Source organism: Stenotrophomonas sp., assembly GCF_036662295.1.
Classification (GTDB): Bacteria; Pseudomonadota; Gammaproteobacteria; order Xanthomonadales; family Xanthomonadaceae; genus Stenotrophomonas.
In genome coordinates, this window is record NZ_JAVWXA010000026.1 from 1 (window position 1) to 45,896 (window position 45,896).

At 68.2% G+C, this 45,896-nt stretch carries 38 protein-coding genes and 2 pseudogenes; 17 read left to right on the forward strand and 23 right to left on the reverse strand.

From position 1 onward, the window contains the following. The 9 genes and pseudogenes from exbB to dnaA all read right to left on the reverse strand — a co-directional run. Positions 1 to 444 (reverse strand): annotated as a pseudogene (exbB, locus tag RSA25_RS07335) (TonB-system energizer ExbB); the annotation flags it as partial. A gap of 86 nt (positions 445 to 530) precedes the next feature. Next, the gene (locus RSA25_RS07340; RefSeq protein WP_259208240.1) at positions 531 to 1,088 is read right to left on the reverse strand and encodes an energy transducer TonB; all 558 of its coding nucleotides are present in this window, start codon (positions 1,086 to 1,088) and stop codon (positions 531 to 533) included. A gap of 257 nt (positions 1,089 to 1,345) precedes the next feature. Continuing rightward, positions 1,346 to 2,542 (reverse strand): tetratricopeptide repeat protein, encoded by a 1,197-nt coding sequence (locus RSA25_RS07345; RefSeq protein ID WP_332808245.1) that lies wholly within the window; start codon positions 2,540 to 2,542, stop codon positions 1,346 to 1,348. Between the two features lie 132 nt (positions 2,543 to 2,674). Next, entirely contained in the window at positions 2,675 to 3,481 is an 807-nt protein-coding gene (locus RSA25_RS07350; RefSeq protein WP_332808246.1) for a M48 family metallopeptidase, read from the reverse strand. A 72-nt stretch (positions 3,482 to 3,553) separates the two neighbouring features. Next, positions 3,554 to 4,414 (reverse strand): CPBP family intramembrane glutamic endopeptidase, encoded by an 861-nt coding sequence (locus RSA25_RS07355; protein WP_332808247.1) that lies wholly within the window; start codon positions 4,412 to 4,414, stop codon positions 3,554 to 3,556. A gap of 73 nt (positions 4,415 to 4,487) precedes the next feature. Then, positions 4,488 to 6,947: a DNA topoisomerase (ATP-hydrolyzing) subunit B gene (gene gyrB, locus RSA25_RS07360; protein WP_332808248.1), complete on the reverse strand. Its 2,460-nt coding sequence runs from the start codon at positions 6,945 to 6,947 to the stop codon at positions 4,488 to 4,490. A 111-nt stretch (positions 6,948 to 7,058) separates the two neighbouring features. Continuing rightward, the gene (recF, locus tag RSA25_RS07365) at positions 7,059 to 8,156 is read right to left on the reverse strand and encodes a DNA replication/repair protein RecF (RefSeq protein ID WP_332808249.1); all 1,098 of its coding nucleotides are present in this window, start codon (positions 8,154 to 8,156) and stop codon (positions 7,059 to 7,061) included. Between the two features lie 892 nt (positions 8,157 to 9,048). Further along, positions 9,049 to 10,149 (reverse strand): DNA polymerase III subunit beta, encoded by a 1,101-nt coding sequence (gene dnaN, locus RSA25_RS07370; RefSeq protein ID WP_019184048.1) that lies wholly within the window; start codon positions 10,147 to 10,149, stop codon positions 9,049 to 9,051. A gap of 276 nt (positions 10,150 to 10,425) precedes the next feature. Then, positions 10,426 to 11,760 (reverse strand): chromosomal replication initiator protein DnaA, encoded by a 1,335-nt coding sequence (gene dnaA / locus RSA25_RS07375; protein WP_332808250.1) that lies wholly within the window; start codon positions 11,758 to 11,760, stop codon positions 10,426 to 10,428. Between the two features lie 252 nt (positions 11,761 to 12,012). Here dnaA and rpmH point away from each other — a divergent pair, with 252 nt between their 5' ends. From rpmH to mnmE, 5 genes are all read left to right on the forward strand, one after another. Continuing rightward, the gene (rpmH, locus tag RSA25_RS07380) at positions 12,013 to 12,153 is read left to right on the forward strand and encodes a 50S ribosomal protein L34 (protein ID WP_006404565.1); all 141 of its coding nucleotides are present in this window, start codon (positions 12,013 to 12,015) and stop codon (positions 12,151 to 12,153) included. Between the two features lie 5 nt (positions 12,154 to 12,158). Next, positions 12,159 to 12,650, forward strand: a complete 492-nt coding sequence (gene rnpA / locus RSA25_RS07385; protein WP_332808251.1) for a ribonuclease P protein component — start codon at positions 12,159 to 12,161, stop codon at positions 12,648 to 12,650. Beyond that, entirely contained in the window at positions 12,650 to 14,350 is a 1,701-nt protein-coding gene (gene yidC, locus RSA25_RS07390) for a membrane protein insertase YidC (RefSeq protein WP_332808252.1), read from the forward strand. The genes rnpA and yidC overlap by 1 nt, the downstream gene beginning before the upstream one ends. A 106-nt stretch (positions 14,351 to 14,456) precedes the next feature. Then, positions 14,457 to 17,138: a polysaccharide deacetylase family protein gene (locus RSA25_RS07395; RefSeq protein ID WP_332808253.1), complete on the forward strand. Its 2,682-nt coding sequence runs from the start codon at positions 14,457 to 14,459 to the stop codon at positions 17,136 to 17,138. 3 nt (positions 17,139 to 17,141) lie between these two features. Beyond that, positions 17,142 to 18,491 (forward strand): tRNA uridine-5-carboxymethylaminomethyl(34) synthesis GTPase MnmE, encoded by a 1,350-nt coding sequence (gene mnmE, locus RSA25_RS07400; RefSeq protein WP_332808254.1) that lies wholly within the window; start codon positions 17,142 to 17,144, stop codon positions 18,489 to 18,491. Between the two features lie 9 nt (positions 18,492 to 18,500). On the opposite strand, the gene RSA25_RS07405 is transcribed toward mnmE, so the two are convergent. Then, entirely contained in the window at positions 18,501 to 18,665 is a 165-nt protein-coding gene (locus RSA25_RS07405) for a hypothetical protein (protein ID WP_332808255.1), read from the reverse strand. On the opposite strand from RSA25_RS07405, the gene RSA25_RS07410 reads away from it, so the two are divergent. Further along, on the forward strand, positions 18,664 to 19,698 hold the full coding sequence (locus RSA25_RS07410; protein WP_332808256.1) for a glycerophosphodiester phosphodiesterase: 1,035 nt from the start codon (positions 18,664 to 18,666) through the stop codon (positions 19,696 to 19,698). The two genes, RSA25_RS07405 and RSA25_RS07410, sit on opposite strands and share 2 nt — an antisense overlap. A 94-nt stretch (positions 19,699 to 19,792) precedes the next feature. Beyond that, complete coding sequence (locus RSA25_RS07415; protein ID WP_332808257.1) at positions 19,793 to 20,788, forward strand: hypothetical protein; 996 nt, start codon at positions 19,793 to 19,795, stop codon at positions 20,786 to 20,788. Between the two features lie 32 nt (positions 20,789 to 20,820). Here RSA25_RS07415 and RSA25_RS07420 read toward each other — a convergent pair whose 3' ends face one another. Continuing rightward, entirely contained in the window at positions 20,821 to 21,630 is an 810-nt protein-coding gene (locus RSA25_RS07420; RefSeq protein ID WP_332808258.1) for a rhomboid family intramembrane serine protease, read from the reverse strand. Between the two features lie 102 nt (positions 21,631 to 21,732). Further along, positions 21,733 to 22,689 carry a TerC family protein gene (locus tag RSA25_RS07425; RefSeq protein WP_332808259.1) on the reverse strand — a complete coding sequence of 319 codons (957 nt, stop codon included), beginning with the start codon at positions 22,687 to 22,689 and terminating at the stop codon, positions 21,733 to 21,735. Positions 22,690 to 23,185: 496 nt separating this feature from the next. Between RSA25_RS07425 and RSA25_RS07430 the strand changes: the two genes are divergently transcribed. Next, a complete protein-coding gene (locus RSA25_RS07430) occupies positions 23,186 to 24,358 on the forward strand; it encodes a class I SAM-dependent rRNA methyltransferase (RefSeq protein ID WP_332808260.1) in 1,173 nt (390 codons plus the stop codon). A 192-nt stretch (positions 24,359 to 24,550) separates the two neighbouring features. Next, on the forward strand, positions 24,551 to 25,810 hold the full coding sequence (locus tag RSA25_RS07435; RefSeq protein ID WP_332808261.1) for a dipeptidase: 1,260 nt from the start codon (positions 24,551 to 24,553) through the stop codon (positions 25,808 to 25,810). A 352-nt stretch (positions 25,811 to 26,162) separates the two neighbouring features. Here RSA25_RS07435 and RSA25_RS07440 read toward each other — a convergent pair. The 3 genes and pseudogenes from RSA25_RS07440 to RSA25_RS07450 all read right to left on the reverse strand — a co-directional run. Then, positions 26,163 to 27,566: pseudogene (locus RSA25_RS07440) on the reverse strand (amino acid permease); the annotation flags it as partial. Positions 27,567 to 27,707: 141 nt separating this feature from the next. After that, on the reverse strand, positions 27,708 to 28,127 hold the full coding sequence (locus RSA25_RS07445; protein WP_332808262.1) for a hypothetical protein: 420 nt from the start codon (positions 28,125 to 28,127) through the stop codon (positions 27,708 to 27,710). Positions 28,128 to 28,189: 62 nt separating this feature from the next. Continuing rightward, complete coding sequence (locus RSA25_RS07450; protein WP_332808263.1) at positions 28,190 to 29,185, reverse strand: aldo/keto reductase; 996 nt, start codon at positions 29,183 to 29,185, stop codon at positions 28,190 to 28,192. 108 nt (positions 29,186 to 29,293) lie between these two features. Between RSA25_RS07450 and RSA25_RS07455 the strand changes: the two genes are divergently transcribed. Then, on the forward strand, positions 29,294 to 30,196 hold the full coding sequence (locus RSA25_RS07455; RefSeq protein ID WP_332808264.1) for a LysR family transcriptional regulator: 903 nt from the start codon (positions 29,294 to 29,296) through the stop codon (positions 30,194 to 30,196). A 9-nt stretch (positions 30,197 to 30,205) separates the two neighbouring features. Here the strand turns inward: RSA25_RS07455 and RSA25_RS07460 are convergent, their stop codons facing one another. From RSA25_RS07460 to RSA25_RS07470, 3 genes are all read right to left on the reverse strand, one after another. Next, the gene (locus RSA25_RS07460; RefSeq protein ID WP_332808265.1) at positions 30,206 to 30,565 is read right to left on the reverse strand and encodes a hypothetical protein; all 360 of its coding nucleotides are present in this window, start codon (positions 30,563 to 30,565) and stop codon (positions 30,206 to 30,208) included. Between the two features lie 188 nt (positions 30,566 to 30,753). After that, complete coding sequence (gene leuE, locus RSA25_RS07465) at positions 30,754 to 31,380, reverse strand: leucine efflux protein LeuE (protein WP_332808266.1); 627 nt, start codon at positions 31,378 to 31,380, stop codon at positions 30,754 to 30,756. A gap of 60 nt (positions 31,381 to 31,440) precedes the next feature. Continuing rightward, complete coding sequence (locus tag RSA25_RS07470; RefSeq protein WP_332808267.1) at positions 31,441 to 32,364, reverse strand: LysR family transcriptional regulator; 924 nt, start codon at positions 32,362 to 32,364, stop codon at positions 31,441 to 31,443. Positions 32,365 to 32,455: 91 nt separating this feature from the next. Between RSA25_RS07470 and RSA25_RS07475 the strand changes: the two genes are divergently transcribed. Together RSA25_RS07475 and nfsB are read left to right on the forward strand one after the other, a co-directional pair. Then, entirely contained in the window at positions 32,456 to 33,463 is a 1,008-nt protein-coding gene (locus RSA25_RS07475; protein WP_332808268.1) for a zinc-binding alcohol dehydrogenase family protein, read from the forward strand. 11 nt (positions 33,464 to 33,474) lie between these two features. After that, positions 33,475 to 34,143 carry an oxygen-insensitive NAD(P)H nitroreductase gene (gene nfsB, locus RSA25_RS07480; RefSeq protein ID WP_332808269.1) on the forward strand — a complete coding sequence of 223 codons (669 nt, stop codon included), beginning with the start codon at positions 33,475 to 33,477 and terminating at the stop codon, positions 34,141 to 34,143. 6 nt (positions 34,144 to 34,149) lie between these two features. Here the strand turns inward: nfsB and RSA25_RS07485 are convergent, their stop codons facing one another. Then, entirely contained in the window at positions 34,150 to 34,761 is a 612-nt protein-coding gene (locus RSA25_RS07485; RefSeq protein ID WP_332808270.1) for a glutathione S-transferase N-terminal domain-containing protein, read from the reverse strand. Between the two features lie 49 nt (positions 34,762 to 34,810). On the opposite strand from RSA25_RS07485, the gene rmuC reads away from it, so the two are divergent. The 4 genes from rmuC to RSA25_RS07505 all read left to right on the forward strand — a co-directional run bounded on the left by rmuC (position 34,811) and on the right by RSA25_RS07505 (position 37,878). Beyond that, positions 34,811 to 36,394 (forward strand): DNA recombination protein RmuC, encoded by a 1,584-nt coding sequence (rmuC, locus tag RSA25_RS07490; protein WP_332808271.1) that lies wholly within the window; start codon positions 34,811 to 34,813, stop codon positions 36,392 to 36,394. Between the two features lie 74 nt (positions 36,395 to 36,468). Further along, complete coding sequence (locus RSA25_RS07495; protein WP_332808272.1) at positions 36,469 to 36,846, forward strand: hypothetical protein; 378 nt, start codon at positions 36,469 to 36,471, stop codon at positions 36,844 to 36,846. Between the two features lie 55 nt (positions 36,847 to 36,901). Then, positions 36,902 to 37,462, forward strand: coding sequence for a glutathione peroxidase (locus RSA25_RS07500; RefSeq protein WP_332808273.1), 561 nt, complete (start codon positions 36,902 to 36,904; stop codon positions 37,460 to 37,462). A 125-nt stretch (positions 37,463 to 37,587) separates the two neighbouring features. Then, the gene (locus RSA25_RS07505; RefSeq protein ID WP_332808274.1) at positions 37,588 to 37,878 is read left to right on the forward strand and encodes a hypothetical protein; all 291 of its coding nucleotides are present in this window, start codon (positions 37,588 to 37,590) and stop codon (positions 37,876 to 37,878) included. A 7-nt stretch (positions 37,879 to 37,885) separates the two neighbouring features. Here RSA25_RS07505 and RSA25_RS07510 read toward each other — a convergent pair whose 3' ends face one another. From RSA25_RS07510 to RSA25_RS07525, 4 genes are read right to left on the reverse strand one after another with little or no spacing between them, the layout of a single operon-like run. Further along, the gene (locus RSA25_RS07510; RefSeq protein ID WP_332808275.1) at positions 37,886 to 38,446 is read right to left on the reverse strand and encodes an N-acetyltransferase; all 561 of its coding nucleotides are present in this window, start codon (positions 38,444 to 38,446) and stop codon (positions 37,886 to 37,888) included. Then, positions 38,443 to 38,982: a tail fiber protein gene (locus RSA25_RS07515; RefSeq protein ID WP_332808276.1), complete on the reverse strand. Its 540-nt coding sequence runs from the start codon at positions 38,980 to 38,982 to the stop codon at positions 38,443 to 38,445. Before RSA25_RS07515 ends, RSA25_RS07510 begins: the two co-directional genes overlap by 4 nt. Before the next feature lie 30 nt (positions 38,983 to 39,012). Further along, positions 39,013 to 39,543, reverse strand: coding sequence for a tail fiber protein (locus RSA25_RS07520; RefSeq protein WP_332808277.1), 531 nt, complete (start codon positions 39,541 to 39,543; stop codon positions 39,013 to 39,015). A 50-nt stretch (positions 39,544 to 39,593) separates the two neighbouring features. Then, positions 39,594 to 40,127, reverse strand: a complete 534-nt coding sequence (locus RSA25_RS07525; protein WP_332808278.1) for a tail fiber protein — start codon at positions 40,125 to 40,127, stop codon at positions 39,594 to 39,596. Between the two features lie 272 nt (positions 40,128 to 40,399). On the opposite strand from RSA25_RS07525, the gene RSA25_RS07530 reads away from it, so the two are divergent. Beyond that, positions 40,400 to 45,697 carry a putative Ig domain-containing protein gene (locus tag RSA25_RS07530; protein WP_332808279.1) on the forward strand — a complete coding sequence of 1,766 codons (5,298 nt, stop codon included), beginning with the start codon at positions 40,400 to 40,402 and terminating at the stop codon, positions 45,695 to 45,697. The last annotated feature ends 199 nt before the right edge of the window (positions 45,698 to 45,896 follow it).

Sequence of the window (45,896 nt, forward strand, 5' to 3'; positions counted from 1 at the left end):
TTCGCGGGTCACGGCCTGACGCAGGGCGCGATCGACGAACTCCGAACGGCTCAGGTTTTCACCCAGGCCACCGGTGGCGCCGCCTTCGGCACGCTGGTGGTGGGCAGCTGCCTGGGCAGCGTCCAGCGCGATCTTGGAGAACGGCTCGGAAGCCGGCTGTTCTTCCATGGCGCGGATGGCGTCCTGCGCGTTCGGGGTATCCCAGAACAGGCTCACGACCTTGTCGGCAGCGCTCTTCAGGCGGGTAGCGCGGAAGATGTTGATGACGGTCCAGTACCAGGACATGGCCGACATGATGATCAGGGTCAGCAGCACGACCCAGGAGACGGCGAAGTCACCCGGCTGGGTGGTCATTTCGTGGATCAAATGCTCGAAGCCCATCTGCGAGAGGGCATTCGACGGGTTGCCCCCAGCAGCAGCGGCGATGAAGAGTTCCTGCAGCATGACGCTTACCTTTGTTGTGTGTGGTGATGAATGGTGTAGCTACATATAACCGACGAAGGCGGTGGCCGGCGGGCCACCTGCGACCATCAGTTCAGCGCAAAGTTGACCGGGACGCGAACGCGACCTGCGACCTTCTTCCCGCCCGACTCCGCAGATCGGAAGCTCCACTTGCGAGCTGCTTCCATCGCGGCGCGGTCGAGGTCACGGTTACGGCTGGACCGTTCGACCGACACATTGGTGACGTTGCCATTGGCGTCGACATCAATGATCAGGATGACTTCACCCTGGATACCTGCGCGGAATGCAGCCGGCGGGTAGCGCGGGGGGTTCATGTTCTTGGAGGAGATATCGACACTGGCCTCGATCTGGCTCGGCGGCGCGGGCGGCGACGGCGGGCTGGGCGGGGTGACGATGTCGTTCGGACGCGGTTCGGGCACGTCGATGACCGGCGCCTGCGGCGGCGGCGGAACGGGCGACGGCTTCGGCGGCGAAAGGTTCTTGACCGGCGGCGGCGGCGTTTCAGTCGGCGGCGGCGGCGGCGGCGGCGGTGGGGGCGGCGGCGGAGCGTCGACCAGGGTCACCATGATGTTGCGTTCCTTCTCCGCAGCGGCCTTGGGAGCCACAGCCGGAATCAGAAGCATCATGAAGGCGGCGAGATGCAGTGCGATTACAAAAGCGATACCCACGATACGCGGCCAGCTGAAGCCGGTGTCATCGCGTTGTTCGTACCTGTGAACGACTAGTTGTTCCGTCATGCGCCAAGAGCTCATTAGTGGGGCCGGGATACCCGGGGACAGGTAGCCCATGATCAGCGGTGCATGACACCGCAGGAACCTCCAAGCTTATACCAATCCTGAGCGCCTGCGCATCACTGTGGCAGGCGTTCAGGCGTTATTCCTACTTACTTCAGGTTGATGATTTTGTCAGCATCCTTGGGATTCTTCACGCCCTTGGCTTTCGCCTGGCGTGCCGCTTCCTTGGCCTGCGGGACACGCCCTTCCTGATACAGCACCTTGGCCAGATTCAGGTAGGTTTCACCGTCCTTGGAAAGCGGGGCGGCGTTCTGCCACGCTTCGATCGCCTTGTCCGTCTGCTGGGGGTCGGAGTAGTAGTACGCCTGGGCCTGGGCCAGGTACACCTGGTAGTCCGGCTTCAGGATGCCCTTCTGCAACCCTTCATTGATAACGGCAATAACTTCCTTTTCTTTGCCTTCGGTGTTGGCATAGATCGAATACAGCTGCTTGTATTCACGTTCGTCGGTCAGCTTGCCGGCGGTGTACAGCTTGCCCATGACCTCACCGGCCTTGTCCATCTGGTCAGCCTGCATGTACATGCTGGCCAGGTTGAGCTGGGCCTTCTTGTCGTTGGGGTTCTTGGCGGCCAGCGCCTCGGCCTGCTTCACTGCTTCACCGGTCTGGCCGGCTTCGGCCATGGCGGCCATCAGCAGCTGGTTCCAGTTGTCCTTCGGCTCGGCGGCGCCGGCGATGGCCTGCTGCAGCACCGGGATGGCCTCGGGGTAGCGCTCGGCCTGGTACAGCGCCTGGCCCTTGATGATCAGTTCTTCCGGCTTGGCCGACTTGCTCTCGGCGAAGTACTTGTCGAGCGTGGCCAGGCCGGCGTCGGTCTCGTTGTCCTGCAGCTGCAGCTGGGCCAGCATCAGCATGGACTGGAAGTAGCCGTTGTTTTCCAGGCTGTTGAGCTGGAGCACCTGCTGCAGGTACTTCTTGGCCGCGGCCGAGTCGTCCAGGTTGTAGGCGGCCTGCGAGGCCAGCTGCGCGGCCAGGGACTTGTCGTAGTCGTTGGCGGCGCTGTTGGCCAGGATCTCGTCGGCCAGGGTCCGGGTCTCCGGGAACTTCTGGTCGTTGTAGGTGTCAATCAGCTTCTGCAGCTTGCTGCCAAGCTTGGCCGACGCCTTGGCGTTCGGTTCCTGGCGGGTGGCGTTCGGGAACAGCACCTCGGCCTTGGCCTGCTTGCCGCCACGGTTGCCGCGTTCGGACGACCGCGAGGACTGGGCGAAGGCATCGGTGACCACGGCGCCACCGAGGGCGGTCGCGATGAGGACGGAAAGCACGGCTTGCTTGTGATTGCTGAAAATCATCTTTCACCTCGATCGAACCGCCGCAGCGGCATCAAAACGGACTGTCAGAAAAATCTGAGCCGCCAAACGTATCAGAAACTGATGGCGTGAGAAATCGTTTCCGATGCTGCAATACAGCATCCTTTGGTCGTATCAGCCGCACTTCGGCCGTCGTCCGGCCGCCTGCGCCTGCTGGTACACCCCGGCCAGGGCCGGGGCATCGCGCTGCAGTTCGCGGATGCGGTTGGCCGGGTCGGGGTGGGTGGACAGCCATTGCGGCGAACGGGCGCCACTGGCGGCCATCATGTTCTGCCACAGGTTGACGGCTTGGCCCGGGTCGAACCCCGCCTCGGCCATCAGCCGCTGGCCGACCACGTCGGCCTCGTTTTCCTGGGTCCGCGAACCCGGCAGCAGGAAGGCCGCCTGCGCCGCACCGCCGCCGAACTGGTTGACGGTATTGGCTGCGCCTTCACCACCGGCGGCGCCCGCCAGGATGCCCAGCACGGCCAGGCCGGTCTGCGCGCCCATCTGGCGTGTCAGCCGTTCCTCGTGGTGGCGCGAGATGACATGGCCGATCTCGTGGCCGATCACGGCCGCCAGCTGGTCCTGGTTCCTGGCCACGGTGAAGATGCCGGTGTTGACCCCGACCTTGCCGCCGGGCAGGGCGAATGCGTTGGGCTCGGGGTCGACGAAGACGGCGGTTTCCCACCGTACGCCACGGTACTGTGGCGGCAGCTGCGCGACCAGTGCATTGACCACGCACTGCACATAGCCGTTCTGGCGACCGTCGCTGCTGACCTTTTCCTTCTGCTTGGTCTCGTTGAAGGCCTGAGCGCCAAGCTGGTCCAGTTCGGCCTGGGACACGCCGCCCACCATCTGCCGACGCCCGGTGGGCGAGGTAGTGGTGGCGCAGGCGCTGACCAACAGCGCGAGTGCGACGCCGAACAGTACTGGTTTCATGGCAGGTCCCCCGTGTTCATGTGCGCAGTGTGTAACGCCCGGACGTAAATTTTCGTCAAGTCCGGTCAGCGATCAGTGAATGCCCAGGAACATCAGCGCGCCGAGCGCGATGGCGTTGTTCAGCGCGTGGGCGGCGATCGGGGCCCACAGGGTGCCCGTGCGCTGGTACAGCCAGGCAAAGGCGGCGCCCATGCCGCCGTAGACCAGCCACAGCTGCGTGATTTCCCACGGCCCGTTGCCGCTGCCGGCACCGGGGACTTCGTGGATCAGGGCAAATGCCACGCTGCTCAGCACCAGGCCCAACCAGGGCCGGCCGGCCTTCCACAGACGCCCGAACAGCACGCGCCGGAACAGCAGTTCCTCGTAGGCGGGCGCGAGCAGGATCGCGAAGATGGCCAGGAAGGCGGGGAACTGCACCAGCGCCTCTTCCATCAACCGCAGGTTGGTGGGGACCGGTTCGATGCCGGCCTGCTTGCTGAGGAAAGCGATGAGGTTGCTGCCGATCACCACGCCGGTGGCCACCAGCAACGTCCAGCCCCAGGTGGCGGGGCGCTGCACGGCCTGCAACGAGGCGCGGCGTTCGCCGGCATCGGCGCGGCGACGCAGGACATAGACCAGCAAGGCGGCGCCACCGGTGGCGAACAGCGCCATCAGGATCTGCGCCAGCGGTCCGGGTTGGCCGAGTTGCTGGGCCAGTGCGTTGGTGTCCAGCGGGGTGCCCTGGCCGGCGGCTTCCGCGCCGACGACGGCGCCGCGATACAGGCCCCATGCCAGGCCACTGAGCATGCTCAGCGCCAGCAGCGTAGCCACGGCGATGACCAGGTCGAGGAAGAATCCAGCCACCGGCCGACCGGGCTTGCCGCCGGCGGAGGGGAGGGTGGGGGGCGAGGTGACAACGGGCGGCGTGTCGGACGCCGGTGACGTAGCGGACATCGGATTCCTGGCATCGAAAGACGAGGACCGGCACGGTTGCAGGGCGCAACCGGCCGGCCGTGTCCCGATTGTGTCAGATATCCAGGTTGGCGACCTTCAGCGCGTTGTCTTCGATGAAGTCGCGACGCGGTTCGACCACATCACCCATCAGGGTGCTGAAGATCTGATCAGCGGCCACCGCATCTTCGATGCGCACCTGCAGCAGGCGACGGGTGTCCGGGTTGACCGTGGTGTCCCACAGCTGTTCCGGGTTCATTTCGCCCAGGCCCTTGAAGCGCTGGATCTGCCGCCCCTTCTTGGCCTCGTCCAGCAGCCAGTTGCGCGCCTCGGCGAAGCTGTCGATCTCGGCCGACTTGGCGCCGCGGCTGATCTTGGCACCGGCGCGGACCAGGCCATGCAGCAGCAGCGAGGACTGGTGCAGCGCCCGCAGTTCGCCGGTTTCGAAGGCGGCCAGCGGCAGGACCTGGATCAGCTGTTCGCCCATGTGGCGACGGGTGACCAGCACGGCGGCGGGGCGTTCGTCGGTGGGCTCCTGCAGTTCCAGGCTGAAGCGCGGTGCACCCAGGCTGCCGCGATTGAGGCGGGTGGCCAGTGCGGCCAGGCCTTCGTCGGCGCCGGCCTTGCGCAGGTGCTCCAGGTCCATCGGGGTGAAGTCGATCAGCGCTTCGAGCACCTGCCGATCGTAGCGGTGCGCGTTGCGGCTGATGGCTTCCTGCGCCGAGGCGAAGGTGAGCAGCAGCTTTTCCAGCGCCACGCCTTCGATGCCCCGCTCGCCATCGGCCGGAATCAGCGAGGCGTTTTCGACCGCGCTGCTGGCCAGGTACGCATCCAGCGCCGGGTCGTCCTTGAGGTACAGCTCCTGCTTGCCCTGCTTGATCTTGTAAAGCGGCGGCAGGCCGATATACACATGGCCACGCTCGATCAGCTCCGGCATCTGCCGGTAGAAGAAGGTCAACAACAGCGTCCGGATGTGCGCGCCGTCGACGTCGGCGTCGGTCATGATGATGATGCGGTGGTAGCGCAGCTTGTCCGGGTTGTACTCGTCGCGGCCGATGCCGGTGCCCAGCGCGGTGATCAGCGTGCCGACCTGGTCGGAGGCGAGCATGCGGTCGAAGCGGGCGCGTTCCACGTTGAGGATCTTGCCGCGCAGCGGCAGCACCGCCTGGTTCTTGCGGTTGCGGCCCTGCTTGGCCGAGCCACCTGCCGAGTCACCCTCGACGATGAACAGCTCGGACAACGCCGGATCCTTTTCCTGGCAGTCGGCCAGCTTGCCGGGCAGGCCGGCGATGTCCAGCGCGCCCTTGCGGCGGGTCAGGTCGCGGGCCTTGCGGGCCGCTTCGCGGGCGCGCGCGGCGTCCACGATCTTGCCGGCGATCGCCTTGGCTTCGTTCGGGTTTTCCTGCAGGAACTCTTCCAGGCGCTGGCCGAACGCGCTTTCCACGGCCGGGCGCACGTCCGAGCTGACCAGCTTTTCCTTGGTCTGGCTGGAGAAGCTGGGATCGGGCACCTTCACCGACAGCACCGCGATCATGCCTTCGCGCATGTCATCGCCGGTCAGGTTGATCTTGGCCTGCTTGGCGATGCCGTTCTGCTCGATGTAGTTGTTGAGCACACGGGTGAGCGCGCCGCGGAAGCCGGCAAGGTGGGTACCGCCGTCCTTCTGCGGGATGTTGTTGGTGAAGCAGTACATCGTTTCCTGGTAGGAATCGGTCCACTGCAGCGCCACTTCCACGGTGATGCCGTTGGACTCGCCGGTGACCGAGATCACGTTGGGGTGCAACGGGGTCTTCAGCTGGGCCAGGTGCTCCACGAAGCTGCGGATGCCGCCTTCGTAATGGAAGTCGTCGCGACGGCCGTCGCCGCGCTCGTCCACCAGCACGATCTTGACGCCCGAATTGAGGAAGGACAGCTCGCGCAGGCGACGGGCCAGGATCTCGTAGTGGAACTCCACGTTGTCGTGGAACGCCTTCACCGACGGCCAGAAGCGCAGGGTGGTGCCACGCTTGGTGCTGGCTTCCACCTGGCGCAGCGGGTTGAGCGCGGCACCGTCGGCGTATTCCTGCTGGTAGTGGAAGCCACTCTGGAAGATATCCAGCACCAGCTTCTGCGACAGCGCGTTGACCACGCTGACGCCCACGCCGTGCAGGCCGCCGGACACCTTGTAGCTGTTGTCGTCGAACTTGCCGCCGGCATGCAGGACGGTCATCACCACTTCGGCAGCGGAGACCTCGCGGTCGAGCTTCTTGCTCATCTGCTCGTGCTTGCCGGTCGGGATACCGCGCCCGTTGTCCGACACCGACACCGAGCCATCGGCGTGGATGGTGACGGCCACATGGTCGGCATGGCCGGCCAGGGCCTCATCGATGGAGTTGTCGACGACCTCGAACACCATGTGATGCAGACCGGTGCCGTCATGGACGTCACCGATGTACATACCAGGACGCTTGCGAACCGCCTCCAGGCCTTCCAGGGCGGTGATGCTGTTGGCGTCGTAGTTGCCGCTATTTGCCGGGGTGTTCTGTTCTTCAGTCATTGCGCTTGCCATAGGCTCCGCAGGTCGGGCCACCGCGATGAGGCGGGGCGCCGAGGGATAAGGGGTTGCAACAGCAATTATACCAGCCGGGCGCGGTGGCCCCTGGAGCCACTATGGCACAGGCAGCACCTGTCCATGTTCCACGTGGAACCGGCTGATGTCGGCCACGCCGTCGAGTGCCGCCGGGGTTTCGGTGGCGGTGATGAAGATCTGCGCCGGACCGGCCTTGAGACGGTCCAGCACGCGCGCCTGGTGGTTGCGATCCAGCTCCGAGGCCAGGTCATCCAGCGCGATGACCGGCCACTCGCCGCGCTGCTCGGCATAGTCCTCGGCCTGCGCCAGCAGGCAGGTCAGGGCGGTGAGCTTGGCCTGGCCACGCGAGAGGGCGTCGCGGCCGGGAATGCTGGCGAAGCCAACGCTCCAATCGGCCCGATGCGGACCCACCGAGGTGTAGCCGGCCAAGCGGTCGCGCTCGCGGGCCAGCAGCAGTGCATCGGACAGTGAAACGTCCTGCTTGCGCCAGCCGGGGGCGAGGGTGAGCGACTGGATCCCCAGATTGGGGGCCAGTGCCTCGGCCAGCGCGACGGTCCGGGCCTGCAGCCGCTCCAGGTAGTGCTGCCGCCGCGTGGTCAACGGCTCGCCGGCCTCGGCCAGCTCCCGATCCCATGCATCGAGCGCCTGCGGGTGCCCGCCTTGCTTGAGCAGGGCGTTGCGCTGTTTGAGCGCGCGGGAATAGCGCCGCCACAGCGCAAGGAAGTCAGGTTCCACGTGGAACAAGCCCCAATCCAGGAAGCGGCGGCGGGGTTCACCGCCGCCACTGACCAGCGCGTGGCTGCCGGGCTCGAAGGTGACCACCGCAAGCGCGGCGCACAGGTTGCCCAGCTGCGCGACGTCTTCCCCGTCCAGCCGCCCCTTCCAATCCTGGCCGCTGTGCCGAAGCCCCGCCTTGCGCCGCACCGCATGATCCGAGCCTTGCCGTTGCTCGTCCCACTCGACGAACACCTCCAGCGCTTCGCGGCCCTGCCGCACCAAGCCGTCGCGCACCCGACCGCGGAAGCTGCGGCCATAGGCCATCACGTGCAATGCCTCGAGCACGCTGGTCTTGCCGGCGCCATTCTCACCGGTGATCAGGTTGATGCCCGGCTGGGGCGCGAGTTCCACGCTGTCGAAGCGGCGGACCTGGTGCAGGGACAAGCGGCGGATGTGCATGCGATCAGTCACCGCCGCGCGAGGCAGCAGTCGGGGTGGGGGAATCGATCAGCTTACTGCATCGGGCCTGTTCCACGTGGCCAGGGTGCTGAAGGCGGCAATACGCCGGGCGTGTGGGCGAAACCACGCGCTGGAACACCCGCGAATTTCTTGAAATCTGCGCGCTGGGCAGGGCGGGAGCCGTGCAGATTTCAAGGAATTCGAGGGTTTTTCGGGCACGCCGTAAGGCGCTCCGGGCAAACCTTGCGGCTCACGGCGCGCCGGCTGCCGGACTGATGCGAGTCCCCGCCAGCACCGGGTCTGACGTCGGCTTGCCGTTGTCCACAGGGGCCATGTATGACGTATGCACAACACCTGTAGGGCCTGTGGATAAAAACGGCCCTTTTCCGAGGCGTGAAAGATATCCACAGGCTCACCCCCAGCCCCAAGGCCTGTTTTACAGGGGGTTTCAGGGGTTTAAATTCCTTTGTATTCAACAACATAAGGTACTTTTCAACCAAATCTGGCCCTACCACCACCACCTAGCTTTAGATTTATATACAGTTTTTAAAGCATAGAGCTGTGAATCAGACGCCGACTCAGGCGCCCGAGATCGGGCCTTGGAGCAAACCATCGCTGGATGCAGATGCAGCCTGTTGGCACAACGGGCGCACGCATTTCCCGCAGGACACATTCCCAGCACGTGAGCCGCAGTTCGCCTGGCAGAGCTGAAGTGCAGGGCAGGGCCGAAGTGCGGATCACGGCGAAGTCTCCGTTGCTGGAAACGAGCACGCGGACAGCAGCGCTGAATCAATGCTCCACGTGGAACCAAACACCCGCGCAAAAGAAAACCCGACACAGGGTCGGGTTCTCTTTACATCACTGCGGTTCCACGTGGAACCAACCGGATCAGTCAGAGGCGCAGCGGCATCACCACGTGACGCGACTTCTCGCTGCTGGCCTCACGAACCAGGGCCGACGAGTTGGAATCGCGCAGCTGGATGACCACATGCTCATCGCGCAACGCCGACAGCGCGTCCAGCAGGTAGTTCACGTTGAAGCCGATGGCCAGATCGCTGACCGTGGTGTCGGCCTCGATCTCTTCCTGGGCTTCTTCCTGCTCCGGGTTGTGCGCGCTGATCTTGAGGTTGCCCGGCGAGACTTCCACGCGGATGCCGCGGTACTTCTCATTGGACAGGATGGCGGCACGCTGCAGGGACGCACGCAGGGCTTCGCGATCCACCTTCACTTCGCGATCGGCGCCGATCGGGATCACCGCTTCGTAATCGGGGAAGCGGCCGTCGATGAGCTTGGAGGTGAAGGTCACATCGTCGCGCTTGACCCGCACGTGGCTGCGGCCGACTTCCAGCTCGATCTCGCGATCGCCGCTCTCCAGCAGGCGCTGCAGCTCGGTCACGCCCTTGCGCGGCACGATGATCTGACGCTTGGCGCCGCTGGCTTTTTCCAGCTCGGTCTCGCACAGCGCCAGGCGGTGGCCGTCGGTGGCGACGGTGCGCAGGGCATCGCCGCGCAGGTCGAACAGCAGGCCGTTGAGGTAGTAGCGCACGTCCTGCTGGGCCATCGCGAACGCGGTGCGCTCGATCAGTTCCTTCAGGGTGGCCTCGCCGATGGCCACGCGCTCGGTGGCTTCCACCTCGTCCACCGACGGGAAGTCGTTGGCGGGCAGGGTGGCCAGGGTGAAGCGGCTGCGGCCGGCCTGCACGGTGATCTTGTCACCGGTCTGGGAGACCGTGATCCGGCTGCCATCGGGCAGGGCGCGGATGATCTCGAACAGCTTGCGGGCGGGGATGGTGGTCTCGCCGTCCTGGGCATCTTCCACCGCGATCCGCGACACCATTTCCACTTCCAGGTCCGTACCGGTCAGCGAAAGCTGCCCGTTCTGCACCTGGACCAGGAAATTAGCCAGAACCGGCAGGGTCTGGCGGCGTTCGACCACGTTGACGACTTGTGCCAACGGCTTGAGAAAGGCTTCGCGCTGCAGTGTGAAACGCATGTGGTTCCGTGCCCCTATGCTTTAAAAAAATGTGGAATAAATCAAAAGCTTGGTGGTGCTGGTAGCGGCAGAATCGCTGGAAAACAAAGCTAAGTCTTTGTAAACAAACAGGTTTCAGACCGCGAAACCCTCTGTATTACTGGCCCCCAAGGGGTAGGGAAAGCTGTGGATAAATCTGCCGCCAAATCAACCGGCGTTCTTATCCACACACTGTCCCCTGCTTGCTACCGGATTCTGCACCGTTTTATGCGATGACGCCTCTGCGGCGTGCGTGCATCATTCGCTCAACTTCCGGATCAGCTTGTCCCAGTCTTCCCGCAACTTGCCGTCCGCTTCCATCAACGTCCGGATCTGCCGACAGGCGTGCAGCACCGTCGTGTGGTCCCGGCCGGCAAAGGCATCGCCGATTTCAGGCAGGCTGTGCTCGGTCAGTTCCTTGGTCAGGGCCATGGCGACCTGGCGCGGACGGGCCAACGAACGGGTCCGGCGCTTGGACAGCAGATCCTTGATCTGCAGCCCGTAGTAGTCGGCCACGGTCTTCTGGATGTTGGGAATGCTGATCGCCTGCTGCTGGGCGCGCAGCAGGTCGCGCAGGGTTTCCTGCGCAAAATCGGTGGTGATCGCACGGCCCGTGAAGTTGGCGCGTGCGGCCAGGGTATTCAGCGCGCCCTCGAGGTCGCGCACATTGGAGCGCATCTTCTTGGCAATCAGGAACGCCACATCGTCGGGAATCTCGGTGCCACGCTCGCGGGCCTTGGCCAGCACGATCGCCGCGCGGGTCTCGAAGTCCGGCGGCTCGATGGCCACCGACAGGCCCCAGGCCAGGCGCGACTTCAGCCGTGCTTCCAGCCCTTCCACCTCGCGCGGATAGCGGTCGCAGGTCAGGATGATCTGCTGCTTGCCATCGAACAGGGCATTGAAGGTATGGAAAAACTCTTCCTGGGTGCGGTCCTTGCCGGCGAAGAACTGGATGTCATCGATCAGCAGCGCGTCCACCTGCTGGAACTGGCGCTTGAACTGGTCCATGGTTTTTTCCTGCAGCGCCCGGATCATCGCGCTGAAGAACTGTTCCGACCGCAGGTACAGCACCTTGGCCGCCGGATTGGCCTGGCGCATGGCATTGCCGGCAGCGAACATCAGGTGGGTCTTGCCCAGGCCGGTGCCGCCGTACAGCAGCAACGGGTTGTGCGCCCGGTCGCCCGGTTTCTGCGCCGCCTGGAACGCCGCGGCCAGGCCCAGCTGGTTGCTGCGGCCTTCCACGAAGTTGGCGAAGGTGTAGTGCGAATCCAGGTTGCCGGCGAACGGCACCAGCGGCTCGGCCGGCACGACCGGCGCGGAAACGCCCGGATTCGGCGCGATCTGCGCCTCCACGGCCCGCGGACGCGAGCCGATTTCAAGAAAAACGTCGCCGAAACCGGCGAAGTGCGCCAGCAGTTCCTTGATGCGCGGCAGGTACAGCTCGCGCACCTGGTCGACGATGAAGGCGTTCGGCGCATAAAGCACCAGGCTGTCCACGCGCAGATCGGCCTGCAGCGGCTTCAACCAGGTGTGAACATCCTCGGGCGGGAACTCCGCTTCAAGGCGTTCGAGACAACGGGACCAGGCATCCATCGGCAATAATCGTCTGGGGCCGGTGCATAGGCGTGAAAAACCGCCGCAGCGCAGGCCGGAAGGGGGAAGAATGGATGGCGCAGACTACCACCGACGAGGGGGGCCGGGAATGGTTGTCCCGAAGTTATTCACAAAATGATCCACAGCTATTGCACAGCCCGATGAAATCCCGTAGAGCACAGCGCTTGACTTTGCGCTAATGCGCTCTATACAATTTCCGGCTCTTTCCGTCCCCTTCATATAGAGGCCCGCATGGCCACCAAGCGCACTTTCCAACCCAGCAACCTCAAGCGTAAGCGCGACCATGGCTTCCGTGCCCGTATGAAGACCGCTGACGGCCGCAAGATCCTGTCGCGTCGCCGCGCCAAGGGCCGTAAAGTCCTGAGCGCTTGATTGCGATGCCGCTTCCTGCGGCAGACGCAATCCTGACTGTGAGCAGTTCCGACCCGCGCAAGCGATTTCCTCGCTCTGCGCGGGTTCGTACGCGTGCCGAATATACAACGGTCTTCAACGGCGCCCGCCGTGTGTCCGATCCGCTGATGACCCTGCACTGGCTGAAGAGCGATACGCCAGCCAGGCTCGGTCTTGCGGTGTCGCGCAAAGTCGATCCCCGCGCGGTGGGTCGCAACCGGGTCAAGCGTGTGCTGCGCGATGCCACACGTCACCTACGGCCGTGGATGAGCGCCGGCGATTTTGTCATTGTCGCCCGCAGCGCCGCCCGTACCGCCAGCAATTCCGAGATCCGCCAGGCCTTCGAGCGCCTGCTGCGCCGCCTGGGCGCATTGCCCATGCCGGGCGCGGACGGCACAATGCCGCCGCCCCTGGGCGTTGAATCCCTTTCCCAGTCCGAGCCGGCATCCCCTGCTGGCCACGTCGAGCCTGCACGCTGATGAACCAGACCCGCGTTTTCCTGATTTTTGCCTGGCTGATGGTGGCCGTGTTGCTGTGGATGGAGTGGGGCCGCGAGAAAGCCGCGCCGGCCACCCCCACCGTGGCGGCCCAGACCCGGGCGACCGTGCCGGGTGCGGCCGGTGCGATCCCGGGCGCCACGGTGCCGCAGGCGCCGGGCAGCGCGCCGGCCACCGCCGCGGCCACGCCGGCCCAGGCCGGTGCCGCCCGCGTCACCGTCACCACCGACGTCCTGCGCCTGGTGCTCGATGGCGGCACGGTGCTGGACGCCGAGCTGCTGCAGTTCCCGCAGACCAAGGAAGACGGCAGCGCGCCGGTGCGCCTGCTGACCGAGGAGGCCACCCACCCGTATCGCGCGGTGAGCGGCTGGACCAGCCAGGACAAGAGCATGCCGGTGCCGGAAGCCAACGGCTTCACGCTGGTCGGTGACAGCCGTGAGTTCGTGCTGGGCAAGGGCCAGAAGGAACTGCAGATCCCGTTCGTGTGGAACGGCCCCAACGGGGTCAGCATCCGCCGCACCTACACGCTGGGTCGCAACGAGTATGCGATCAAGGTCAAGGACGAGGTCATCAACGGCAGCACCGCGCCGTGGAGCGGCTACGTGTTCCGCACCCTGGACCGCACCCCGACCATCCTGTCGCGCAGCATGACCAACCCGGACTCGTTCAGCTTCAACGGCGCGACCTGGTTCAGCCCGCAGGACGGCTATGAGCGCCGCGCGTTCAAGGATTACCTGGACGACGGCAACCTCAACCGCACCATCACCGGCGGCTGGCTGGCGATGCTGCAGCACCATTTCTTCACCGCGTGGATTCCGCAGGCCGACCAGGCTGCCAACTACGCGCTGTCCCAGCATGACGGCCGCGACCAGATCCAGGCGACAGGCCCGGCCTTCACCGTCGCCCCCGGCCAGCAGGCCAGCACCGAAGCCCGCCTCTGGGTGGGCCCGAAGCTGGTCAACCTGATCGCCAAGGAAGACGTGAAGGGCCTGGACCGCGTGGTCGATTACAGCCGCTTCTCGCTGATGGCGGTGATCGGCCAGGGCCTGTTCTGGGTGTTGAACCAGGTCCACAAGGTGGTCAACAACTGGGGCTGGGCGATCGTGGGCCTGGTGGTGCTGCTGAAGCTGGTGCTGTATCCGCTCTCGGCGGTGCAGTACAAGAGTGGCGCCAAGATGCGTCGCTTCCAGCCGCGCATCGCGCAGTTGAAGGAACGCTATGGCGATGACCGCCAGAAGTTCCAGACCGCGATGATGGAGCTGTACAAGAAGGAAAAGATCAACCCGATGGGCGGCTGCCTGCCGATCCTGATCCAGATGCCGATCTTCTTCGCGCTGTACTGGGTGCTGGTGGAGTCGGTGGAACTGCGCCAGGCGCCGTGGCTGGGCTGGATCCAGGACCTGACCGCGCGTGACCCGTACTTCATCCTGCCGGTGATCAACGTGGCGGTGATGTGGGCCACGCAGAAGCTGACCCCGGCCCCGGGCATGGACCCGATGCAGGCCAAGATGATGCAGATGATGCCGCTGGTGTTCGGCGTCATGATGGCCTTCATGCCGTCCGGCCTGGTGCTGTACTGGGTGGTCAACGGTGGCCTGGGCCTGCTGCAGCAGTGGTGGATGACCAAGCGCCACGGCAGCGACCCGGTGCCGGCGACCACTGCCCCCATCAAGAAGAAGTAAGCGCCGACCACCGGTCAGGCGCTTCTGAAAAACCCGCCATCCGGCGGGTTTTTCTTTGGCGGCGATACAATCCCCGCCACCGTTGCCCCGTTGCCCCGAGCCTTCCATGCCCCCTGCGTCGTCGCTGATCCGTTTCCCCGTGCCTGCGCTGCTGCTCGCCCTGGCGTTGGCCGGGTGTGGGGACAAGCCGGCGGCCACCGCCGACGGCGTCACCCAGCCCAGCGCGCAGGCCGCGGCCGCCGCCGACCCGGCCGCCGCGCCGCTGCTGGCCGCCCTGCAGAAGCAGCTCGACGGCCATCGCCGCATCATCGTGCTGCTCGCCGACGAGGCGCAGCAGTCGCCGGCCGACCGCGCCACCTCCAGCCGCATCGGCCAGCAGCTGTTCCACGATGGCCTGGAACAGCGCAGCGCGATCGCCGCGCAGTTCGACACGCTGCTGCGCGGCGCCAGCCCGCAGCGCTTCGCCAGCCTGGGCACGGTGCTGGACTACATCGAATCGGCACCGGAGCTGTTCGACGCCGACCGCCTGGCCTTCCGCGAAGTGCTGCGGGACCTGCAGGAGCGGGTGGGCAAGGATTCCTCGTTGCCCGCGGTGAAGCTGCACCAGCGCATCGGCGAGGACCTGGAGGCGCTGGATGAGATCGAGCGCAACTACAACCAGGAGATCACCCGCATCTTCAGCCGCTTCGACCGCACCCGCGCCATCGCGCTGAAGCGCGAGAAGTGGGAGGACTACATCGCCCACCTGCACACGCACTACCGGCGCGAGGCGATCCTGCGCGATTACGGGGTGATCGAGCCGTACCCGATGTCGATGCAGGACAGCGACCGGGAGATCTTCGGCCGCGACCTGCCGCCCAAGACAGTGGTGCTCACCTTCGACGACGGCCCGCACAAGGCCTACACCGACGAAGTGGTGGCCATCCTCAAGCGCTACGACGTGCCGGGCGTGTTCTTCGAAGTGGGGCGCAACCTGGGCCAGGTGCAGGCCGACGGCAAGGTGACGCTGGGGCCGATGGCGGCGATCAGCCGCAACCTGATGGAGCAGGGCTACGCGGTGGGCAACCACAGCCTCACCCACGCCCAGCTCTCGCGCACCACCGGCGATGCATTGCGCGAACAGGTGCTGTCCACCGACACGCTGCTCAAGGGCGTGGACGACAAGCGCGCACCGCTGTTCCGCTTCCCCTATGGCGCGCGCAACGCCGAGGGGTTGCAGCTGCTCAACGAAGCCGGGCTGAAGTCGATCATGTGGAACATCGACTCGATGGACTGGGCCGACCCGGTGCCCGAGTCGATCGTGCAGCGCGTGGTGGACCAGGTGCAGAAGGAACAGCGCGGCATCATCCTGTTCCACGACATCCACGACCGCGCGGTGAAGGCGCTGCCGCAGATCCTGGATCGGCTGATCGCCGACGGGTACCAGTTTGCCGGCTGGAACGGCCGCGACTTCAGCGTGGCGCGGCCGCGCAAGGGCACCGCCGCCGATGCCACGGTGACCAGCGGCTACGAGAAATCGTGGGCGATCGTGATCGGCATCGACGACTATTCCAAATGGCCCAGGCTGGAATACGCCAGCCACGACGCCCAGGCGATCGCCGACACGCTCACCGGGCAGTTCGGCTTCCCGGCCTCGCAGGTGATCACGCTTAAGAACCAGCAGGCCACCCGCAACAACATCCTGGCCGCCTTCCACGACCGCCTCGCCGATGAGCGCACCGGCAAGAACGACCGGGTGTTCGTGTTCTTCGCCGGCCATGGCGCTACCCGGAAGCTGGCTTCCGGCCGCGACCTGGGCTACATCATCCCGGTGGATTCGGACCCCAACGAGTTCGCCACCGATGCGATCGCGATGACCGACATCCAGAACATCGCCGAGAGCCTGCAGGCCAAGCATGTGATGTTTGTGATGGATGCCTGTTACAGCGGCCTGGGGCTGACCCGCGGCGGCGGTGGGTCGTCGGCCTTCCTGCGCGAGAACGCGCGGCGCAGCGCGCGCCAGATGCTCACCGCCGGCGGTGCCGACCAGCAGGTGGCCGACAGCGGGCCCAATGGCCATTCGGTGTTCACCTGGGTGCTGCTGCAGGCGCTGGCCGGCAAGGGCGACCTCAATGGCGACGGGTTGATCACCGGCACCGAGCTGGCCGCCTACGTGGCCCCGGCGGTGTCGGCGGTATCGCGGCAGACGCCGGCCTTCGGCAGCCTGCCCGGCTCGCAGGGCGGTGAGTTCGTGTTCCAGGTGCCCGACAGCCAGGAATACCTCAATGCCGATACGCGCCAGTTGTCGCCCGACGCGATCGCGCTCAACACCCGGGTGGACGCGGCCCAGGATGCCAAGAGCGACGGCGCGGCCGAGGCGCCGGTGACCGTGGCCGACCTGCAGGGCGGCAAGAGCACCCTGGTGGTGCCCGCCGCCCAGCCCACCACCGACCGCCAGCGCGCCCAGCAGGCCAATGACCGCGGGCTGCAGCTGTACCGCGAGAAGCGCTATGACGAGGCGGTGGCGCAGTTCACCGAAGCCCTCAAGCTGCGCCCGGACTTCGCCCAGGCCGCCAACAACCTGGGCTTTGTCTACTATCGCCAGCAGCGCTACGCCGAAGCAGCCCGCTGGCTGGAGAACACCTTGAAGATCGATCCCTCGCGCGCGGTGGCCCACCTCAACCTGGGCGATGCCTACGCCTATGCCGGTGACAAGGCCAAGGCCAGGCAGGCCTACACCACCTACCTGGCCCTGCAGCCGCAGGGCAGCGGTGCGGCCCAGGCGCGCGCCCAGCTGGAGAAGCTCTAAGCCATGGATGCCCTGGCCCAGATCGATACCATCGTGGCCATCGCCACCGCGGCCGGCGCGGGCGGGGTGGGCATGCTGCGCCTGAGCGGCCCGCGCGCGCGCGCCATCGCCGAAGCGGTCGGGGTGCGCACGATGCGCCCGCGGCATGCGCACTACGCGCGCTTCCGCGATGCGGAGGGCGAGGTGATCGATGACGGCATCGCGCTGTGGTTCCCCGCGCCCAACAGCTTCACCGGCGAGGAAGTGGTGGAGCTGCAGGGCCATGGCAGCCCGGTGGTGCTGCAGCAACTGGTCGCGCGCTGCATCGCCCTTGGGGCACGGCAGGCGCGGCCGGGCGAGTTCAGCGAGCGTGCCTTCCTCAACGGCAAGCTGGACCTGGCCCAGGCCGAGGCCATCGCCGACCTGATCGCGGCCAGCGACACCCGCGCCGCCCGCGCGGCACGCCGCTCGCTGGACGGGGTGTTCTCGCGGCGCGTGGACGCGGTGGCCGAAGACCTGGTGCTGCTGCGCATCCACGTGGAAGCGGCGATCGACTTTGCCGATGAGCCGATCGACACCCTGGGCGGCGCGCAGGTCCGTGCGGGCCTGGGCCAGGCGCTGCGCGCGCTGGTGCAGCTGCGCGAGGATGCCGAGCGCGGCCGCAAGCTGCGCGATGGCCTGCATGCGGTGCTGGTGGGCCCGCCCAATGCCGGCAAGAGCTCATTGCTCAACGCGCTGGCCGGCAGCGAGCGGGCGATCGTCACCGACATCGCCGGGACCACCCGCGACACCCTGCACGAGACGATCCGCATCGACGGGCTGGAGCTGACCCTGGTGGACACCGCTGGGCTGCGCGAGGGCGGCGATGCGATCGAACGCGAAGGCATGCGCCGCGCCCACGTGGCGATGCAGCGCACCGACCTGGCCCTGATCGTGCTGGACGCACGTGACCCGCAGGCCGGGCACGCGGCGGTGCGCGAGGCCATCGCCGGGGTGCCCCAGCAGCTGTGGATCCACAACAAGAGCGACCTGCTGGCGCAGCCGCCGGCCGACAACGACGCGAACGTGGTGCATGTCTCGGCCGCCACCGGCCACGGCCTGGCGCGCCTGCATGCGCGCCTGCGCGAACTGGCCAGCGGCAGCGCAGGCGACCGCGTGGAGGGCGAGTTCTCCGCTCGCGCCCGCCATGTGGAGGCGATCGTGCTGGCCATCGGCCACGCCGAACGCGCCGAAGCCGAGCTGGTCCACGAACACCTGGAGCTGGCCGCCGAGGAACTGCGCCTGGCGCATGATGCGCTGGGCGAGATCACCGGGCGGATGAGCGCCGATGACCTGCTGGGGCGGATTTTCTCCAGCTTCTGTATCGGGAAATAGCGGCGACGGTCACGCTTTCTTCGCCCTGTCACACCAGCGCAGCACAATGCGCGCGTCCTTCCACGCCCGCGCCGCGTCGGCGCGGGCCGCATCAATCAGGGGTTTTGCAGTGTCGAAGTCGTTGTGGGGTTGTGTGTTGTTGTTGTCGCTGGCCGTGGCACCATCGGTGGCCATGAGCGCCGAATCCTCCACCCCCTCGCGCAAGGCGGCCGTCTACGGCCATCGCGGTGCCAGTGCGCTGCTGCCCGAACACACCCTGGCCGCCTACGCCCAGGCCATCGCCGATGGCGCCGACTACATCGAACCGGACCTGGTGATGACCAAGGACGGCGTGCTGGTGTCGCGGCACGAGAACGAGATCGGCGGCACCACCGACGTGGCCGCGCACCCGGAGTTCGCCAGCCGCAAGACGGTCAAGACCATCGACGGCCAGCGCATGGAGGGCTGGTTCACCGAAGACTTCACCCTGGCCGAGCTGAAGACGCTGTACGCCCGTGAGCGCCTGCCGCAGCTGCGCAGCACCGCCTATGACGGCCAGTTCCGGATTGCCACGCTGGAGGAGATCATCGCCTTCCTGGTGCAGCAGGCCGGCCGCGCCAACCGCGGCATCGGGCTGGTGCCGGAGATCAAGCACGGCACCTACTTCAAGGGCATCGGCCTGCCGATGGAAGACAAGGTGCTGGCCGCGCTGCAGGGCAACGCCTACACCCGCGTGGCACCGGTGACGATCCAGTCCTTCGAGGTGGGCAACCTGCGCTACCTGCGCAGCAAACTGGGCCGCGATTCCAACATCCGCCTGCTGCAGTTGCTTGGCGACCCGGCGCAGCAGCCGGGCGACGTGCTGGCGGCCAAGGGCACCCAGCGCTATGCCGACATGATCACCCCGGCGGGGCTGGACACCGTGGCCAGCTACGCCGATGGCATCGGCCCGAGCCTGCGCATGGTCATTCCGCTGGATGCCGCCGGCAAGCTGGGCACGCCGACCACGCTGGTGCGCGATGCGCATGCCGCCGGCCTGATGGTGATCCCGTATACGTTCCGCCCGGAAAACACGTTCCAGGCCGCCGAGTTCCGCAAGGGCGAGGCCAACGCGCGCAATGCCGACGGCTCGGTGGCCGAGATGCGCGCCTACCTGGCCACCGGCATCGATGCGTTCTTCACCGACGACCCGGCGCTGGGCCGGCGCGCGGTGGACGAAGCGCGGTAACCGGCGCGGCGCGCATCGACCCACGGTCGATGCCTGCCGGGCTTGTTGTCGGTGCGCTGCCGGCGTTACCGTTGCCGGCAGACCCGGACATCGCATGCTGACCAGACAGCGCTTCGAATCTTCCGCAGACGGCGATCTGTATATCCACACCCGCAACCTGGTGGCCGAGCTGGCCACGCTGTTTTGCGGGTTGGCCGCCTGCGCGGTGCCGTTGATGTTCCTGGTGGATGGCTTCTTCGGCGGACGCTGGCTCCCGGCCCGGCTGGCTCCCTTGGAAATCCTGCTGGTGCTCCTGGGTCTGATCCTGCTTGGGGTGTTGGGCGTGGCAGTGCTGCTGTTGCTGGACGTGCGGGAGACCCTGTTCCTGTCGCATCGACTGGCGCGCGGCGAACGCAGGAAGCGCAACCTCTTCGGCGGTCGCGAACGTGTCCACGCGATGTTTGCGCTGCGATCAGCCACGGCATTGGAAATGCGCGTATACCGCACCGATGCGCGGCGCGTGGTGCAGGCATGGCTGCTGATGGCCGATGGCACCGAGCAGCGGCTGACGCCGGAACTGATGGTGCTGAGGCCGGGGCAGCCCCGAACGGATCGCTGGCTGCAGGTGCTTGCAGGCTACCTGGCGCTGCCCACGCCGGACCGGGTGATCGAACTGCCCGTGATCGGGGCGTTACCGGCACCGCCTGCCGTGGCAGCACACCGGCACGTGCCGACCCAGACACCCGAACCCGCCACCCGCCGCCCGGCGCCGTCGAACCGCCCGAGCCACGCCGACCCTGCGCCGCCGCCGATGGCCGCTGATGGCAACCGGCTGGGCTGGTTTGCCCGCGCGCTGACCGGCCTGCTTGGCGCGTTCCTGTCGCTGGTGGCGCTGGCGCATGCCGTCGAGCTTCTCGGCGCGTTGTCCATGGGCCGGTTGCGGGTCGCCTCCAGCGTGCACGGCAGCGGGCATACCTATCTCTGGAGCGAGGCACCGGTCGGCTATCTGATGCACGCGGGCGCGGGCATCCTGGGGGTGATGGTGGTCGGTCTGCTGGGGATCGCTTGCCTGTACGTCGCAGTGGCGGGACGGACCAGGCGGCCGCGATGAACGGCGCATTCGCCTGGCCCCACGGCCGATGCCTAGCGCGGCGGGTCCGGATACCGGCTGGCGTCGCCCGGATCGCGCGGGCGGAACGGCAGCACCACGAAGTCCTGGCCCTCGCGCGGTTGCCACAGCACGGGGACGCGCTGGGGTGACGGCGGCTCCAGGTCGGCATCGCGCTGCAGGTGCAGCTCGTCCTCGTCCTCTTCTTCTTCCCAGCTGTAGCGCTTGCGCGGGGCCATCGGGTCGGACAGGCGGAACAGCAGCGCGCTGACGATGCCGGCCAATGCGCCGCCCATGTGCGACTGCCAGGACACGCCCGGCTCGTGCGGGAGGATGGTGATGAGCATGCTGCCGTAGAACAGGAAGGCGATCAGGCCGGCGGCGATGGCCGGCCGGTCGCGGCGCAGCAGGCCCAGCACGAACACCAGGAACATCAGGCCGTGGGTAATGCCGCTGGCGCCCAGGTGATGGCTGCCCAGGTCGCCCAGCAACCAGGCACCCAGCCCGGAGCCGATCCACAGCAGGGGCAGCGCGCGCAGGGTGGCCTTGGGATACACGCTGCCGGCCAGGGTGCCCAGGATCAGCAGGGCCACCGCGTTGGCGCCCAGGTGCTGGACCGAACCGTGCAGCAGCGGCGCGCCGAGGATGCCCAGCAGCCCGGCCTTGTCCAGCGGGGCCACCGACCACGGCCGCCAATCGAAATGGCCCTGGGCGGTGAACACCGCCACCAGCACCAGCACGAAGGCCAGGCTCAGGTTGAACGCCCGCATCACGCGACCACGGTCGCTGCGGGGCGGGTCCGGCGCATCGCCGGCGGGCAGGGGCTGGGGCAGGTTGGCGTTCATACCCTTAGGGATTGCGTCGCCCCGGCTGAACACAAGGGCAACGCGACGGGAGAGAGTGGTGGCGGCGGCGGGGGCCAACCCCCCGGGGCGCGCCACGCCGGGTCACGCGTCGCCGGTCTTGGGCGGGTTCTTCAGGCTCAGCACCACGGTGGCGGCGATGATCACCGCGACCACGCCCAGCGAGATCGGGGTGGGGATCTTGAAGATGTCGATCAGCATCATCTTGATGCCGATGAAGGCCAGCACCAGGGCCAGGCCGTAGGGCAGCAGGTGGAAGCGGTCGGCCATGCCGGCCAGCAGGAAGAACATCGCGCGCAGGCCCAGCACCGCGAACACGTTGGAGGTGAGCACGATGAACGGGTCGGTGGTGATGGCGAAGATGGCCGGGATGCTGTCCACGGCGAAGATCACGTCGGTGACCGCGATCAGGATCAGCACCACGAACAACGGGGTGAACCAGCGCTTGCCATCGCGCATGACGCTCATGGCATTGCCGGCGTAGTCCGGCAGCAGGCGCAGGTGCCTGCGCATCCAGCGCAGGGCAGGGTTGGTCTCCAGGTCCGGCTCCGAGCCGGCCGAGAACCACATCTTCCAGCCGGTGAAGAGCAGGAACGCGCCGAACACGTACAGCAGCCAGTGGAACTTGGTCAGCAGCACGCTGCCGGCGAAGATCATGATCGTACGCAGCACGATCGCACCCAGGATGCCGATGATCAGCACCTTCTGCCGCTGTTCCTCGGGCACGGCGAAGTAGCCCATGATCATCAGGAACACGAAGATGTTGTCCACCGCCAGGGCCTTCTCGACCAGGTAGCCGGTCAGGAACTCCAGGCCGACCTTGTTGGCCACCACCTGGCCGGCCGTCTCGTTCAGGTAGTACCAGAGGCCGCCGTTGAAGGCCAGGGCAAGCAGCACCCAGCCGATCGACCACCACAGGGCCTCCTTGAAGGTCACCTTGTGCGGCCCGCCGTGTCGCATCAATACCAGGTCGACCAGCAACGCGATGACCACCACCGCGCCGAAGCCGCCCCACAACCACAAATTACCGATCGTCTGCATGGGTTTGTCCGTTGGGAAAAGAAAATGCCTCAAGCCGGATGGCGAGGATCTGCAACGGAGGATCAGGGGGATCCAGGGACAGAGCTTCGCCATACGGCGAAGGTCTCGCTCGCAGCCCCGATGGGTGGGACTGCCGTTGCACCGGAGCCTGCGGGCTCGAATTGACGGCGACAACGTCTGGGAGCTACTCCCCTTCTGGGGCCGATTCTGCGGGGTGGCCGGGCCGGCGTCAACTGGACGCCCTTGCCGGGTTGATGGCCAGCGGCTGTCACTGCCGGCTACGGGTGGGGCCAATGGGGAGACGGCCAGCGGCCGTCACTACCGGCTGCGGGTGGGGCCAATGGGGAGACGGCCAGCGGCCGTCACTACCGGGTGCGGGTGGGGCCAATGGGGAGACGGCCAGCGGCCGTCACTACCGGGTACGGGTGGCGCGATGGGGAGACGGCCAGCGGCCGTCACTACCGGGGGTTGTGGGCTTCCCGGATACACTACGCAGATGAATACCACCCCCCTTCCCGTTGTCCGCCTCAAGAACGCCTGGCGCTCCAGCCACCCGTGGATCTTCCAGAAACTGGTCGAAAAGCCCGCCGTCCGCCCCAAGCCCGGTGCCATCGTCGACGTGGTCGGCGTGGACGGGGAGTGGATCGGCCGCGGCTTCTACAACGGCCATTCGCGCATTGCCGTGCGCATCCTGGAAACCGACCCGGCCGTGCCGGTGGACGCGGGCTGGTTCTCGCGCAAGATCGCCCAGGCGGTCGAGCTGCGCCGGGACGTGCTCAAGCTCGATGCGGTGTCCGACGCCTGGCGCGTGGTGCACAGCGAAGGTGACGGCCTGTCCGGCCTGGTGGTGGACCGCTACAACGACCTGGTGGTGGTGGAGTTCTTCGCCGCCGGCATGTTCCGCCACCGCGAGTGGGTCTATGAGGCCTTGCGCGAGCAGTTCCCGGGGTGCCGCTTCCACAGCTTCGCCGACGAACACGTGCAGAAGCAGGAGAGCTTCGACTTCCACGGCAACACCACCACCGAGGCGTCGGTGATCACCGAGTACGGGGTGAAGTTCCGCGCCGATCCGGCCGGGGCGCACAAGACCGGCTTCTTCGCCGACCAGCGCGAAAACCGCCAGTGGCTCAGCCAGCAGGTGGACGGCAAGAGCGTGCTGGACCTGTGCTGCAACACCGGTGGCTTTGCCGTGTATGCGGCCGCGCGCGGTGCCTCGGAGGTGGTCGGCATCGACATCGACGAGGACGTCATCCAGATCGCCAAGGGCAATTCGCGCCTCAACAACGTGCGCCCGAAGTTCATCCAGTCCGACGTGTTCCCGTGGCTGCGCGATGCGGCCAACCGTGGCGAGCAGTTCGACGTGGTGATCCTGGACCCGGCCAAGATGACGCGCGACCGTGACCAGGTGATCACCGCACTGAAGAAGTACCTGGACATGAACAAGCTGGCGCTCGGGGTTGTCAAGCCCGGCGGCCTGTTTGCCACGTTCTCGTGCACCGGCCTGGTGGCCGAGGACCAGTTCCTGGACATGCTGCGCCGCGCGGCGTTCTATTCCGGCCGCACCATCCAGATCCTGAAGGTGGCCGGCGCCGGTCCGGACCATCCGTTCATGGCCCACGTGCAGGAATCGCGTTACCTCAAGGCGGTGTTCTGCCGCGTGCTGGACTGACAACCGCACCGAAGGGGTAGTGCCGGCCGCTGGCCGGCTCCCCGTGGAAACCGGAGATCAAGGGTAGTGCCGGCCGCTGGCCGGCTCCCCATGGAAACCAGAGATCAAGGCGAGCCGGCCAGCGGCCGGCACTACCGGTGCATGTCTTCCGGGCGTTATCGTCCTACGCTTCCGATTCAAGGGGAGGCGTCCATGGCATTGCGTAGTCTGTCGTTGCTGGTCTCGCTGGCGTTGTGCACGCCGTTGGCCGCCGGGGCGGTCGAGTTTTCCGCGCAGGAACTGGCCCGGGCCACCGCGCTGCAGCAGCGGCTGCTGACCCTGGACAGCCACCTGGATACGCCGGCCAACTTCCATCGCGACGGCTTTGACATCCAGCAGCGGCACGACCACAACGCGCTGTCGCAGGTGGATTACCCGCGCATGGTCGAGGGCGCGCTGGATGGCGGCTTCTTTGCGATCTACACCGACCAGGGCGACCGCAGCGACGCCGCCCACCAGCACGATCGCGATGCCGGCCTGCTGCGCCTGATGGAGATCCGCGAGATGCTCGCCGCGCACCCGGACACCTTCGCGTTGGCGCGCACGCCGGCCGATGCGGCGCGGATCAAGGCCGCCGGCAAGCGCGTGGTCTACATCAGCATGGAGAACGCCAGCCCGCTGGTGGAGGATCCCTCGCTGCTGGGCTTCTACCACCTGGCCGGGCTGCGCCTGCTGAGCACGGTGCACTTTGCCAACAACGAGTTCGCCGATTCGGCCACCGATCCCAAGGGCGCCGAATGGAAGGGCCTCAGCCCGGCGGGCAAGGCGCTGGTGGATGAAGCGGTGCGGCTGGGCATCGTGATCGACCAGTCGCACGCCTCCGACGCGGTGTTCGATGACCTGATCGAGCGCATGCCGGTCCCGTTCGTGCTGTCCCACAGCGCGGCCAAGGCGATCTTCGACCACCCGCGCAACCTCGACGACGTGCGCCTGGCCCGGCTGGCCAAGGCCGGCGGCGTGATCCAGGCCAACGCCTATGGCGGCTACCTGATCGACACCGGCAAGACCGAGGCACGCACGCAGGCCGAGCAGGCGCTGATGGACCGGCTCGGCGGCGATTACGACCGCCTGGGCATCGCCCAGGGCGTGGCGCTGAAGCAGGGACGGGACGCGCTCGATGCGCGCTACCCGCTGCGCAAGGCCACGCTGGATGACTTCTTCGCCCACCTGGCGCACCTGCTCCAGGTGGTCGGCCCCGCACACGTGGGCATCGGCCTGGACTGGGACGGCGGTGGCGGGCTGGCCGACCTGCAGGATGTGAGCGCGCTGCCGAAGATCACCGCGTGGCTGCTGCGCAAGGGCTACAGCGAGCAGCAGATTGCCGACATCTGGGGCGGCAACCTGCTGCGGGTGATGCAGCAGGCGCAGGACTACGCGGCACGCGTGCCTGCACCTGCAACCCCGGGCACCTGACTCAGGCGCCGGGGTGGATGGCCTTGTAGGTGGCGTAGAGCAGGCCGGCAAAGCCGACGAGGGCGATCGCGCGCGCCAGCAGCGGCCAGGCGGCCTGACCGCTTGAGCGGGCCGCCGCACGCCAGATGCCGGCCAGGGCCACCGGGGCCAGCACCAGCACCAGCGCGTGGCCGGCCAACAGCCAGCGCGTGCCGGGGAAGGCCAGGCCGGCGGCATACAGCAGCAGGCTGAGCACGGCGAAGAACGCCACGCCGTTGACCCAGAACGCCATGGCCAGGCCCTGGTCGCCCTGCGCCACGCGCTGCAGCGCGTCCGGCGCGCCGGCGTGGTCGCGGCCCAGCAGGCTGGCGATGCGGCCGTAAGCGAGGAAAGCGCCCAGGCCCAGTGCGTTCCACAGCAGGAAATACAGCTGGGTGGTGCTGGGCAGGCTGACGAACAGGTACACACAGCCCAGTGCGGCCAGCGGGCCGACCACGAAGGCCAGCGGCGTGCGGAAGCTGCGCTGGCGGTTCGGCTCGCGCACGCGCAGCACCACCAGGCACACGCCCACGGCGGTGAAGGCCGCCAGCGTGCCGGCATTGGCCAGGGCGGCGATCTCATCCAGCCGCGCCACGCCGGCCAGGGCCGACACCACCACGGCGGTGAACAGCGTGGTGGCCACCGGCGTGCCGGTGCGGGCGTTGACCTTGGACAGGCCGCGCGGCAGCAGGCCATCGCGGCTCATGACGAAGAAGATGCGGCTCTGCCCGTACAGGAAGGCCAGCAGCACGGTGGGCAGGGCGATGATGGCGATGATGCCGATCAGCATCGCCGCCGTAGGGTGGCCCAGCTGGCGCATGATCAGCGCCAGCGGCTCGGCGCTGTGGCCGAACACCGCGTAGCTCATTGCCCCGATCGCCGCCAGCGCCACCAGCACGTAGACGATGGTGCAGCCGACCATGGAGCCGATGATGCCGATGGACAGGTCGCGGCTGGGGTTCTTGGTTTCCTCGGCGGCGGTGGAGATCGCATCGAAGCCGTAGAAGGCGAAGAAGATGATGGCCGCCGCGGCCATCACCCCGCGCTCCACGCCGTCCGGCCCCATCGACTTGGCGAAGCCGTAGGGCATGAACGGCTGCAGGTTGCCGGCATCGAAGGCGGGCAGGGCCACGGCCACGAAGATGCCCAGCGCGATCAGCTTGAACACCACCAGCACCGCATTGAGGGTGGCGCTTTCCTTGGTGCCGCGCATGAGCATCAGCGCCACCAGCCAGGTGATCACGATCGCCGGCACGTTGACCGCCCCGCCGCGGACATGCGGGCCGGCCGCCAGTGACGCCGGCAGGGTCACGTCCCAGCCGAACTGGGTGTGGACCCATTCCAGGAAGCCGACGAAGTAGCCCGACCAGCCCACCGCCACCGTACTCACCACCAGCGAGTACTCCAGGATCAGGCTCCAGCCCACCACCCAGGCCACCACTTCGCCCAGGGCGCTGTAGCTGTAGGTGTAGGCACTGCCGGCGGCCGGCATCATCGTGGACAGCTCGGCGTAGCAGAGCGCGGCGCAGGCGCAGATCGCCCCGGCCACGGCGAAGGAGATCAGCACGGCCGGGCCGGCGAGGTTGGCGCCCACCCCGATCAGGGTGTAGATGCCGGTGCCGACGATGGCGCCGATGCCCAGCGCGATCAGGTGCGGCCAGCTCAGGGTCGGGACCAGCTGCCTGCCCGCTTCATGGACGGTGACCTGGTCGAGGGACTTGCGCCGGAGCAGTGACATGGAGCCTCGCGGAGTGACTGTTAAAGACAAGTCCGCGAGTTTTACCCAACGCGGTGCAGCATTACTACTGCCAAGCGTCGCAAGCGCCCACCGACGGCATCTGACTGGGCCAGGGATGACGAAAACGGCACAATCGACGGCTCACCGCCAACGGCAGCCGGCGTCGGTGCTGGCGGCCAGGTCCTCGTGGAAGACGGTGCGCCGGCCGCTGCGCGCGTGGGTGTACGCGAATCCGTAGATGCGCGCGCCCTGGGTGCTGACCGCGTAATGGCCGTTGATCCGGCCGCGCACGTGCTCCTCCCACACGGTGTCGAACTGCCATGGCCGCCCTTCGGCCATCTCGGTGCTGTCCTGGGACTGTTCGGTCAGGCGCAGCCAGCGGGTCTTGCCGGCGTAGCGCACGTAACTGACCCGTGGCTCGTCGGCGCCGCCCTCGGGCAGCTTCCATTCCAGGTGCACGTTGTCGCCGTCGCCGCCGGTCAGGCAGCGCACTTCTTCGGCGTGGGCAGCGCTGGCGGCCAGCAGCAGCGGCAGCAGGGCCAGTCGGGTCAGCGGGATCATGCAGCGGTGTCCTGTCCATCCTGGGCCCGCCATTGTGGCCCAGGGCGGAGCAGGCGCGGTGCTCAGCGATCCAGCGTGGCCATCGCCGCCTCGGCGTAGCGCGGCCCGGCGGCGGCATCGGGCGGGAACAGGGCATCGAGCTGCGCCAGCTCGTCCGGCACCAGCTGCACCTGCAGCGCGTCGAGGTTTTCATCCAGGTAGGCGATGCGCTTGGTGCCGGGGATCGGGACCAGGTCCTGGCCCTGGGCCAGCACCCAGGCCAGCGCCAGTTGGCCCGGGGTGACGCCCTTGGCCTGGGCCATGGCGGTCACCGCATCGACCAGCGCCAGGTTGCGCGCGAAGTTGTCGCCCTGGAACCGCGGCGACTGGCGGCGGTAGTCGTCGGCGTCGAAATCGTCCGGGCTGCGGATGGCGCCGGTGAGGAAGCCACGGCCCAGCGGGGAGTAAGGCACGAAGCCGATGCCCAGCTCGCGTGCGGTGGCCAGCACGCCGTTGGCCTGGGGGTCGCGCGACCACAGCGAGAACTCGGTCTGCAGCGCGGTGATCGGATGCACGGCATGGGCGCGGCGCAGCGTGGCCGCCGAGGCTTCGGACATGCCCAGGAAGCGCACCTTGCCCTGCTCGACCAGCCGCGCCATCGCGCCCACGGTGTCCTCGATCGGCACGTTGGGGTCCACGCGGTGCTGGTAGTACAGGTCGATGTGGTCCACGCCCAGCCGCTGCAGGCTGGCCTCGCAGGCGGCGATCACGTACTCGGGACGGCCATCGACATTGCGCGCGCGCGGGTCGGTGGGCTCCATCCGGATGCCGAACTTGGTGGCCAGGAACACCTGGTCGCGGCGGCCGGCGATCGCCTTGCCGACCAGCACCTCGTTGGTGTGCGGGCCGTACATGTCGGCCGTGTCGAGCAGGGTGACCCCGCGCGCCAGCGCATGGTGGATCACCGCGGTGGCCTCGGCGTCGCTGCCGCGACCGCCGTAGAAGGCGCTCATGCCCATGCAGCCCAGGCCGAGTGCGGAAACAGTGGGGCCGTTGCGGCCAAGGGTACGGGTCTGCATGGAATCTCCAGGAGGAACGGCGCCACGGCGCGGGAAACACAGCATGCGCCGCGCTACCATGTGGATAAACGGGTGTTCTCCGCATCCGGCATGAAGGCAGGCTTCATAATGAACGCGCAACCTTCGCTGTCCGCCGTGGTCGCCTTTGCCCGGGTGGCCGAGCATGCCAGCTTCACCCGCGCCGCCAATGCGTTGGGCGTGTCGCCCTCGGCGTTGTCGCAGACGGTGCGCGCGCTGGAAGCCAGCATGGGCGTTCGCCTGCTGCACCGGACCACGCGCCGGGTGGGCCTGACCGAGCACGGCGCGCGTTTCCTGGCGCGGGTGCGTGGCGGCCTGGCGCAGATCGATGCCGCCTTCGAAGACCTGGACAGCGTGCGGGCAGTGCCGGCCGGCAAGCTGCGCATCAACGTGCCGCGCGTCGCCGCCGAACTGCTGGTGCTGCCCTACCTGCCCGGTTTCCTGGCGCGCTACCCGCAGGTGGAGGTGGAGCTGTTCGTGGAGCCGGCGCTGGTGGACCTGGTGGCCGGCGGCTTCGATGCGGGCATCCGCCTGGGCGAGTGCCTGGCGCGGGACATGATCGCCGTGCCGATCGGGCCGGCCGAACGCCAGGTGGTGGTGGCCACGCCGGACTACCTGGCCCGCCACGGCGCACCGCGCACGCCGGCCGACCTGGTCGACCACGACTGCATCGTGCACCGGCTTAGCACGGGCCGCCTGATGGCTTGGGAGTTCAGCGCGGACGGGCGCGATTTCGAGGTGGCGGTGGCCGGGCGGCTGGTGTTCAACGATGCCGCGCTGGTGCATGCCGCGGCGCGTGCCGGGATGGGCCTGGCGCAGGGCTTCGAAGCGGTGATGGCCGAGGACATCGCCGCTGGCCGCCTGTGCAGCGTGTTGCAGGCTTGGCAGGCGCCGTTTGCCGGCTTCCACCTGTACTACCCGGCGCGCGAGCAGATGGCGCCCAAGCTGCGGGTGTTCATCGACCACCTGCGCCAGGCGCAGCGCGGCGGCTGAGGCGCGCGCTCAGGCGGGCGGGCCGGCGGCGAGCAGCGTGCGCAGCCAGGCGGCCTCGCGCGGCAAGCCGTGCGGGAAGATCACGCACGCATCGTCGGGGAAGCGCTTGCAGCGCAGCACGCCCTCGGCATCGAACAGCCGCCAGCCCTGCGCGGCCTGCTCGGCGGCCAGGATGCGCCGGCGCAGCGCCAGCGCCAGGCTGGCCTGGCAGTCGAAGCGGCAGGTGCGCAGGTCGATGCGGTCCAGTGGCTGCAGCCCGGCCAGGATGCGGCCGACGGCCGGGTGGCCCAGGTCGATGCGGCCGGTGGCCATGCCAAGCAGGCGCTCGTCATGCCCGGCCAGGTGATGGACGAAGTACACGGGCGGCATCGTTTCCTCGCGGCGGCGCGCGGACGCCATCACGGCGACCGTTGGGCGATGGCCACGATTGGACACCGTGCCCGGGCGAGGGGGAATCTCAAGTTACCGATCGATTTGGCTTGTGCCGATGGCGTGGCCTATCTGCAACGCCGTCGCGGCACCGCGCGTGCGTGCGCCCTGCACCGCGGGGCGGGGCGTCAGCCGGAAACGCCGAGGCGCACGCCAAAGCCGATCAGGAAGATCCCAGCGGTGCGTCTCAGCAAAAGCCCTACGCGAGGATGCTGGAGAATCCTACGCCGCAGCAGGTTGCCGACCCCGATCAGGACCGAGCAATACGCCAGGCCCATGACGAAGATGATCACCGCCATGGTCGCAAACGTCACCACGCCCTGGTGGCGCGCCGGGTCGATGAACAGTGGCAGGAAGGCCATGTAGAAGATGATGGCCTTCGGGTTGAGCAGGTTGATCAGCACCGCCTGGCGGAAGTAGTGGCCCGGGTGCAGGCGGATGCCGCCCTGCTCGCCGCTGTCGCGCGGGGCGCGCAGCAGGCCGATGCCGACCCAGACCAGATAGGCGGCGCCGAGGTACTGCACCGCGTGGAACACCAGCGGATTGGCCTTGAGCAGCGCGGCCACGCCGGCCACCGCCAGCCACATCAGGATCTGGTCGCCCAGCAGCAGGCCGAACAGGGCGGTATAGCCGCCGCGCACGCCGCCGCGGCCGGTCGCGGTGAGCAGGGTGAAGGTGCCCGGGCCCGGCAGTGCCAGGAACACGAGCACGGCGGCGATGAAGGTCCACAGATCCTGGATGCCCAACCACGGCATGGCGGCGACTCGACGACGGGGGAGCGCCATTGTCCGGCACGGCCGCCCTTGCCGATAGCGTCAGGCGTCCAGCCGTGGCAGATCGGCCAGCAGCGGCTGCAGGCGCTCGGCGAACATCGCGTGCAGCTGCCGCACCGCCGGTGAGAACTGCTTGCGGTGCGGGCACACCAGATTCAACGGCAGGCTGTCGCCGGCGCCGCCCAACAGCACCTGCAGGCGCCCGGCGCGCACGTCCTCGCGCAGGTCCAGCCACGACTTGAACACGATGCCTTCGCCGGCCACCGCCCAGCGGCGCACCACGTCGGCATCGTCGCAGACCATGTTGCCGCGCACCGGCACCACCACCCGACGGCCCTCGACCTCGAAGTTCCAGCGGTCGTAGGCGCGCCCGGCCAACTGGTAGAGCAGGCAGTGGTGGTCCTTGAGCGCGTCCAGGTGGGCCGGGGCGCCGTGCCGGGCCAGGTAGTCCGGCGCGGCCGCCAGCACACGGCGGTTGCCGGGCAGCAACGGCAGGGCCACATAGCTGGCCTGGTCGAAGCGGCCCAACCGGAAGGCGATGTCCACCGGGTCGCGGAACACGTCGGCGACCTGGTCGGACAACTGCAGGCGCAGCTGCAGGCGCGGATGGGCGGCGCGGAACTCGCTCAACCACGGCAGCAGCACGTTGCGGCCCAGGTCCGAGGGCGCGGCCACCTGCAGCACCCCGCGCAGTTCGGCATCTTCCCCGCGCACCCGGGCCTGGCCCTCGCTGAGGGTGGCCAGCACTTCCCGCGCGTAGGGCAGGTACAGCGCGCCTTCGGCGGTCAGGCGCAGGCTGCGGGTGGAGCGCACGAACAGGCGCAGGTCCAGCTCGCGCTCCAGCCGGGCCACCGCGGCCGCCACCTGGCCGGGCAGCAGGTCGGCTTCGCGGGCGGCATTGGAGAAGCTGCCCAGGGCGGCGGTGCGGACGAACAGGGCCAGATCGTCGACGCGGATCATTTTCATTCCCACAGTGAAAGTGCTGACCGATTTTGCGCCTTTCTGCGGCGGCGGGTGAAGCGCAGGCTGTGTCCCTTCCCGAACGGACCTGCTCCCCATGAAAGCCATTGCCTACACCCAGCACGGCCTGCCGATCAGCGACCCGCGCGCGCTGCAGGACATCACCCTGCCGATGCCCACGCCCGGCCCGCGCGACCTGCGCGTGGCGGTGCGCGCGATCTCGGTCAACCCGGTGGACACCAAGGTGCGCAACGGCGTGGCGGTGAGCGAACCGCGCGTGCTGGGCTGGGACGCGGTGGGCATCGTGGACGCGGTGGGCGAGGCGGTGACGCTGTTCCAGCCGGGCGATGCGGTCTTCTACGCCGGGTCGATCGACCGTGCGGGCAGCAACGCCGAGTACCAGCTGGTGGACGAGCGCATCGTCGGCCACAAGCCGGCCAGCCTGGACGATGCGGCCGCCGCGGCGCTGCCGCTGACCGCGATCACCGCCTGGGAGCTGTTGTTCGACCGCCTGCGCATCCCCGAAGGGGGCGGCCAGGGCCAGACCCTGCTGGTGGTCGGCGCCGCCGGCGGGGTCGGCTCGATCCTGGTGCAGCTGGCGCGCCAGCTCACTGCGCTGACCGTGATCGGCACCGCCTCGCGGCCGGACACCCAGGACTGGGTCTACGGCCTGGGCGCCCACCACGTGATCGATCACACGCAGCCGCTGACCGACGGCCTGCAACGGCTGGGCATCGCGGCGGTGGAGCACGTGGCCAGCCTGACCCACACCGACCAGCATTACGCCCAGCTGGTGGCCGCGCTGGCCCCGCAGGGCCAGCTGGCCCTGATCGACGACCCCGGCCAGCTCGACGTGATGGCGCTCAAGCGCAAGAGCCTGTCGCTGCATTGGGAGTCGATGTTCACCCGCTCCAGCTTCACCACCCCGGACATGCAGCACCAGCACGCGTTGCTGGAGCGGGTGGCCGCGCTGGTCGATGCCGGGGTGCTGCGCACCACGCTGGGCGAGCACTACGGCCGTATCGACGCGGCCAACCTGCGCCGCGCACACGCCCTGATCGAGACCCACCGCGCCCGCGGCAAGCTGGTCCTCGAAGGTTTCTGATGCATTCCCCCATGGACACGACCCACATGACCCTCGCACCGGTGGCCCGCCGCCGCCACACCACCAAGGCCTACGACTCCACCCGCACGCTGCCGCCGGCGGTGCTGGAGGACCTGCTCGAGGTGCTGCACCAGGCACCGTCGTCGGTCAATTCTCAGCCCTGGCATTTCCTGGTGGCCGGCACCGCGGCGGCGCGCGCGCGCATCGCCCGCGCCACCCAGCCCGACCAGCCCTACAACACGGCCAAGATCACCGATGCCTCGCATGTGATCGTGTTCGCCACCCGCACCGCCCTGGACGATACCCACCTGGCGCAGGTGATCGCGCAGGAAACCGCCGATGGGCGCTTCCCCACGCCCGAGGCGCGCGAAGGCCAGCGCGGCGCGCTGCACCACTACGTGGACCTGCACCGGCACACCCTGGGCGATGTGCAGCACTGGATGCAGAAGCAGACCTACCTGGCGCTGGGCACGCTGCTGCTGGCCGCCGGCGTGCATGGCGTGGACGCCACCCCGATGGAGGGCTTCGACGCGGACGTGCTCGATGCCGAACTGGGCCTGCGCGCGCGTGGCCTGACCAGCGTGGTGTTGGTGGCGCTGGGGTATGGCAGCGACGCCAATTTCAATGCCGGCCTGCCCAAGTCGCGGCTGCCCCGCGAGCAGCTGTTCACCCACCTCTGAGCGGGCTCAGGGCACCCCGTTGTCCACGTGCCGGGCAAACCCCGGCCGTGGCCGCAGCCGCTCGAACCAGGCCTGCACGGCCGGCAGCACGGGTTTGTCGCCGGGAGTGGCGCGCCACCGCTGGGTGGACAGCCCCAGCACGATGTCGGCCAGGGTGAAGTCGGCGCCGGCCACGTGCGCGCCGGTACGCGCCAACTGCTGGTCCAGCAGGGTCATCAGGCGGTTCCACTGGGCCAGGCTGGCCGCGGCCGCGCCGGCATCGGTGTAGTCCGGATGCCGGCGCACGCCGGCCATGAAGGCGTAGCGCCAGGCCGTGTTCAGCTCGGTGGCCTGCCAGTCCATCCACTGCTCCACGCGCGCACGCGCCTGCGGCGCTTCCGGCAGCAGGTCGTGGCGCTGTTCGCGCGCGGCCAGGTAACGGCAGATGCTGTTGGATTCCCACAGCACGAAGTGACCCTCGCGCAGCACCGGCACCTGCGCGTTGGGGTTGAGTGCGGCCAGGTCGGTCGGCGCGCTGCCATCGGCGTGGCCCTGCTGGTAGTCCAGGCGCAGCTCGGCGCAGAGCCACAGCACCTTGCGCACGTTGATGGAGGTGGACTTGCCCAGGATTTCCAGCATGGCACGCTCCGGCGCAGCCAATGAGACCCGGGCATCCTACACTTGCCCCATGCAAACCGAATTCCTGATCCTCGGCGGCCTGGTCTGCGCCGTCCTCGTGCTGCAGCTGGTGGTACTGCTGCGGCGTTCCCAGCATGGCGGGCTTGAGCAGACCCTGCGCGAAGAAGCGCGCGTGGGCCGCAGCGAACTGCGCGAGCAGCTCGAAGGCCTGGGCCGCCAGCAGGACGCGCGCCTGGAGACCTTCGCCCGCGCGCTGACCGACCTGTCCACCCGCACCGACCAGCGCCTGGACCAGCTGCGCGACGCGCTGGGCGAAGACGCCCGCAAGGCCCGCGAGGAAGCCACCCTGGCCCAGCAACGCACCGGCGAACTGCTGGCCCAGCGCCTGCACGACATCCGTGCCCAGCTGGATGTGTTCGGCCAGCAGCAGCAGGCCCGCATCGAGGCCTTCGGCCAGCAGCTGGTGGAGCTCACCACCCGCACCGACAGCCACATGGCGGCGCTGCGCCAGGCGCTGGCCGACGATGCCCGCCTGGGCCGCGAGGAAACCGCGCAGTCGCAGCAGCGCCTGGCCGAATCGCTGGGCCTGCGCCTGCAGGAGATGACCCAGCGCAACGAGCAGCGCATCGGCGAGATGCGCGCCACCCTGGAACAACAGCTCAAGAGCCTGCAGCGCGACAACGCCGAGAAGCTCGACCAGATGCGCGTCACCGTGGATGAAAAACTGCAGACCACGCTGGAAGCGCGGCTGGGGGCCTCGTTCCAGCTGGTCTCCGACCGCCTGGAACAGGTGCAGCGCGGGCTGGGCGAGATGCAGCAGCTGGCCACCGGGGTGGGCGACCTCAAGCGCGTGCTGACCAACGTCAAGAACCGCGGCAGCTGGGGCGAGGTGCAGCTGGACAACATCCTCGAACAGACCCTCACCCAGGAGCAGTACGCGCGCGGGGTGAAGGTGCGCCCGGACAGCGGGGAAATGGTGGACATCGCCGTGCGCCTGCCCGGGCGCGGCCACGAAGACACGCCGGTATGGCTGCCGATCGATTCCAAGTTCCCGCGCGAGGATTACGAGCGCCTGCTCGATGCGCAGGAACAGGGCGATGCCGAGGGCGTGCGCGTGCAGGGCGCGCAGCTGGAGCGGGCGATCCGCATCCAGGCCAGGTCGATCTGCGACAAGTACATCGTCCCGCCGCACACCACCGATTTCGCGGTGATGTTCCTGCCCACCGAAGGGCTGTACGCCGAGGTGATCCGCCGCCCCGGCCTGGTCGACCTGCTGCAGCGCGAACACCGCGTGGTGGTGGCCGGGCCGACCACCGTCACCGCCCTGCTCAACAGCCTGCAGATGGGCTTCCGCACGCTGGCGATCGAGCAGCGTTCGAGCGAGGTGTGGAGCCTGCTGGGGGCGGTCAAGAGCGAGTTCGGCAAGTTTGCCGGCATCCTGGAAAAGGCCGAGAAGCAGATCAGCACGGTGGGCCGCAGCCTGGGCGAAGCCAGCCGCAAGACGCGCACCATCGAACGCCGCCTGCGCGGGGTCGAGTCGCTGACCGCCGAGCAAAGCCAGGACCTGCTGGGCGACGGCGTGGGCGAAGACGAGGACGCCGGCGTGGACGAGCGCGGCAACGCGCAGGACTGACACCTGGCGTACATGCCGCGCATGCACGTGATCGCGCATGCTGTGCCCCGTCCACCCTTCGAGGAATGATCCGCATGCGCCTGACCCTGTTGTTGCCCCTGCTGCTGGCCGTGGCCGGCTGTACCAGCACCCCTTCGCCGGGTGCGGCCGTGCCTGCCGACGCCACCACCACGGCGACCCCGGCACCGCTGGACGCCGCTGCCTGCCGGCAGGCCGGCGGTGAACTCATGCCGCTGGGCCGCCTGCAGCGCGTGCAGTGCGTGGTGCCCTATGCCGATGCCGGCCGGGCGTGCAGCGCCAAGGCCGACTGCAGCGGGCAGTGCCTGGCGGAGGGCGAAGTGACCGCCGGTGTGCCGGCGCGCGGCGTGTGCCAGACCGACCTGCGCCAGAACTTCGGTTGCCGCCAACGGATCGACGGTGGCGTGGCGCAGGGCACGATCTGCGTCGATTGATTTTTTCCGCCGCGGGTCCGCCCGTGGCTTCCATGTCCCCATCCAAGGAACTGCAGTGAGCCAGACCGTCTACGAGATCCCCGTCACCACCATCGAAGGCCAGCCGTCCTCGCTGGCCGATTACCGCGGCAAGGTGCTGCTGGTGGTCAATGTCGCCTCCAAGTGCGGGCTGACCCCGCAGTACGAAGGCCTGCAGGCGTTGTACGCGGCCAAGCACGATGCCGGCCTGGAAGTGCTGGGGTTCCCGGCCAACAACTTCCTGGCCCAGGAGCCGGGCGACGAGGCGGAGATCCAGCAGTTCTGCCAGCTGGAATACGACGTCAGCTTCCCGCTGTTTGCCAAGATCAGCGTGGCCGGCGATGACATCCATCCGCTGTACCAGCAGCTGACCGCTGCCCAGCCGGCGGCCACCGGCGAAGGCCCGATGCGCGAGAAGCTGCAGGGCGCGGTCGCCAAGTATCCCGAGCTGGTGGTCAACCCGGCACCGGGCGTGCTGTGGAACTTCGAGAAGTTCCTGGTGGGCCGCGACGGCCAGGTGATCGCGCGCTTCGCACCGGATGTGCCGGCCGACGACGCGCGCCTGGTGGCGGCGATCGACGCCGCGCTGGCGGCCTGATGCCGCTTGCTGTGCAGGCGCGCAACGCGCCTGCACGGTTGCCCGCCCGGATGCTTGTGCGCGACCGCGGTTGCGGCGAGGATGGCGATGGCCGCGACACGGCGGCGAACGGGGCGGAAGGACACATGGAGTTGTTGACGCTGGAACACTTTGCCGGCTGCGTGAACGAGACGTTCGCCGCCGAGTTCGATGGCATGCAGATGGAGTTCGTGCTGGTGGAGGCGAGGCCGTTGGCGCAGGCCCCCGGTGATGCGTTGCGTGCACCGTTCTCGCTGTTGTTCCGCAATGCGGCGGCGATCGTATTCCCGCAGCAGATCTACCCGATGCGCCACGCCCGCGTGGGCGAGGTGGGCATCTTCCTGGTGCCGATCGCGCAGGAGCGCGCCGGTTTCCTGTACCAGGCCGTCTTCAACTGAGCCATGCTCAAGCGTTCGCGCTGACCGGCGGCCAGCGCATCGGCAGGTGCGTCTGTGCCGGATCATCGGCGCAGACCACGAAGCCCAGGCGCTGATAGAGGCGCTGCGCGGCGGGGTTGTAGCGGGCCACGTGCAGGGCCACGCCGCGTTGGCGGGCGGCGGCCAACTGCTGCACCCGGGCGATCACCGCCGTGCCCAGCCCGGCCCCGCGGCAGTGCGGCAGCAGGCTGATATCCACGATCAGGTCATCGGCCCCGTGCCGGTCCAGGTAGAGCCGTCCCACCGCCTGCCCGGCCTGCTCGATGGCCAGGTAATCCGCGTCGGGGTAGGTGGCCAGGTAATGCTGGTGCTGCGCGGCGAACTGCTGGTGCAGGAACTGCAGCTTGGCTGCCGCCGGCCAGGGCACGGCGGCCATTTCCTCGTCGCGGGTACTGGCATACAGGGCGGCCAACCAGGGCAGGTCGGCGCCATGCAACGCGCGCCAGCCCCAGTCGAGGGCGGGCGCGCCCTCGACCAGGGCGGGACGGCAGTGCGCCGGGAACGGCGCAAGCGCGTCGAAGGCCCTCACTGGAACGAGGGGAACACGCCCTGCAGCGCGATGCAGAAATTCACCGCCAGGTAGGGCTGCTGGTTGTCATGCGGCTGATTGCCGCCGGCAGCCGGTGTCAACATGGCCGGTGACATGCCGGTGTTGGGCGGGGCGTTGCTGAAGGGCTTGAACGCGTTGGAGGCGGACAAGGCCAGGCCGCCGCCGTTGACCGGCATGCCGGTGCGCCGGGTGGCATCGGTCGGGCTGTACGCGTTGAGGGTGTGCCGATGCGCGGGCATCTGGCTCTCGGACAAGGCGATCTGCGGGGCGCCGAAGTTCTGTCCCATCACGCGCGGGGTCAGGCCGGGCCCGGTGCCCTGGCTGGCGGCGGCGCGCATCATCAGGTTGGGCAGCTGGAAATTGGTGGTGCCGTTGCCACCGTACTGCGTGCCCAGCAGGGCATACAACGTTGAGCTTTGCTGGATGTTCACCGTGGCGCCGTTGCAGAACGCCCAGCCGACCGGGGCGAATGGAAACCCCAGCATCTGGATCTGTCCGATGAATGGTTCGGTCATGTCGATTCTCCGCGCGTTGCGAAAGAGGGGTCAGCCTTGGGAAGGGTAGATGCCAGCGCAGCAGATGCAGAACTGCACCGTCAGGGTGGGCATGCAGTTGCCGTGTGACTGGTTGCCGCCACTCACTGACACGGCCGTCTCTTCCATCGGCAACGCGGCTGCACCGGTGATGTCATTCAGGTACAGGCTTTCCCCGCTCAGCGAACCCGGCAGGGCGGTGGTCGAGGGCGCATCCAACGTGGCCGCGGCGGTGGTCACCGACAGTACGTGGGTATGGGCCGGCATCTGGGCCGGGGTGAGGGTTACCGATTCGGTACCGGCCATCTGGCCCATCGGGCGGTTGGTCAGCCCCGGACCGGTGCCCTGGTGCAGCGGCACGCGGCCGCGCAGGTCGGGCACGCCGAACGTGCTCTGGCCATCGCCGCCATAGGTGGTGCCCAGCAGGGTGTACAGCACCTCGTACTCGGCGATCGACTGCAGGGTGCCATCGCAGGCCAGCCATCCGGTGGGAACCCGGCTGAATCCGAACATGCGGATTTCACCGACATAAGCGTCACTCATCTGGTCGTGCTCCTTGTGTGTCGGCAGCGCCGGTCGGGCCGGCGCATCGGTCACTGGCGTGAGGGGTAGATACCCGTCAGGGCGATGCAGAAGTTGAGGGTGGTGTAAGGCTGCATGTTGGGGTGGGGCTGGGTGCTGCCCGCAGGGCTGACCGACTGCAGCGACTGGGCCACCAGCGGCCCGCCCTGGGCGGCGTAGACCTTGGTGGCGCTGCTGCCGGCGAACGCCCGCCCGCTGGGATTGCGGTTGTCGCCGGCGGTGGTGACGCCCTGCACCTGGTGCCCATGCGCGGGCAGGTTGGTGGTCAACAGGGTGACCGATTCGGTGCCCGACACCTGGCCCATCACCGCAGGCGACGGTTGCCAGCTGCCATCCACCGATGTCCCGGCGGCAACCGGCGTGCGCCCGCGCATGTCCGGCAGGGCGAAGGTGGTCGAGCCGTTGCCGCCGAACTGCACGCCGAGCAGCGAGAACAACGCGGCGTTCTGCTGCACGGGCAGGATCTGCCCGTTGCACTGCGCGAAATACCTGGGTGCAAAGTTGAACCCGGCCATCATGATCTGGCCGACGAAGAAATCGCTCATCGTGATCCCCCTTGGATGCTGAGCGCAGGGCGCCGGACTGGCGCCGGCTTACTCTGGACGTCATTCAGGCTGTTCACAAGTCCCCCGGCGAAAAGACTTCCTTCCCCCCGGCGAGTCTGTTTCAATGGCCGCAAAAGGGGGGAGGCGTGGAATGCCTGCCGCTGGCGACGTCAAGGAACGACGGGGGCACCATGCTCCCGGGGCAGCCGGCAAAGGACGCGCACCTCGATGTTGTTCTGCATCAGGTGGATTCTTTCCAAGGGGGAAAGGTCATGGCGTTCCATACCCGCTACGCGCGTTGCGCGCGTGTGTTCTCGACCGTGTTCGTTCTTCTCTGCGCTGCGTTGCTGTGGCCTGCCGCCGCATGGGCGCAGCACACCTCGCCGGTGTGCGGGCCCAAGAGCGACACGGTGGCCCAGGGCGCCTCGGTGACCATCGATGTGACCGACTGCGCCGCCGGCCCGGGTTTCTTCGGCCTGGGACCGGTGGATGGACCGGCACTGCCACAGCATGGCACGGCCAACCTGCGCGAGGCCGGCGGCCGCTGGCTGGTCGATTACGGCCACGACGGCAGCAATACCAGCAGCGATGCATTCGAGTTCACCGACGGCGAGGCGAGCGGCAACGGCGGTGCCGTCCGCGTGACGATCACCGTCACCCCCGCCAATTCGTCGATCGTGATCGCCCCGGCGGCGCTGCCCGCGCTGGTGGCCGGCAACCCGGTATCGCAGACGCTCACCGCCAGTGGCGGCACCGGGCCGTATACCTTTGCGGTGGTGGGCGGCGTGCTCCCGCCGGGACTCACCTTCAACGCCGGCGTGATCGGCGGCGCGCCCACCCAGCGCGGGGCCTACACCTTCACCGTGCGTGCCACCGACAGCACCAGTGCCACCGCCGACAAGGCGTACAGCGGCACCGTGGCCAACCCCAGCCTGAGCCTCACCCCGGCCAACGCCACGGCCATCCAGGGCGTGCCGTTCACCCATACGCTGACCACCAGCGGCGGCGTTGCGCCGTATGTCTACGCGCTGGAAACCGGCACGCTTCCAACCGGACTGACGCTCACTGGCGGGGTGATCAGCGGCACCACCTCGGCCGCGCCCGGAAACTATCCGGTCACCCTGCGCGTGACCGACAGCAGTGGTGGTTCGGGCAGCTACTTCGAGCTGGAGCCGTTCACCCTTACGGTGAGCCCGGCACCCAGCGTCAGCATCGCCGTGTCCCCGGCCAGCGTCAGTGAAGACGGTGCCACCAACCTGGTCTACACGGTCACGCGCAGCCTCAACCTGTCCTCGCCCACGGTGGTCAACCTCACCACCGGCGGCACGGCCACCAGCGGCGTGGACTACACCGGCGCGGTCGCCTCGGTGAGCATTCCCGCCGGCGCGACCACCGCAACGGTGACGATCAACCCCAGCGCCGACAGCACCGTGGAAGCCAACGAGACGGTCATCATCACCGTCGCCGCCGGCACCGGTTACACCGTGGGCGCGCCGGCCAGCGCCACCGGCACCATCCTCAACGATGACGTGCCCACCGCCTCGATCGCGGTGTCGCCGGCATCGGTGGTGGAAGACAGCGGCACCGCGCTGGTCTACACCGTCACCCTGGACCAGCCGAGCCTGTCCCCGTTGTCGATCAGCTTCAACGTCACCGGTACCGCCACCAGCGGCACCGATTTCGCGGCCGTGACCTCGCCGCTGTCGATCCCGGCCGGTGCCACCACCGGCACGATCACCGTCACGCCGATCGCCGACAGCACGGTGGAAGCCAACGAAACCGTGGTGCTGGGCCTGACGGCGGGCGCCGGGTATGCGGTGGGCACGCCGGCCACGGCCACCGGCACCATCATCGATGACGACCAGCCGCTGCTCAGCATCAGCGATGTCAGCCTCAACGAAGGCAACAGCGGCACCACCGCGTTCACCTTCACCGTGTCGCTCAACGCACCGGCCGGGCCGGGCGGGGTGAGCTTCGATATCGCCACCGCCAATGGCACCGCCACGGCGGGCGTGGATTACGTGGCCCAGGCGCTCAGCGGGCAGACCATTCCCGCCGGCAGCAGCAGTTACGCCTTCACCGTGCTGGTGAACGGCGACACGCTCAACGAGCCGAATCGAACCTTCTTCGTCAACGTCAGCAACGTGACCGGCGCCACGGTGGTCGATGGCCAGGGCGTGGGCACGATCATCAACGACGATGTGACGCCGTCCCTGTCGATCAACGACGTCACGGTGACCGAAGGCAACGCCGGGGTCACGCTTGCGACGTTGACGGTGACCCTGTCGGCCGCCAGCGGGCAGGTTGTCACCGTCAACTACGCCACCGCCGATGGCACCGCCATCGCGCCCGGCGACTACGCCAGTGCCAGCGGCACCCTCACCTTTGCGGCGGGTGCGACGACCCGGACCATCGCGATCAGCGTCAACGGCGACAACACGCCGGAAGCTGACGAGACCTTCGTGGTCAACCTGAGCGCCCCGGCCAATGCCACCCTCGCCGATGGCCAGGGCACCGTGACGATCCTCAACGATGACCAGCCGGTCACGGTGGACACGGCGACCTTGCCGGCCTCGGCGATCGGCTACCCCTACAGCCAGACCATCCTCGCCAGTGGCGGCAGCGGCAGCTTCACCTATGCCATCACCGCCGGCGCGCTGCCGGCCGGGTTGACCTTGAGTGCGGGCGGCGTGCTGAGTGGTACGCCCACGGCCAGCGGCGTGTTCCCCTTCACCATCACCGCGACCGATACCAGCGCGGCGCCCGGGCCGTACAGTGCCTCGCGTCCCTATGTGCTCAACGTCGGTGCGCCCACGCTGCTCCTGACGGGCGGGCCGCTGCCCAACGCCACCCTCAACCAGGCCTACACCACCAGCGTGGGCCCGGCCACCGGCGGCACCGCGCCGTACACCTACCGCATCACCTCCGGCAGCGTGCCGGCGGGATTGGGCATGGCCACCACCGGGGTATTCACCGGCACGCCGACCGCCACGGGCACGGCCAATTTCACCGTGACCGTCACCGACAGCAGCACCGGCGTGGGTGCACCGTTCAGCTACAGCACGCCGATGGCGATCACCGTGGTCGCCGGCGTGCCGGTGGCCGGCAACAGCAGCGCGTCGGTGAGCTACAACGCCCCGGCCATTCCGCTGTTGCTTTCGTTGTCCGGCGGCGCGCCCACCTCGCTGGCGGTCGATGCCGGTCCGCAGCACGGCACCGCCACGGTCACCGGTCCGACCGGGATCAGTTACCAGCCGGCGGCCGGCTATGCCGGTACCGACAGCTTCACCTACACCGCCAGCAACGCCAGCGGTATCTCGGCGCCGGCCACGGTCACCGTGACGGTGGGCAACCCCACCATCAGCGTGACCGCCAACGGGGTGTTCTCGGCAGTGGCCGGCGCGGCCTACAGCCAGACCTTCAACTGGTCCGGTGGGGCGGCCCCGTACAGCGGCTTCCAGGTGACCAACCTGCCGGCCGGCCTGTCGATCACCGCCAGCACCGCCGACAGCGTCACCGTCAGCGGCACGCCCACCCAGGCCGGCAGCTTCAACCTGGTGGCCACGGCGACCGACAGCAGCACCGGCACCGGTCCGTTCACCACCAGCCAGGGCTTCGCGCTGACCGTGGCCAGCCCGACGCTGGCGGTGACCCCGGCCACGCTGCCGGGCGCGACCGCCGGCACGGCCTACCAGCAGGCGCTGAGCACCGCCGGCGGCGTGGCGCCATACACCTATGTGCTCAGTGGCGCCCTGCCGGCGGGCATCGCCTTCGATGCCGCCAGTGGCGTGCTCTCAGGCACGCCGACCCAGGCTGGCAGCTTCGCGCTGAGCCTGGCGGTGACCGACAGCACCACCGGCACCCCGGCCACCGCCACCCAGAGCTATACGTTGCAGGTGGCTACCCCGGCACTGACGCTGACCCCGGCCGCCGGCGCGCTGCAGCCGGCGACGGCGGGCAGCGCCTATGCGGTGGCCTTCACCGCCGGCGGCGGCGTGGCCCCGTACACGTTCGCGATCGGCACCGGCACCCTGCCGGCCGGCGTGGCCCTGGATGCGGCCACGGGTCGCCTGGCGGGCACGCCGACCGCCGCCGGCAGCTTCGCCTTCAGCGTGGTGGCCACCGACAGCACCAGCGGCACGCCGGCCACGGTGAGCCAGGCCTACACGCTGGGCGTGGCCGCGCCGGTGTTGAGCCTGACCCCGGCCACGCTGCCCACCGCGCAGTTCTCCAGCGCCTACCAGCAGCAGCTGTCCACCGCCGGCGGCACCGCACCGTATCGCTATGCGGTGACCACCGGCGCGTTGCCGGCTGGCCTGGTGCTGTCCAGTGCCGGTGCGCTGTCGGGCACGCCCACGGCGGCGGGCGGGTTTGCCTTCACCATCACCAGCACCGATGCGCTGGGCTTCACCGGTACCCGCGATTACACGGTGCAGGTGACGCAGCGGCCGGACCCGACCCGTGACCCGGAAGTGCGCGGGCTGCTGTCGGCGCAGTCCGATGCGGCGCGGCGCTTTGCCACCTCGCAGATCCAGAACTTCCAGCAGCGCATGCAGCGCCTGCACGGGGCGAGCCGGAGCAACGGCTTCAGCAACAACCTGAGCCTGGCCTACGGTCCGCAGCGCTGCGATCCGGCGGTAGGCAGCCTGCCGGGCAGCGACTGCGATGCGCAGCGGCGCCAGCCGTTCGACCGGGAGCCGGGCCTGGAAGCGCCGGCCACCGCCGATGCGGGGACGCAGGCGGCGCTGGGGCTGTGGGTGGGCGGCACGATCCGCACCGGGCGCACCAACGGGCGCGGCAGTGCGGGCGGTGACTTCAACACCGACGGGGTGACGGTCGGCAGCGATCTGCAGGTGGGCGAGGACCTGGCGGTGGGCGTGGGCCTGGGCTACGGGCGCGACCGCACCGACGTGGGCGAGAACGGCAGCCGCAGCGACGGGCAGGCCTATACGCTGGCGGTGTATGCCAGCTTCAGCCCGGGCGAGCGTCTGTTCGTGGATGCGTTGGTGGGCCACCAGCTGCTGGACTACGAGCTGCGCCGCTACGTGACCAGCGACGGGAGCTTTGCGCATGCGCGCCGCGATGGCAGCCAGTGGTTCGGGTCGCTGTCCTTCGGGGCGGACCTGGCGCACGGGAAGTGGCAGTTCACGCCGTACGCGCGCCTGGATGCATCGCGCGGCACGCTGGATCGTTACGTGGAGCAGGGGAGCGATCTGTTCGCGCTGCGCTACGGGGACCAGGACGTGGATGCGAGCACGGGTAACGCGGGGTTGCGGGTGGAGATGCGCAACACGGCCGCCTGGGGCGCATGGACGCCGCAGATGCGGGTGGAATACCAGCACGACTTCAGCGGCAACGGGACGGCGACGATGCAGTACGCCGACCTGGTGGGGCTGCCGTTCTACCGGACGACGGTGGACGGGTTCGACCGCAATCGCTGGATGCTGGGCGCGGGGGTGCTGTTCGACTTCGGGCGGCAGTGGGGCCTGCGCGTGGACTACCGAGGGCTGGTGGGCAGCGGCGATGACCGCGACCACGGGGTGCAGATCAGCCTGGACAAGCAGCTGTAAGCGGGGCGCGCCACTGCACGGCAGTGGCGCGTTGTCGAGGGCGATGTGTGCAGGTCATCAAGACCCCGCTTTGGCGGGGTCTTTCTTTTGGTTCTTCGCTCGGCTGCGGGGCACGGCTTTGCAGAGCCTCGCGAGTGCGTTGCGTTGTCGCTTGGGGCGGGTACGGGCGGGGGTGCGGGACACGCTGCAAGTCCCGCTC

Excerpts from the sequence above, each read along its gene's own strand:
- RSA25_RS07340 (WP_259208240.1), bottom strand. The coding sequence starts at position 1,088 with ATGATGCTTCTGATTCCGGCTGTGGCTCCCAAGGCCGCTGCGGAGAAG.
- RSA25_RS07345 (WP_332808245.1), bottom strand. The coding sequence starts at position 2,542 with ATGATTTTCAGCAATCACAAGCAAGCCGTGCTTTCCGTCCTCATCGCG.
- RSA25_RS07350 (WP_332808246.1), bottom strand. The coding sequence starts at position 3,481 with ATGAAACCAGTACTGTTCGGCGTCGCACTCGCGCTGTTGGTCAGCGCC.
- RSA25_RS07355 (WP_332808247.1), bottom strand. The coding sequence starts at position 4,414 with ATGTCCGCTACGTCACCGGCGTCCGACACGCCGCCCGTTGTCACCTCG.
- gyrB (WP_332808248.1), bottom strand. The coding sequence starts at position 6,947 with ATGACTGAAGAACAGAACACCCCGGCAAATAGCGGCAACTACGACGCC.
- recF (WP_332808249.1), bottom strand. The coding sequence starts at position 8,156 with ATGCACATCCGCCGCTTGTCCCTGCACCAGGTCCGCCGCTTCGACAGC.
- dnaN (WP_019184048.1), bottom strand. The coding sequence starts at position 10,149 with ATGCGTTTCACACTGCAGCGCGAAGCCTTTCTCAAGCCGTTGGCACAA.
- dnaA (WP_332808250.1), bottom strand. The coding sequence starts at position 11,760 with ATGGATGCCTGGTCCCGTTGTCTCGAACGCCTTGAAGCGGAGTTCCCG.
- rpmH (WP_006404565.1), top strand. The coding sequence starts at position 12,013 with ATGGCCACCAAGCGCACTTTCCAACCCAGCAACCTCAAGCGTAAGCGC.
- rnpA (WP_332808251.1), top strand. The coding sequence starts at position 12,159 with ATGCCGCTTCCTGCGGCAGACGCAATCCTGACTGTGAGCAGTTCCGAC.
- yidC (WP_332808252.1), top strand. The coding sequence starts at position 12,650 with ATGAACCAGACCCGCGTTTTCCTGATTTTTGCCTGGCTGATGGTGGCC.
- RSA25_RS07395 (WP_332808253.1), top strand. The coding sequence starts at position 14,457 with ATGCCCCCTGCGTCGTCGCTGATCCGTTTCCCCGTGCCTGCGCTGCTG.
- mnmE (WP_332808254.1), top strand. The coding sequence starts at position 17,142 with ATGGATGCCCTGGCCCAGATCGATACCATCGTGGCCATCGCCACCGCG.
- RSA25_RS07410 (WP_332808256.1), top strand. The coding sequence starts at position 18,664 with ATGAGCGCCGAATCCTCCACCCCCTCGCGCAAGGCGGCCGTCTACGGC.
- RSA25_RS07405 (WP_332808255.1), bottom strand. The coding sequence starts at position 18,665 with ATGGCCACCGATGGTGCCACGGCCAGCGACAACAACAACACACAACCC.
- RSA25_RS07415 (WP_332808257.1), top strand. The coding sequence starts at position 19,793 with ATGCTGACCAGACAGCGCTTCGAATCTTCCGCAGACGGCGATCTGTAT.
- RSA25_RS07420 (WP_332808258.1), bottom strand. The coding sequence starts at position 21,630 with ATGAACGCCAACCTGCCCCAGCCCCTGCCCGCCGGCGATGCGCCGGAC.
- RSA25_RS07425 (WP_332808259.1), bottom strand. The coding sequence starts at position 22,689 with ATGCAGACGATCGGTAATTTGTGGTTGTGGGGCGGCTTCGGCGCGGTG.
- RSA25_RS07430 (WP_332808260.1), top strand. The coding sequence starts at position 23,186 with ATGAATACCACCCCCCTTCCCGTTGTCCGCCTCAAGAACGCCTGGCGC.
- RSA25_RS07435 (WP_332808261.1), top strand. The coding sequence starts at position 24,551 with ATGGCATTGCGTAGTCTGTCGTTGCTGGTCTCGCTGGCGTTGTGCACG.
- RSA25_RS07445 (WP_332808262.1), bottom strand. The coding sequence starts at position 28,127 with ATGATCCCGCTGACCCGACTGGCCCTGCTGCCGCTGCTGCTGGCCGCC.
- RSA25_RS07450 (WP_332808263.1), bottom strand. The coding sequence starts at position 29,185 with ATGCAGACCCGTACCCTTGGCCGCAACGGCCCCACTGTTTCCGCACTC.
- RSA25_RS07455 (WP_332808264.1), top strand. The coding sequence starts at position 29,294 with ATGAACGCGCAACCTTCGCTGTCCGCCGTGGTCGCCTTTGCCCGGGTG.
- RSA25_RS07460 (WP_332808265.1), bottom strand. The coding sequence starts at position 30,565 with ATGCCGCCCGTGTACTTCGTCCATCACCTGGCCGGGCATGACGAGCGC.
- leuE (WP_332808266.1), bottom strand. The coding sequence starts at position 31,380 with ATGCCGTGGTTGGGCATCCAGGATCTGTGGACCTTCATCGCCGCCGTG.
- RSA25_RS07470 (WP_332808267.1), bottom strand. The coding sequence starts at position 32,364 with ATGAAAATGATCCGCGTCGACGATCTGGCCCTGTTCGTCCGCACCGCC.
- RSA25_RS07475 (WP_332808268.1), top strand. The coding sequence starts at position 32,456 with ATGAAAGCCATTGCCTACACCCAGCACGGCCTGCCGATCAGCGACCCG.
- nfsB (WP_332808269.1), top strand. The coding sequence starts at position 33,475 with ATGGACACGACCCACATGACCCTCGCACCGGTGGCCCGCCGCCGCCAC.
- RSA25_RS07485 (WP_332808270.1), bottom strand. The coding sequence starts at position 34,761 with ATGCTGGAAATCCTGGGCAAGTCCACCTCCATCAACGTGCGCAAGGTG.
- rmuC (WP_332808271.1), top strand. The coding sequence starts at position 34,811 with ATGCAAACCGAATTCCTGATCCTCGGCGGCCTGGTCTGCGCCGTCCTC.
- RSA25_RS07495 (WP_332808272.1), top strand. The coding sequence starts at position 36,469 with ATGCGCCTGACCCTGTTGTTGCCCCTGCTGCTGGCCGTGGCCGGCTGT.
- RSA25_RS07505 (WP_332808274.1), top strand. The coding sequence starts at position 37,588 with ATGGAGTTGTTGACGCTGGAACACTTTGCCGGCTGCGTGAACGAGACG.
- RSA25_RS07515 (WP_332808276.1), bottom strand. The coding sequence starts at position 38,982 with ATGACCGAACCATTCATCGGACAGATCCAGATGCTGGGGTTTCCATTC.
- RSA25_RS07520 (WP_332808277.1), bottom strand. The coding sequence starts at position 39,543 with ATGAGTGACGCTTATGTCGGTGAAATCCGCATGTTCGGATTCAGCCGG.
- RSA25_RS07525 (WP_332808278.1), bottom strand. The coding sequence starts at position 40,127 with ATGAGCGATTTCTTCGTCGGCCAGATCATGATGGCCGGGTTCAACTTT.
- RSA25_RS07530 (WP_332808279.1), top strand. The coding sequence starts at position 40,400 with ATGGCGTTCCATACCCGCTACGCGCGTTGCGCGCGTGTGTTCTCGACC.